Origin of the sequence: Streptomyces nymphaeiformis (genome assembly GCF_014203895.1) — a bacterium.
In the GTDB taxonomy this organism is placed as follows: domain Bacteria; phylum Actinomycetota; class Actinomycetes; order Streptomycetales; family Streptomycetaceae; genus Streptomyces; species Streptomyces nymphaeiformis.
In genome coordinates this window covers 1-56,082 of record NZ_JACHJY010000009.1, presented here as the reverse complement: position 1 = coordinate 56,082, position 56,082 = coordinate 1, and the positions used below count along the sequence as shown (strand labels likewise).

The 56,082-nt window shown below is 73.1% G+C and carries 52 protein-coding genes (1 of these 52 only partly in view); 27 read left to right on the top strand and 25 right to left on the bottom strand.

What is annotated here, in order from left to right; translation table 11 throughout:
- The 3 genes from GGE06_RS28785 to GGE06_RS28780 form a co-directional block, all read right to left on the bottom strand.
- Positions 1-497 carry the 5' end (the start) of a nitrite/sulfite reductase gene (locus GGE06_RS28785; protein WP_184932171.1) on the bottom strand. Its footprint begins 1,201 nt before the window's first position, so the window shows 497 of its 1,698 coding nt (coding positions 1-497); it begins with the start codon at positions 495-497; its stop codon lies beyond the left edge, outside the window.
- A 136-nt stretch (positions 498-633) separates the two neighbouring features.
- Entirely contained in the window at positions 634-717 is an 84-nt protein-coding gene (locus GGE06_RS44120; RefSeq protein WP_351188065.1) for a putative leader peptide, read from the bottom strand.
- Between the two features lie 167 nt (positions 718-884).
- Entirely contained in the window at positions 885-1,454 is a 570-nt protein-coding gene (locus tag GGE06_RS28780; protein WP_116158236.1) for a GNAT family N-acetyltransferase, read from the bottom strand.
- A 207-nt stretch (positions 1,455-1,661) separates the two neighbouring features.
- Here GGE06_RS28780 and GGE06_RS28775 point away from each other — a divergent pair, with 207 nt between their 5' ends.
- Positions 1,662-2,696, top strand: a complete 1,035-nt coding sequence (locus GGE06_RS28775) for a hypothetical protein (RefSeq protein ID WP_184932170.1) — start codon at positions 1,662-1,664, stop codon at positions 2,694-2,696.
- Here the strand turns inward: GGE06_RS28775 and GGE06_RS28770 are convergent.
- Positions 2,693-4,006: a helix-turn-helix domain-containing protein gene (locus GGE06_RS28770; RefSeq protein ID WP_116158234.1), complete on the bottom strand. Its 1,314-nt coding sequence runs from the start codon at positions 4,004-4,006 to the stop codon at positions 2,693-2,695. The two genes, GGE06_RS28775 and GGE06_RS28770, sit on opposite strands and share 4 nt — an antisense overlap.
- A 286-nt stretch (positions 4,007-4,292) precedes the next feature.
- Positions 4,293-5,930, bottom strand: a complete 1,638-nt coding sequence (locus tag GGE06_RS28765) for an acyl-CoA dehydrogenase family protein (protein ID WP_184932169.1) — start codon at positions 5,928-5,930, stop codon at positions 4,293-4,295.
- A gap of 17 nt (positions 5,931-5,947) precedes the next feature.
- Between GGE06_RS28765 and GGE06_RS28760 the strand changes: the two genes are divergently transcribed.
- Both GGE06_RS28760 and GGE06_RS28755 read left to right on the top strand, forming a co-directional pair.
- The gene (locus GGE06_RS28760) at positions 5,948-7,072 is read left to right on the top strand and encodes a YihY/virulence factor BrkB family protein (protein ID WP_116158232.1); all 1,125 of its coding nucleotides are present in this window, start codon (positions 5,948-5,950) and stop codon (positions 7,070-7,072) included.
- A 65-nt stretch (positions 7,073-7,137) separates the two neighbouring features.
- A complete protein-coding gene (locus GGE06_RS28755; protein WP_184932168.1) occupies positions 7,138-7,875 on the top strand; it encodes a helix-turn-helix domain-containing protein in 738 nt (245 codons plus the stop codon).
- On the opposite strand, the gene GGE06_RS28750 is transcribed toward GGE06_RS28755, so the two are convergent.
- Positions 7,809-8,237 (bottom strand): VOC family protein, encoded by a 429-nt coding sequence (locus GGE06_RS28750; RefSeq protein ID WP_184932167.1) that lies wholly within the window; start codon positions 8,235-8,237, stop codon positions 7,809-7,811. The genes GGE06_RS28755 and GGE06_RS28750 overlap by 67 nt on opposite strands.
- 321 nt (positions 8,238-8,558) lie before the next feature.
- Between GGE06_RS28750 and rsgA the strand changes: the two genes are divergently transcribed.
- Both rsgA and GGE06_RS28740 read left to right on the top strand, forming a co-directional pair.
- The gene (rsgA, locus tag GGE06_RS28745; protein ID WP_184932166.1) at positions 8,559-9,671 is read left to right on the top strand and encodes a ribosome small subunit-dependent GTPase A; all 1,113 of its coding nucleotides are present in this window, start codon (positions 8,559-8,561) and stop codon (positions 9,669-9,671) included.
- Between the two features lie 76 nt (positions 9,672-9,747).
- Entirely contained in the window at positions 9,748-11,100 is a 1,353-nt protein-coding gene (locus tag GGE06_RS28740) for a DNA-3-methyladenine glycosylase 2 family protein (RefSeq protein WP_184932165.1), read from the top strand.
- Here the strand turns inward: GGE06_RS28740 and GGE06_RS28735 are convergent.
- From GGE06_RS28735 to GGE06_RS28720, 4 genes are all read right to left on the bottom strand, one after another.
- Complete coding sequence (locus GGE06_RS28735; RefSeq protein ID WP_116158228.1) at positions 11,097-11,477, bottom strand: PPOX class F420-dependent oxidoreductase; 381 nt, start codon at positions 11,475-11,477, stop codon at positions 11,097-11,099. The two genes, GGE06_RS28740 and GGE06_RS28735, sit on opposite strands and share 4 nt — an antisense overlap.
- 52 nt (positions 11,478-11,529) lie before the next feature.
- Positions 11,530-12,012 (bottom strand): DUF456 domain-containing protein, encoded by a 483-nt coding sequence (locus GGE06_RS28730; protein ID WP_116158227.1) that lies wholly within the window; start codon positions 12,010-12,012, stop codon positions 11,530-11,532.
- A gap of 69 nt (positions 12,013-12,081) precedes the next feature.
- Positions 12,082-12,516 (bottom strand): hypothetical protein, encoded by a 435-nt coding sequence (locus tag GGE06_RS28725; RefSeq protein ID WP_184932164.1) that lies wholly within the window; start codon positions 12,514-12,516, stop codon positions 12,082-12,084.
- A gap of 69 nt (positions 12,517-12,585) precedes the next feature.
- Entirely contained in the window at positions 12,586-13,569 is a 984-nt protein-coding gene (locus tag GGE06_RS28720) for a helix-turn-helix transcriptional regulator (RefSeq protein WP_116158225.1), read from the bottom strand.
- Between the two features lie 232 nt (positions 13,570-13,801).
- Here GGE06_RS28720 and GGE06_RS28715 point away from each other — a divergent pair, with 232 nt between their 5' ends.
- Positions 13,802-17,572: a S8 family peptidase gene (locus tag GGE06_RS28715; protein ID WP_184932163.1), complete on the top strand. Its 3,771-nt coding sequence runs from the start codon at positions 13,802-13,804 to the stop codon at positions 17,570-17,572.
- A 158-nt stretch (positions 17,573-17,730) separates the two neighbouring features.
- On the opposite strand, the gene GGE06_RS44115 is transcribed toward GGE06_RS28715, so the two are convergent.
- Positions 17,731-18,201 carry a hypothetical protein gene (locus tag GGE06_RS44115; protein ID WP_376773607.1) on the bottom strand — a complete coding sequence of 157 codons (471 nt, stop codon included), beginning with the start codon at positions 18,199-18,201 and terminating at the stop codon, positions 17,731-17,733.
- On the opposite strand from GGE06_RS44115, the gene GGE06_RS28710 reads away from it, so the two are divergent.
- The 3 genes from GGE06_RS28710 (at position 18,086) to GGE06_RS28700 (ending at position 21,755) form a co-directional block, all read left to right on the top strand.
- Positions 18,086-19,483: a protein phosphatase 2C domain-containing protein gene (locus tag GGE06_RS28710; RefSeq protein ID WP_376773606.1), complete on the top strand. Its 1,398-nt coding sequence runs from the start codon at positions 18,086-18,088 to the stop codon at positions 19,481-19,483. The two genes, GGE06_RS44115 and GGE06_RS28710, sit on opposite strands and share 116 nt — an antisense overlap.
- A 27-nt stretch (positions 19,484-19,510) precedes the next feature.
- Positions 19,511-21,253, top strand: a complete 1,743-nt coding sequence (locus GGE06_RS28705; protein WP_116158222.1) for a pyruvate dehydrogenase — start codon at positions 19,511-19,513, stop codon at positions 21,251-21,253.
- 97 nt (positions 21,254-21,350) lie between these two features.
- Positions 21,351-21,755 (top strand): ATP-binding protein, encoded by a 405-nt coding sequence (locus tag GGE06_RS28700; protein ID WP_116158221.1) that lies wholly within the window; start codon positions 21,351-21,353, stop codon positions 21,753-21,755.
- Positions 21,756-21,791: 36 nt separating this feature from the next.
- Here the strand turns inward: GGE06_RS28700 and GGE06_RS28695 are convergent, their stop codons facing one another.
- Positions 21,792-22,904, bottom strand: a complete 1,113-nt coding sequence (locus GGE06_RS28695; RefSeq protein ID WP_116158220.1) for a DUF2637 domain-containing protein — start codon at positions 22,902-22,904, stop codon at positions 21,792-21,794.
- Positions 22,905-23,117: 213 nt separating this feature from the next.
- Positions 23,118-23,984, bottom strand: a complete 867-nt coding sequence (locus GGE06_RS28690; RefSeq protein ID WP_184932161.1) for a (2Fe-2S)-binding protein — start codon at positions 23,982-23,984, stop codon at positions 23,118-23,120.
- A gap of 193 nt (positions 23,985-24,177) precedes the next feature.
- Here GGE06_RS28690 and GGE06_RS28685 point away from each other — a divergent pair, with 193 nt between their 5' ends.
- Entirely contained in the window at positions 24,178-25,038 is an 861-nt protein-coding gene (locus GGE06_RS28685; protein ID WP_184932160.1) for a GntR family transcriptional regulator, read from the top strand.
- A 111-nt stretch (positions 25,039-25,149) separates the two neighbouring features.
- A complete protein-coding gene (locus tag GGE06_RS28680) occupies positions 25,150-26,802 on the top strand; it encodes a WD40 repeat domain-containing protein (protein ID WP_116158218.1) in 1,653 nt (550 codons plus the stop codon).
- Positions 26,803-26,842: 40 nt separating this feature from the next.
- On the opposite strand, the gene GGE06_RS28675 is transcribed toward GGE06_RS28680, so the two are convergent.
- Positions 26,843-27,646, bottom strand: coding sequence for a hypothetical protein (locus GGE06_RS28675; RefSeq protein WP_116158217.1), 804 nt, complete (start codon positions 27,644-27,646; stop codon positions 26,843-26,845).
- A gap of 324 nt (positions 27,647-27,970) precedes the next feature.
- A complete protein-coding gene (locus GGE06_RS28670; RefSeq protein WP_116158216.1) occupies positions 27,971-29,665 on the bottom strand; it encodes a PucR family transcriptional regulator in 1,695 nt (564 codons plus the stop codon).
- 305 nt (positions 29,666-29,970) lie between these two features.
- Between GGE06_RS28670 and GGE06_RS28665 the strand changes: the two genes are divergently transcribed.
- The 6 genes from GGE06_RS28665 (at position 29,971) to GGE06_RS28640 (ending at position 39,078) form a co-directional block, all read left to right on the top strand.
- Entirely contained in the window at positions 29,971-30,861 is an 891-nt protein-coding gene (locus GGE06_RS28665) for an FAD binding domain-containing protein (protein ID WP_116158215.1), read from the top strand.
- 2 nt (positions 30,862-30,863) lie between these two features.
- Positions 30,864-31,451: a (2Fe-2S)-binding protein gene (locus tag GGE06_RS28660; RefSeq protein ID WP_184932159.1), complete on the top strand. Its 588-nt coding sequence runs from the start codon at positions 30,864-30,866 to the stop codon at positions 31,449-31,451.
- 2 nt (positions 31,452-31,453) lie between these two features.
- Positions 31,454-33,841, top strand: coding sequence for a xanthine dehydrogenase family protein molybdopterin-binding subunit (locus GGE06_RS28655; protein ID WP_116158213.1), 2,388 nt, complete (start codon positions 31,454-31,456; stop codon positions 33,839-33,841).
- Positions 33,842-34,046: 205 nt separating this feature from the next.
- Positions 34,047-35,519 carry an NCS2 family permease gene (locus GGE06_RS28650; protein WP_116158212.1) on the top strand — a complete coding sequence of 491 codons (1,473 nt, stop codon included), beginning with the start codon at positions 34,047-34,049 and terminating at the stop codon, positions 35,517-35,519.
- A 39-nt stretch (positions 35,520-35,558) separates the two neighbouring features.
- Positions 35,559-36,695, top strand: coding sequence for an XdhC family protein (locus GGE06_RS28645; protein ID WP_116158211.1), 1,137 nt, complete (start codon positions 35,559-35,561; stop codon positions 36,693-36,695).
- A gap of 205 nt (positions 36,696-36,900) precedes the next feature.
- Positions 36,901-39,078 (top strand): discoidin domain-containing protein, encoded by a 2,178-nt coding sequence (locus GGE06_RS28640; RefSeq protein WP_184932158.1) that lies wholly within the window; start codon positions 36,901-36,903, stop codon positions 39,076-39,078.
- A 33-nt stretch (positions 39,079-39,111) separates the two neighbouring features.
- On the opposite strand, the gene GGE06_RS28635 is transcribed toward GGE06_RS28640, so the two are convergent.
- Positions 39,112-40,422: an ROK family transcriptional regulator gene (locus GGE06_RS28635; protein ID WP_116158205.1), complete on the bottom strand. Its 1,311-nt coding sequence runs from the start codon at positions 40,420-40,422 to the stop codon at positions 39,112-39,114.
- Positions 40,423-40,623: 201 nt separating this feature from the next.
- Here GGE06_RS28635 and GGE06_RS28630 point away from each other — a divergent pair, with 201 nt between their 5' ends.
- From GGE06_RS28630 to GGE06_RS28615, 4 genes are read left to right on the top strand one after another with little or no spacing between them, the layout of a single operon-like run.
- Positions 40,624-41,940 (top strand): extracellular solute-binding protein, encoded by a 1,317-nt coding sequence (locus GGE06_RS28630; RefSeq protein ID WP_184932157.1) that lies wholly within the window; start codon positions 40,624-40,626, stop codon positions 41,938-41,940.
- A gap of 14 nt (positions 41,941-41,954) precedes the next feature.
- Positions 41,955-42,953, top strand: a complete 999-nt coding sequence (locus tag GGE06_RS28625) for a carbohydrate ABC transporter permease (protein ID WP_184932156.1) — start codon at positions 41,955-41,957, stop codon at positions 42,951-42,953.
- Positions 42,954-42,972: 19 nt separating this feature from the next.
- Positions 42,973-43,812 (top strand): carbohydrate ABC transporter permease, encoded by an 840-nt coding sequence (locus tag GGE06_RS28620; RefSeq protein WP_116165250.1) that lies wholly within the window; start codon positions 42,973-42,975, stop codon positions 43,810-43,812.
- A 26-nt stretch (positions 43,813-43,838) separates the two neighbouring features.
- Positions 43,839-45,200, top strand: a complete 1,362-nt coding sequence (locus GGE06_RS28615) for a GH1 family beta-glucosidase (RefSeq protein WP_116158202.1) — start codon at positions 43,839-43,841, stop codon at positions 45,198-45,200.
- A 130-nt stretch (positions 45,201-45,330) separates the two neighbouring features.
- Here GGE06_RS28615 and GGE06_RS28610 read toward each other — a convergent pair whose 3' ends face one another.
- A complete protein-coding gene (locus GGE06_RS28610) occupies positions 45,331-45,933 on the bottom strand; it encodes a TetR/AcrR family transcriptional regulator (protein WP_116158201.1) in 603 nt (200 codons plus the stop codon).
- A gap of 115 nt (positions 45,934-46,048) precedes the next feature.
- Between GGE06_RS28610 and GGE06_RS28605 the strand changes: the two genes are divergently transcribed.
- Positions 46,049-47,197: an acyl-CoA dehydrogenase family protein gene (locus GGE06_RS28605; RefSeq protein ID WP_116158200.1), complete on the top strand. Its 1,149-nt coding sequence runs from the start codon at positions 46,049-46,051 to the stop codon at positions 47,195-47,197.
- Here the strand turns inward: GGE06_RS28605 and GGE06_RS28600 are convergent.
- The 4 genes from GGE06_RS28600 to cynR form a co-directional block, all read right to left on the bottom strand.
- Positions 47,107-47,514 carry a hypothetical protein gene (locus GGE06_RS28600; protein ID WP_184932155.1) on the bottom strand — a complete coding sequence of 136 codons (408 nt, stop codon included), beginning with the start codon at positions 47,512-47,514 and terminating at the stop codon, positions 47,107-47,109. The two genes, GGE06_RS28605 and GGE06_RS28600, sit on opposite strands and share 91 nt — an antisense overlap.
- 73 nt (positions 47,515-47,587) lie before the next feature.
- Positions 47,588-48,211 (bottom strand): ankyrin repeat domain-containing protein, encoded by a 624-nt coding sequence (locus GGE06_RS28595; RefSeq protein WP_184932154.1) that lies wholly within the window; start codon positions 48,209-48,211, stop codon positions 47,588-47,590.
- A 37-nt stretch (positions 48,212-48,248) separates the two neighbouring features.
- Positions 48,249-48,809: a GlcG/HbpS family heme-binding protein gene (locus GGE06_RS28590; protein WP_184932377.1), complete on the bottom strand. Its 561-nt coding sequence runs from the start codon at positions 48,807-48,809 to the stop codon at positions 48,249-48,251.
- 153 nt (positions 48,810-48,962) lie between these two features.
- On the bottom strand, positions 48,963-49,871 hold the full coding sequence (gene cynR / locus GGE06_RS28585; RefSeq protein WP_184932153.1) for a transcriptional regulator CynR: 909 nt from the start codon (positions 49,869-49,871) through the stop codon (positions 48,963-48,965).
- Between the two features lie 83 nt (positions 49,872-49,954).
- On the opposite strand from cynR, the gene GGE06_RS28580 reads away from it, so the two are divergent.
- Both GGE06_RS28580 and cynS read left to right on the top strand, forming a co-directional pair.
- Positions 49,955-50,563, top strand: coding sequence for a carbonic anhydrase (locus tag GGE06_RS28580; protein ID WP_184932152.1), 609 nt, complete (start codon positions 49,955-49,957; stop codon positions 50,561-50,563).
- 102 nt (positions 50,564-50,665) lie between these two features.
- Entirely contained in the window at positions 50,666-51,136 is a 471-nt protein-coding gene (cynS, locus tag GGE06_RS28575) for a cyanase (RefSeq protein ID WP_184932151.1), read from the top strand.
- A 7-nt stretch (positions 51,137-51,143) separates the two neighbouring features.
- On the opposite strand, the gene GGE06_RS28570 is transcribed toward cynS, so the two are convergent.
- On the bottom strand, positions 51,144-51,761 hold the full coding sequence (locus GGE06_RS28570; RefSeq protein WP_184932150.1) for a TetR/AcrR family transcriptional regulator: 618 nt from the start codon (positions 51,759-51,761) through the stop codon (positions 51,144-51,146).
- Between the two features lie 194 nt (positions 51,762-51,955).
- On the opposite strand from GGE06_RS28570, the gene GGE06_RS28565 reads away from it, so the two are divergent.
- From GGE06_RS28565 to GGE06_RS28555, 3 genes are all read left to right on the top strand, one after another.
- Positions 51,956-52,717: an SDR family NAD(P)-dependent oxidoreductase gene (locus GGE06_RS28565; protein WP_116158193.1), complete on the top strand. Its 762-nt coding sequence runs from the start codon at positions 51,956-51,958 to the stop codon at positions 52,715-52,717.
- A gap of 87 nt (positions 52,718-52,804) precedes the next feature.
- Positions 52,805-53,515: a TetR family transcriptional regulator gene (locus tag GGE06_RS28560; RefSeq protein ID WP_116158192.1), complete on the top strand. Its 711-nt coding sequence runs from the start codon at positions 52,805-52,807 to the stop codon at positions 53,513-53,515.
- A gap of 142 nt (positions 53,516-53,657) precedes the next feature.
- Entirely contained in the window at positions 53,658-54,041 is a 384-nt protein-coding gene (locus GGE06_RS28555; RefSeq protein WP_116158191.1) for a zinc ribbon domain-containing protein, read from the top strand.
- A gap of 141 nt (positions 54,042-54,182) precedes the next feature.
- Here GGE06_RS28555 and GGE06_RS28550 read toward each other — a convergent pair whose 3' ends face one another.
- The 3 genes from GGE06_RS28550 to GGE06_RS28540 all read right to left on the bottom strand — a co-directional run.
- Positions 54,183-55,139 carry an electron transfer flavoprotein subunit alpha/FixB family protein gene (locus tag GGE06_RS28550; RefSeq protein ID WP_116158190.1) on the bottom strand — a complete coding sequence of 319 codons (957 nt, stop codon included), beginning with the start codon at positions 55,137-55,139 and terminating at the stop codon, positions 54,183-54,185.
- A 33-nt stretch (positions 55,140-55,172) separates the two neighbouring features.
- Positions 55,173-55,958, bottom strand: a complete 786-nt coding sequence (locus tag GGE06_RS28545) for an electron transfer flavoprotein subunit beta/FixA family protein (protein WP_116158189.1) — start codon at positions 55,956-55,958, stop codon at positions 55,173-55,175.
- Between the two features lie 28 nt (positions 55,959-55,986).
- A partial coding sequence (locus GGE06_RS28540; RefSeq protein ID WP_157849844.1) for an acyl-CoA dehydrogenase family protein occupies positions 55,987-56,082 on the bottom strand: 96 nt, incomplete at its 5' end.

Sequence of the window (56,082 nt, the reverse complement as noted above, 5' to 3'; positions counted from 1 at the left end):
AGGCCGACCGCCTCCAGGCGGTTCCAGATCTCGGGGACGTCCTCGATGCGGATCCAGTGGTACTGGACGTTCTGGCGGTCCGTGATGTCGGCCGTGCCGCGGGCGAACTCCTCGGAGATCTCGCCGATGACCCGGAGCTGCTCGGTGGTCAGCCGGCCGCCGTCGATGCGGACCCGGAGCATGAAGTACTCGTCGTCCAGCTCCTCCGGCTCCAGCACGCCCGTCTTGGTGCCGTCCAGACCCTGCTTGCGCTGGGTGTAGAGGCCCCACCAGCGCATGCGTCCGCGCAGGTCGTTGGGGTCGATGGAGTCGAAGCCGCGCTTCGAGTAGACCGTCTCAATACGTGTCCGCACATTGAGACCGTCGTCATCCTTCTTGAACTGCTCATTGCCGTTCAGGGGGGTGAAGTGCCCCACCGCCCACTGACCCTCGCCACGGTGGCGCCCGGCCTTGCGGCGGGCGGCGGCGGGAGTGGGGTTTTCCGGGGTGGCGGCCATGGCGTTTTGTCCTTCGGGACTGCGAGAGGGCGGCTCTGACCTGCACACTCGCGCTCAGGTCAGAGGGTGGCGCGTCAGTGCGCAGCAGGGTGGGGCAGAGTCGGGCTATCAGGAGATCGCGGCGGTGCTGGTTCTCTCAGCGCGCCGAACAGATGGCGCTGGACATGCGGCCGAGGTCGACGTGCCGCCGACTCACCAAGGCAATTCCAGTTCCAGACATGACGGAAGCGTGTCACGGGACTTTGGACCCAGTCCAGCATCGTCCACTATGCGGACGTAGTCGTCTCGTACGTCGAGACAGTGTGCTCCAGGTCACGCGAAAGGGGCCCTGTTCAGGGCCCCTTTGGCGATGCGTGTGGATCAGGAGTACGGATCAGGGCGTACGGCTCAGGCGTACGCGCCCGGCCAGGGACCCGGGGTCTCCGACTCCTCGGCCTCCTCCACCTTGGTGTCGAACAGCCGGAAGCCGCGCCGCTCGTAGTTGGCCATGGCGTGCGGCCCGTCGAGCGAGCAGGTGTGCAGCCAGACGCGCTTCGTGGGCTCGCGGTCCGGCCAGCGCTCGGCCAGGTCCCAGGCGCGCGCCGCCCCGTAGGAGAGGAGGTGGCCGCCGATCCGGCGCCCCCGGAAGGCCGGGATCAGGCCGAAGTAGACGATCTCCACCACACCGTCGTCCTGCGGGTCGAGCTCCACGTACCCGGCCGGCGTCCCCTTGTCGTACGCCACCCAGATCTCGGCGCCCGGCTTCTCCACGATCTCCTGCCACTGCTTGTACGTCAGCGACAGCCGGTCGGACCAGCGGATGTCGCCGCCGACCGCCGTGTAGAGGAAGCGGCTGAACTCCGCCGAGGGCACCTCGGCGCGCCGGATCACCACGTCGTCGCCCTCCGGCGGGGCGGCGGGCCGGAGGTCGGACGGCGAGGTCTGTTCGAGGGACCAGGTGGTGAGAGTGATGCTCATGGGCTCATCGCATCATGCGGAGCGCCGGATTCCCACCCTGTTCGGTGCGGGCGGACAAGACGTCCGGCATACGGACACCCCTGGACGCCGTGCGTTCCCCGGCCGCGCATGACCTCCGAGGTAATCGACCGCCGCGTCCCACCCCCGGCAGGGTGATCACACCGGGACGGCAACGGCCTCCCGGCGATCGGGCGAGAGGGCACGAACATGGGCAAGGGCCGGCGTGGTCTGGTGGGCATCGCGATGGCGACCGCGGTCGTGGCGGCGACGGTGACCGTGACGACGGCGCAGGCGCAGCCGCGCGGGGTCACGGACGCCGTCCGGAGCGACTGCCCGACGGTGCGGGCGAAGGTCGACCGACTGGAGGGACGGATCACCCCCAACGCCTGCGCGTTCATGCAGCGGCAGATCACCTTCGGGGAGCTCCCGACCGGGACGCCGCCCGCGTACGGCGACCTCGGTCACCCCCGGGTCCGGGCCTACCTCGACATCTTCGACCCGGAGGCCACCCTCTGGGAGGCCGGCGGCGAGCCGCAGCGCGGGCGCACCGCGATCGGCACCTCCATCACCGGCTCCCTCGCCCTCGCGCCGAGCCTCGCCTACCGGGGCACGGACGTCGTCGCCGACGGAAGCACCGTGATGTTCGGGCAGTGGAACGAGGTCACCCTCAAGGGCCGCACCATCGCCTATCCGCAGATCGCGCGGAACGTCCTCGGCGACGAGGGCCGCACCCTCCAGGCCCGCCGCTACTACGACCGGGCCGTTCTCTTCCAGGACACCCTGCCCGGGGACGCCCCCGCCCCCCTCTTCGCGGGCATCGCCGACAGCGGCGAGCCCGGCGCCGGAACCCCCGGGGTCCTCGGCGGCGAGGAGGTCCCGGACCGCCTCGCCGCCTGGAACGCGGAGGACGTCGACGCCCTGCTCGCCCGCACCGCCGGAGCGCGCCTCTCCGGCCCGGGGCTCGACACCCCGCTCACCACCGAGGCCGGCAAGCGGGCCTGTCTGGAGCGGCTCTTCGCCACCGCCGACCTCCACCTCAAGGCCGGCCAGGTCGCCGAGGGCACGACCACGACCTACGTCGAGTGGTACGGCACCGCCTCCGGTGACATGGGCACCGGCATCCCCTTCGGGATCGTCGAGCGCTTCGGCCCGGCGGGGGAGTGGGAGCTGTACTTCGACACGCTCCCGCTCGTCGCCGACGCCGACACGATCCGCACCCTCTTCCGGAAGCTCGCCTCCTAGGGCGTCCGAACGGTCCCGGCGGTGCGGCCGGCCCGGACGGCGGGGGCGGTGGAGTGCGGCAGGAGGTCCGCGGGGCGCTCCGGGCGCAGGACCTCCACCGCGACCTCCTCCCGGAAGCGGTACGGACGGTGCGCCAGGACCCCCGCCAGGTTCCGCCGCACCCGGGACATCTCCGCCCGCACGGTCACCGTCCTCGTACGGTCGCCGAAGACGTCGTCCGCGAGCTCCGCCGCCGTCCGGCCGTCGCGGTGCAGCGCCAGTACATAGAGGAGCTCGGCGTGCCGGGGGCTGAGCTCCTGCTGCCAGCTGCCCGCCGCCCCGGACACGGCGACCGTCCAGCGGCGCGGCCGGCTCAGGTCCAGGACCACCCGGCTCGCCGCCGCCTCGGAGCCCGGCTCCTCGGGCCGGGACTCCTCCTCCACGCGCAGCAGCCAGCCGCCCGGCAGCGGCTCCACCGCGCACACCCCGAGCGAGGGCAGCCAGACCCGGCCGACCCGGAACGACTTCGGCAGCGGGATCCGGTCCACCGGCGCGAGCCCGGTCACCGCCGCCGTCCAGCCGTGGTCGTCCACCGCGACGGCCCGGCCGCCCACCCGGCACAGGATCGGCGCCGCCACCGCCCGCAGCCGCTCGATCGACCGGCGGTGCCGCTCCCGCATCTCGGCCTCGGCGAGCTGCGCGACCGAACCGACCAGGGCCAGCATCGCCGGATGGAAGCTGGACGCGGGACCGGACACGTCCAGGATCCCGAGCAGCCGCTGGTCGCGCGGATCGTGCACGGGTGCCGCGGCGCAGGTCCAGTTGTGCAGCGTGTGCACATAGTGCTCGGCGGAGTGCACCTGCACCGCACGGCCCAGGGCGAGGGCCGTGCCCACCGCGTTCGTCCCGGTGGCGTGCTCGCTCCAGGCCGCGCCCTCCTCCAGACAGATGCCGTTCGCCTGCCGCAGGACGGCGAGGTTCCCCTGGCGCCACAGCACCCGGCCGTGCTCGTCGGTGACCACCATGATCTGCAGGGAGGCGTCGGCGATGCCGGCGATGCCGCCGCTCAGCGTCTGCATCACCTCGGAGAGGAGCGTGGTCCTGCGCCGCTCCTCCAGCTCGTCCCGCTGGAGCAGCACGGTGCTGGTGCTCTGGTCGGGGTCGAGGCCGAGCCGGGCCATCCGCTGCCAGGACGCGTCGATCACCGGGCGGGGCGCGATCGGGGGCGTGCGGCCCGCGAGGGTCTCCTCGCGCACCCGGTGCAGCAGCCGGCTGGCCTGGGCGGCGTCCATGGCGGCGAGCCGCTTCATGTCGAGCTGCGTGTTCTTCATCGGTCTCTCCCAGCCACCCGGGTGCTGTATCGGTTCTGCACGGGGCAGATGTCCGGAGTGTCGGTGCCCATCGTGCCGTCCGGGACCGCCGGGCGAGGCCCGGTTCGGGTAATCCTGCAACCCTTTGCAACTCTGGCGAACGACCGGCCTCCTGCGTGAGGGTGGTGCGAGCGGCGGGTGGTGCCGTGTCGGCGCAGCACCACCCCCGCTTTTCCGCGCGTACCGACCTGACCGACACCCCGTCAGGTCCACCCCTGGTACGCGCGGCACACTCCCGTACGACCCCTCACACCTCGGCGCGCGCCCGCTCCACCACCGCCCGCAGGTCCAGCGTGTGCGGGAGCGTCCCGAACGCCGCGCCGCCGTCCCCGCCGAGCCGCGCCGCGCAGAACGCGTCCGCCACCTCCGGCGGAGCCCACCGCACGAGCAGCGCCCCCTGGAGCACGAGCGCGAGCCGTTCCGTGAGCCGCCGGGCCCGCGCCTCGATCCCCTCCAGGTCCGCCAGTTCGACGAGCAGCCCCCGGATCGCCCGGTCGAGCCGGTGGTCGGCGCCCCGCGCGGCCCCCACCTCCCGCAGCAGCGCGTCCAGGGCGGCGGGCTCGGTCCGCAGCGCCCGCACCACGTCGAGCGCCTGCACGTTCCCCGAGCCCTCCCAGAGGGAGTTGAGCGGCGACTCCCGCAGCAGCCGGGGCATCCCCGACTCCTCCACGTACCCGTTGCCGCCGAGGCATTCGAGGGCCTCCGCGACGAGGGGCGTGCACCGCTTGGTCACCCAGTACTTGGCCGCGGGAACCGCAATGCGCAGCAACGCCAGCTCCTCCGGGGTTCCGGCGTCGTAGGCCGCCGCGAGACGCATGCCGAGGACCGTCGCCGCCTCGGACTCGATGGCGAGGTCGGCGAGTACGTTCCGCATCAGCGGCTTGTCGACGAGCAGCCCGCCGAAGGCCGAGCGGTACGAGGCGTGGTGCACGGCCTGCGCCACCGCCTGCCGCATCAGCGCCGCCGAGCCGAGGACGCAGTCGAGCCGGGTCGCCGCGACCATGCCCATGATCGTCCGGATCCCGCGCCCCTCCTCGCCGACCCGGTGCGCCCAGGTCGTCCCGTCGAACTCCACCTCGGCGGAGGCGTTCGACCGGTTGCCCAGCTTGTCCTTGAGGCGCTGGAGGGCGAACGCGTTGCGCGAGCCGTCCGCGAGCACCCGGGGCACCAGGAAGCAGGTCAGCCCCGCCGGGGCCTGCGCGAGCACCAGGAACGCGTCCGACATCGGCGCCGAACAGAACCACTTGTGCCCCGTCAGGACGTACTCGCCGTCGGCCGCGAGCGGCCGGGCCTCCGTCATGTTCGCCCGGACGTCGCTGCCGCCCTGCTTCTCCGTCATCGCCATCCCGAGCAGCACGCCCGGCTTCTCCGCGACCGGACGCAGCTCCCGCTCGTACACGTGCGAGAGCGCCGCCGGCTCCCAGACCGCCGCGAGCTCCGGCTCGGCGCGCAGCGCGGGCACCGCGGCGTGCGTCATCGACACCGGGCAGCCGTGCCCGGCCTCCGCCTGCGACGCCACCAGGAACCCGGCGGCCCGCCGCACATGACCACCCGGACGGCCCCACGCGTCCGTGAGCCCGGCCGACACCGACCGCCCCAGGAGCCGGTGCCAGGCCGGATGGAACTCCACCTCGTCGATCCGCCGCCCGTACCGGTCATGGGTCCGCAGCCGCGGCGGATCGTCGTTCGCCTGCTCCCCCCACTCCCGCACCTGCGTCGAACCGGTCGCCCGGCCGAGCAGGCCCAGCTCCTCGCGGACCTCCGCGAGGAGCTCCGGCGCGAGGTGCCTCTCGACCGCCTCCGCCAGTGCCAGGTCGCTCGTGAAGACGTCGTATCCCGCCAGGGGCGGAGCCTGGTTGGTCACGGTGTGGGTGCTCGCTGCCATGCCGATACGGTAAGCAGGTGCAGGCAGCAAGAGAAACACCCGAACGGCCCGAGCGGCGGCCCTGGAGCAGGCTCCACCGCGCGCGCGTCCTCTACCGCAACGTCTCGAAGCGGAAGATGGCCTGGCTGCTCCTCAAGGACACCGTCAACTCGTGCATCGAGTACCGGATCCTCGGCCTCGCCGCCGAGGCCGCGTTCTTCACCCTGCTGTCCCTGCCACCGCTCCTCCTCGGCCTGATCGCCGTCCTCGGCTACGCCGACGACTGGACCAACACCGACACCGTCGCCAGCATCCGGGAGAACATCCTCCACGCGGCCGGCACGGTCCTCTCCGACCGGGGCGTCCACCAGATCGCCGAACCCCTCCTCGACGACATCACCCAGGGCAAACGGCCCGAGCTGATCTCCCTCGGCTTCGCCATCGCCCTCTGGTCCGGCTCGCGCGCGGTGAACGTCTTCATCGACACCATCACGGTCATGTACGGACTCGACGGGCGCCGCGGCATCGTCAAGACCCGGCTCCTCGCCCTGCTCCTCTACATCGTGGCGCTGCTCATCGGAGCCGTCGTCCTGCCCCTGGCCGTCGTCGGACCCGACCGGGTCGTCGAACTCGTCCCCTGGGGCACCGAGGTCGTCTCCGTCCTCTACTGGCCGGCCGTCATCCTGCTCTCCATCGCCTTCCTCACCACGCTGTACCACGTCTCCGTGCCCGTCAGATCGCCCTGGATCGAGGACATCCCCGGCGCCCTCGTCGCGCTCGGCATGTGGGTCCTCGGCAGCTTCCTGCTGCGCCTCTACCTGACCAGCCAGGTCGAGGGCCCGACGATCTACGGCTCGCTCGCCGCGCCCATCGCCGTCCTCCTCTGGATCGGCGTCTCGGCCTTCGCGGTCCTCGTCGGCGCCGCCGTGAACGCGGCCATCGACCGCGTCTGGCCCTCCGTCGCCACCGCCGCCGCCCGCGAGGCCAACGAACGGGCCCGCGCCGTCCAGGCCGCCGAACTCGTCGCCCGGGTGCGGGCCGAGGCGGAGGACGTCGACGAGGACGACCCGGACATGCCGTCCGAGTTCCCCGAGCGCTGGTCCAAGTTCCTCCCCCCGGACGACGTGAAGTCCCGCCTCCACTCGGGCTGGGAGAAGGACTGACCCGCCTTCCCGGCCCCAGGGCGCCGTCCGCCCCCGATCCGCCGGACAGGCCCTAGGCTCGAAGGATGTACGAGGAGCGCCCCGCCCTGCTCGACGGGGCCGTGCTGTGGACCCGGACCGCCACCGGGCCCACGGCGGAGCGGCCCGTCCTGCCCGACGGCTGCATGGACCTGATCTGGGCCGACGGCAGCCTCCTCGTCGCCGGACCCGACACGCGCGCGTACGTTCCGGGAGAGTTCGCCGCGCGGTACGCGGGCATCCGCTTCGCCCCCGGCGACGCCCCCGGTCTCCTCGGCGTCCCCGCCCATGAACTCCGCGACCGGCGGGTCGCCCTCGGCGCGCTGTGGGGCGAGGCGGCCGCACGCCGGCTCGGCGAGCGGATCACCCAGGCCCCCGACCCGGCCGCGGCCCTGGAGGAGCTCGTCCTGCGCCGGGCCGCCGAGACCCCGGGACCCGACCCGCTGCTCCGTGCCGTCGCGGCGCGCCTCGCGGCGGGCCGGCCGGTCGCCGAGACGGCCGAGGCGGTCGGGCTCGGCGCCCGGCAGCTGCACCGGCGCTCCCTGGACGCCTTCGGCTACGGCCCGAAGACCCTCGCCCGCGTCCTGCGCCTCCAGCGGGCGCTCGCCCTGGTGCGGGCCGGGGTGCCGTACGCCGAGGCCGCGCTGCGCGCCGGCTGCGCCGACCAGGCCCACCTGGCCCGGGAGACCCGGGCGCTCGCGGGGACGACCCTGAGCGCCTACACGGCCTCGGTGTCGGCGAAGAGCGAGACCCCGCTGCCGTCCGGGTCGAGGACCACGGCGTAGCGCTGCCCCCACACGGCGTCCCAGGGCTTCAGGTGCCCCCGGTACCCGGCGGCGACCAGCTCCTCGTACACCGCGTCCACGTCCGCGGACTCGGCGCACCGGAAGGCGAGCTCGACCCGGTTGCCACCCGCCGGGCGGGTCCAGCCGGGATCGAAGGAACGGACGACGTCCTCCGTGTCCCAGGCGATCCGCAGCCCGCCGGGCAGCGCCGCCTCCACGTGCGGGGCGGACTCGGCCCCGGCCGGGATGTCCAGGCCGAGGCGCCGGTAGAAGGCGAGCGAGGCGGCCATGTCCGAGACGACGAGGCCGACGAGGTCGAAGCGAGGGGTGATGCGAGGAGTGATTCCGGGTGCTGTGTCCATGGCGGCACCGTAGGCACGGCGCCCGCGGCCGGTCTTGTACGAATCGGACGCGCACCTGACTCGACCCGACCTGGCCCGACCCGACCCGCCCGACCCGGCCCGTCGTGGCCGGAAAAAACCCGTGGCGCCCGCCGGACCGCTCCGGCTACGGTGGATCCCGTACAAGATCGCGAAAGACACAGGAGGTGTGACCGATGGCTGTCGTCGTCACGAAGGGCTTCGCCCACACGCGGATGTTCATCCACACCACCTCCGCGGCCACCGGCTGACCTCACTTCTTCCGTCGTTCCGTGCCGGGGCCGCCCCTGTGAAGGGTCCCCCTTGTCTTTCCCGCTTTCCTCCCCGTCCTCTTCCTCCTCGCTGCTCGACGCCCACGGCTGGGACTCCGGCTGGGCCGCCGACTTCGCGCCCCACGCCGCCCAGGGACTGATCCCGGGGCGCGTCGTCCGCGTCGACCGCGGTCAGTGCGACGTCGCCACCGCCGAGGGGGTCATCCGCGCCGACACGGCGTTCGTGACCCCGCACGACCCGCTGCGGGTCGTCTGCACCGGCGACTGGGCCGCCGTCGACCCCGAGGGCGCCGACCCGCGCTACGTGCGCGCGTGCCTGCCACGCCGTACGGCCTTCGCGCGCTCCACCTCCTCCAAGCGGTCCGAGGGGCAGATCCTCGCCGCCAACGTCGACCACGCCGTCATCACGGTCTCGCTCGCCGTCGAGCTCGACCTCGGCCGGATCGAACGCTTCCTCGCCCTGGCCTGGGAGTCCGGCGCCCAGCCGACCGTCGTCCTCAGCAAGGCCGACCTCGTGCCCGACCCGGTCGGGCTCTCGTACCTCGTCGAGGACGTGGAGACGGTCGCACCCGGCGTGCAGGTGCTGCCCGTCAGCTCCGCCACCGGAGAGGGCGTCGACGTGCTCGCCGCCACGATCGCGGGCGGCACGACCGTGCTGCTCGGCGTCTCCGGCGCCGGCAAGTCGACCCTCGCCAACACGCTCGTCGGCGAGGACGTGATGGACGTCCGGGCCGCCCGCGACGTCGACGGCAAGGGCCGCCACACGACGACCACCCGCAACCTCTTCGTCCTGCCCGGCGGGGGAGTCCTCATCGACACCCCCGGACTGCGCGGCGTCGGACTCTGGGACGCCGAGACGGGCGTCGGCCAGGTCTTCTCGGAGATCGAGGAGCTGGCCGGGGACTGCCGCTTCCACGACTGCGCCCACGAGTCCGAGCCCGGCTGCGCGGTGACGGCGGCGATCGAGGACGGCTCGCTGCCCGTGCGCCGCCTGGAGAGCTACCGCAAGCTCATCCGCGAGAACCGGCGGATCGTGGCCAAGACCGACGCCCGGGTGCGCTCCGAGATGCTCAAGGAGTGGAAGCGCATGGGCGCGGGCGGCAAGGCCCAGATGGAGTTCAAGCGCCAGGGCCGGCTCGGCTAGGGCCGGTCCGCCCGCCCCGACCGCGGTGTCCGAAAACCGCGAGCCGGGGCGGGGCGCCTCCCGCACACTGGGAGCCATGAGGGACGACGACACCCGCTACGAGGCGGTCAGCAGCAGGGACGCGCGGTTCGACGGAGAGTTCTTCTTCGCCGTCCGGACCACCGGGATCTACTGCCGCCCCAGCTGCCCCGCCGTCACCCCCAAGCGGCAGAACGTCTCCTTCTACCCGACGGCCGCCGCCGCCCAGGGCCACGGCTTCCGCGCCTGCCGCCGCTGCCGGCCCGACGCCGTGCCCGGCTCCGCCGAGTGGAACGTCCGGGCCGACGTCGTCGGACGCGCCATGCGCATGATCGGCGACGGCGTCGTCGACCGCGAGGGCGTGCCCGGCCTCGCCGGGCGGCTCGGCTACAGCACCCGGCAGGTCCAGCGCCAGCTCACCGCCGAGCTGGGCGCCGGGCCCGTCGCGCTCGCCCGCGCCCAGCGGGCGCACACCGCACGCCTGCTGCTCCAGACCACGGGTCTGCCCGTCACCGAGATCGCCTTCGCGGCCGGATTCGCCAGCGTCCGCCAGTTCAACGAGACCATCCGTGCCGTGTACGCGCGCACCCCCACGGCCCTGCGCGCCGAGGCGGGCAGCGGGGCGGGGGCCCGAACCGCGCTCGCCGCCGGAGTGCCGCTGCGGCTCGCCCACCGGGGACCGTACGCGGCCGGCGAGGTCTTCGACCTGCTCGCCGCCGAGGCCGTGCCCCGGATCGAGGAGGTCGTCGGCGCCCCCGGCGCCCGCACCTACCGGCGCACGCTCCGCCTCCCGTACGGCACCGGCGTCGTCTCCGTCGACGAGCGCTCCGGCGGCCGCTGGCTCGAGGCCCGGATCCACCTCACCGAGCTGCGCGACCTGACCACCGCCGTGCACCGGCTGCGCCGGCTCTTCGACCTCGACGCCGATCCGTACGCGGTCGCCGAGCGGCTCGGGGCGGCCCCCGGGCTCGCCGCCGAGGTGGCCGCGAGGCCGGGCGTGCGCTCCCCGGGCACGGCCGAGCCCGAGGAGTTCGCGCTGCGGACGGTCCTCGGCGCCGAGGAGTCGGCGCGGATCGTCGAGCTCAGCGGCACCCCGCTGGACACCGCCTGCGGAAGCCTCACCCACGTCTTCCCCGAACCCGCCACCCTGACGGACCACCCCGTCGCCGGGCCGCTGGCCCGCGCCCTCGCCGACGGAGCCGTACGCCTCGACCCCGGGGCCGACCGCGACGAGGCCGAGCGCGCCCTGCTCGCCGTCCCCGGCGTGACCCCCGAGGCCGCGGCGCTCATCCGGATGCGGGCCCTCGGCGACCCCGACGTGGCCCCGGAGGGCGCCCCGGAGGCGGAGGTGTGGCGGCCCTGGGGCTCCTACGCGGCGCGCTACCTGGGTTCGGCTCCTCGGACGGGCTAGGCCTCCAGGCCCCAGCTGTGGATCCGCCGCGGATGGATCCGGATGACCTCCTCGCTGAAATGCGGGCCCAGGCCGTGCGGGCCCACGAGGAGTTCCGCCTCGCCGCGGATCTCGACGCCCCGCACCCGCCAGGGGCGGACGCTCGCGAGGTCGTCGACGACCAGCGCCACCTTCGGGTTCTGCTGCAGGTTGCGCCACTTCTTCGTCGCGCCCATGCGGAGCCCGCCCACCAGGACGGTGCCGTCCTCCTGCGGGAAGAAGCCCACCGGATTGGCCTGCGGCTGCCCGGACGGGTCCACGGTCGCCATCCGGGCGAGCTTCCGGCCCTCCGTGAGGTAGGCGCGCTCGGCCTCGCTGAAGCCTTCGAAATCCCTCATGAGTCCAGGATCGCGCGGCCCGGCCCCCGGCGGACCGGCCCCGGACCCGGGCTCAGCCCCAGAGCACCGCCCCCGCCCAGGCGCCCACGATCAGCAGGCAGGCGAAGAGCTCGACGAGCACGCTCGTGCCCGCCGCCCGCATCACCGTGCGGGTCGCCGCCCTGGCCTGGCCGTGGCCGCCGAGGCGGAGTCGCTCCGAGAGGTAGATCCCCCCGACGAAGCCGGGGATCGCGCCGACCACCGGGATCAGGACGAAGCCCAGGACGGCGCCCACCCCCGCGTACGCCACCATGCGCCGGGTGATGCCGACGCCCCGGAAGCGGCGCGGCGGCAGCTGCCAGACGATCACCTGGGTGAGGAGCAGCAGCCCGGTCGAGGCGGCGAGCAGGATCCAGGCCAGGTCCGTGCGCTCGTGCAGCGACCACCAGAGCATCGCGGCCCACACCAGCCACGTCCCCGGCACGCCGGGCGTCAGCACCCCGAACAGGCCGAGCAGCATCACCGTCGCGATCATCAGGAGCTGCCACACACCCACGCTGCCCAGGGTGCAGTACGGCGCGGGTTCTCGCAGGTCGCGGCGGGCGGACGGGGTACGGGGCGGGGGTCAGTCCGCCAGGGGCAGGGCGGCGACCACGAGGTTCCGTTCCTTGCGGCTGATCAGCGGGAAGACGAGCTTCAGGGCGAACTCGGTCTTCGGCGAGGAGAGGACGATCGAGGAGTTCAGGATCCGCTCCCTGATCGCCGAGCGGAACAGGCCGGCGCGCGGGATCGTCATGGTGTGCGCGACCGGCTTCGCGAACACCGGATCCGCCCGGAAGACGAAGAGCCGGCGGTCGGTCATCGCCAGGTACATCGGGACCGGCGTCGGTATCGCGGTCATCGAGCCACCGCTGAGGACGGCCGACGCCACGCCGAAGGCCGCGGTCCGGCCGACGGAGACCGTGCTCAGGCCGACGACGCACGTCACCTCCATCCGCTCCCCGGGCTCCAGCATCGGGGTCACGGTGGCCAGCAGGGCGCGACGGCGTCGTCCGTTCATGGGGGCTGAGCTCCAGAGGATCAAGGGTGCAAGCGGAACAGGCCGCTCACCTTCCCATACGCCCCGGAGTCAGCCGCGGGCCACCCACCCCTTCTCGTACGCGTGCCAGCCCAGCTGCAGACGGGTCGTCACCCCGGTCAGCTCCATCAGCCCCTTCACCCGCCGCTGCACCGTCCGCAGCCCCAGGTCCAGCTGCTTGGCCACGCTCGCGTCCGTCATCCCGGCGAGCAGCAGCGACAGGATCTCCAGGTCCATCACGTCCGGGCCCGGCGCCTCGTCCTCGGTGATCTGCGCGCCCGCCCCGAGCCGCAGCGGCAGCGCCTCCCGCCACACCGACTCGAAGAGGCCCATCAGGGACTCCAGGAGCCCGCTCGCGTGCACGACGAGCGCCGCGGGCTCGGCGCCGCGGCCGGTCAGCGGGACCATGGCCAGGGACCGGTCGGCGACGACCAGCTTCGTGGGGACCCGGTCGGCGATCCGGATCTTCTCCTCGCGGCTGAGCGCCGCGGACAGTTCGAGCAGTCCCGTCGGGAGGCTGAGCACCTCGCGCTCGATCACCACCCGGTAGCGGACCCCGCGCCCGGCCGCCTGCTCCTCGGCGTCGTTCTCCAGTCCGGAGACCGCGATCGGCTTGCCCGTCACCAGGGCGCAGACCTCCTCCTGCGCGCCCAGCTGGAGCTGGAGGAAGCGGTGGGTCACCGCGCTCGCGCCGGTCACCACCTCCACCAGGTCGTGCACGGCGGCCTCCGCCGCCTCCGCCCGGTACTCCTCGGCGAGCAGCTTGGCCGCCAGCTCGGCCTGCTCCAGCTCGTGCCGCTGCTGGGTGAGGAGCGCGCCGAGCGCGACCCCGGGCGGCGCCGCGACCCAGCGGCCGGTGCGGGCCGAGGACTGGGCGGCGAGCCCCTGCGACTCCAGGCGGCGCAGCGCCCGCTCGGTGTCCTGCTCGGGCAGGGCGAGCCGGTGCGCGAGATCGGTGACCTCGGCCGCGCCCAGCGCGACCAGGGCGCGGTACGCGGACTCCTGGCGTTCGTCGAGTCCTATCGCTCCCAGCATGACTGCCCCACCCCTCGCCGTACCTCCGGCGGGCGCCCCGGATCTTCCGGGGACGTTCGCCGGAGGCTTTCGTTCCGTTGGTGACCTGGCGGGAAACGGCCACGGCGTATTCCCGCCTCTCCCATCATCCCTGTACCGCCCTCACCTCTGCCAATGTGGCGCCACCGCAGCACCAACAGCCTCCGGCGAGGGGTGACTTATGCCCTTTTTCCGGATTCAGATGGGGAGAGCGATGCGTCCGTTTTCGCGTACGGCCCTGGGAGCGGCGACCGCCGTCGTCCTGGCTGTCACCGCGGTCGCGCCGTCCATGGCCGAAGAGCCGCAGGACGACACGACCGCCGAGCGACCGCTGGTCGGCAGCGAGGCCTCGGCCCGCGCCGGCCACGGCACGAAGAGCGCCACGGTGACCCTGGTCACCGGCGACCGCGTCCTGGTCACCCGGGACGCCGAGGGGAACCCGGCGGCCACGGCCCTGCCCGGCGAGGACGGGACCGTCCCGCTGGTCCAGACCCGCCGCTCCGGCCAGGACCTCTACGTCTACCCCGAGGGCGCCACCGCCGCGCTCGCCGCCGGACGCGTCGACGAGGAACTCTTCAACGTCACCGGCCTGATCCGCCAGGGCTACGACGACTCCGCCACCACCACGCTGCCCCTCATCGCCGTCTACGGCTCCGACGTCGCCCGCTCCGTCCCCGCCGCCCCGCGCGGCGCGAAGCGCGGGCAGGTCCTCAAGGCCGTCGACGGCGTCGCCCTCAAGGCGGAGAAGAAGCAGGCCGCCACCTTCTGGTCGGAGGTCAGCGCCCCGGCCGCCCGCTCCGCCTCCTCCGGCCTGAAGAAGCTCTGGCTCGACCGCAAGGTCTCGGCCACCCTGGAGCGGTCGACGAAGCAGATCCACGCCCCCGAGGCCTGGGCCGCCGGCTACGACGGCAAGGGCACCAAGGTCGCCGTCCTCGACACCGGCGCCGACGCCGAGCACCCCGACCTCAAGGGCCGCATCGTCGCCTCGGAGAACTTCACCGACTCCGACACCACCGGCGACCACCAGGGCCACGGCACCCACACCATCTCCACCGTCGGCGGCTCCGGCGCCGCGAGCGACGGGAAGAAGAAGGGTGTCGCTCCCGGCGCGGACCTCCTCAACGGCAAGGTCCTCAACGACTCCGGCTCCGGCGCCGCCTCCTGGATCATCGCCGGCATGGAGTGGGCCGTCGCGCAGGGCGCCGACGTCGTCTCCATGAGCCTCGGCAGCTCCGTCCCCACCGACTGCACCGACCCGATGAGCGCCGCGGCCGAGGAACTCGCCCGGAACAAGGGCACGTTGTTCGTCATCGCCGCCGGAAACTCGGGCCCGTCGCACAACACGGTCTCCTCGCCCGGCTGCGCGCCCAGCGTGCTCACCGTCGGCGCCACCGACCGCGACGACTCCACCGCCTGGTTCTCCAGCCGCGGCCCGACGATCGTGAACCACACCCTCAAGCCCGAGATAGCCGCGCCCGGCGTCGGCATCTCCGCCGCCGCGGCCGGCGGCCGGGGCGTGTACGCCTACCAGTCCATGTCCGGTACGTCGATGGCCACCCCGCACGTCGCGGGCGCCGCCGCCATCGTCAAGCAGCGCCACCCCGACTGGACCGCCCAGCAGATCAAGTCCGCGCTCGTCGCCTCCGCCGACAGCTCCGTCCCCGGCGACGTCCGCGAGGTCGGCGGCGGCCGCCTCGACGTCAAGGCCGCCATCGACCAGACGGTCCTGAGCACCCCCGCCGTCCAGGGCGGCACCTTCAGCTGGCCGCAGGACAAGACCGACCGCACCACGGTCTCCGTGCCGTACACCAACACCTCCGACGCGCCCGTCACCCTCGACCTCGCCGTCGAGAAGGTCACCGGCAACGACGGCTCCGCCGTCAAGTCCCCGGTCGCCCGCCTCGGCGAGCGCACCGTCACCGTCCCCGCAGGCGCCACCGTCCGGGTCCCGCTCGCCCTCGACCCCGACGCCCGCCTGGAGCGCGCCCAGTACGGCGACGTCACCGGCCGCGTCGTCGCCACCGGCCAGGGCGGCATCCACGTCTCCACCCCGTTCTCGCTGTACGTGGAGCCCGAGACCGTCACCCTGCGCGTCAAGCTGATCGACCGTCAGGGCAAGCCCGCCTCCGGCGCCTCCTCCCTCGACGTCATCGGCACCGACACCGCCGGCGGCGAGCGCCGCTTCAACGAAGGGGCCGCCGACCAGGTCTACCGCCTGCGCCCCGGCAGCTACTTCCTCTCCTCCTTCGTCACCACGCCCGACGCGGGCGAGGGCGCCACGCTGAACGACTCGCTCAGCTACCTCGGCCGCCCGCAGGTCGAACTGAAGAAGGACACCACGGTCGTCCTCGACGCCCGCAAGGCCCACCGGCTGTCCGTGAAGGCCGACCAGACCACCGAACTCCGCGGCGCCACCCTCGCGTTCGCCCGCTCCTGGGACGACTTCTGGCTGCACGCCGGAACCGCCTCCGGCCCGCGCACCATCCGCGGCTACTACGCCTCGGTCGAAGACACCGCCGACGAGGGCGACTTCGAGTTCGGCAGCTACTGGCGCGCCGCCGCCCCGCAGATCACCTCGCTGCGCACCGGCGACGGCCTGACCCTCCACCCCCTCACCGGCTCCCTCGGCTCCGACAACCTCGACGGCACCGGCTCCGCCGGCCTCGTCGACGCCGGTACGGGCACGCCCGCCGAGCTCAAGGCCGCCGGGGCCCAGGGCCGCATCGCCCTCGTCCGCCTCCCGGACGACTCCACCGCCGTGAGCACCCTCGCCCGGAACGCCAAGACCGCCGGCGCCGTCGCCGTCGTCACGTACCGCTCGGCCCCCGGCCGCTGGTACCCGGCGGGCGGCTTCTCCGGCAACGGTCTGCCCGTCCTCTCGGTCCCGTCCACGGAGGCGACCGCGCTCCTCGGCAAGCTGGCGGCCGGCGAGGTCACCCTCGCCTGGAACGCCACCGCGAAGAGCCCGTACCTCTACAACCTCGCCTTCCCCGAGACGGGCGCCATCCGCGACGACCGGGCCTACCGGGTCCACGACGCCCAGCTCGGCCGGACGGACTCCACCTACGGCTCGGCCGGCATCGCCACCGACTTCGTCGACTTCCCGGCCGCCCGCCGCCCCGACGGCGTCCGCGTCGGCTTCGGCTCCCTGGAGGCGGTCCCCGCGCCCGGCACCCGCACCGAGTACTACTCGGCCGGGGAGACGGTGTGGGAGCCGATGACCGGGAGCAGCTTCCCCTTCGGCGAGATCATGGTCGGCACCCCGCACGCGTTCACGCCCGGCGAGCGGCGCACCGAGAACTGGTACGACGGCGTCCTCGCCCCCACCGCCCCGCGTGACGACGCAGGGAAGCCGGTCCTCGTCGCCGAGCGGCAAGGCAACCTGATCGGCTTCGCCAACGCCATGTGGGGCGACAGGAGCCACTACGCCGTGGCTGGTTCCTTCGGCGACATCGGCAACATCAGCCTCAGCCGTGACGGTGAGGTCCTCGGCAGCAGCGGCTGGCCGTTCGGCGTCTTCGAGGTACCGGCCGAAGCCGGGACGTACACGCTCGAACAGAACACCATGAAGATCGGCAGCCGGGTCTGGGCGCGCTCCACCTCCGTCAACTCGGTGTGGAAATTCACCTCCAAGCCCGATGAGAGCGTCTATTCTCAGGGCATCCCGATTCTCTTCCCCCGGTACGACCTTCCGGAGGACGGACTCAAGACCCTCGCCGCGACCGACGGCCAGCACATCGGCCTCACCGCGACGGGTCACGCGGGCTACACCCCCGCGGCGCTCACCTCGGCGAAGCTCTCGTACTCCTACGACGGGGGTACGACCTGGACCGAAGCGCGGGTCTCCCAGCAGGGCGACGGCTGGACCGCGACCGTGAACCACGCGGGCGCGACCGGCAAGCAGGTCACCCTGAAGACCGAACTGACGGACGCCAACGGCAACTCCGTCACCCAGACCGTGGTCCGCGCTTACGACGTGCGCTGATCACGCCGGTCCGCCGGGCGTCCTTCCCGTGGGGGGTGGGGTCGCCCGGCGGACCACCCATTTGCAGCAACGGTTTTCCTGGTGTCCCGTTTTCACAGGCCGTGAGCGGTGGACAATAAGGGCATGACTCAGCAGGGGGACAACTGGTGGGACAAGCTCTACGACGAGTCGGCGCCGGACACGGCCCCGACGGTCTCGGGTGACACGCTCGACGACCACTTCGCCACGACACCACGCGCACCGCGCCAGGGCGATCCGCCGCCCCCGCCCCCGGACCTGCCGTCCGCACCACCGCCCCCGTCGACGGTACCGCCACCCCAGAGCCCGCCTCCGGCGCCGCGACCGACACCGCCCGAGCCCCCGGCGCCGCCGCAGGCTGCCACGCCGCCTGCCGCCGCGCCGAGCGCGCCACCGGTGGCCTCGGCGCCGCCCGTGCCGCCTGCGGCCTCGGCGCCGCCCGTGCCGCCTGCGGCCTCGGCGCCGCCCGTGCCGCCTGCGGCCTCGGCGCTGCCCGTGCCGCCTGCGGCCCCCACGCCTCCGGCAGCCCCGGCGCCACCCGTGGCCCCCGTGCCGCCTGTCGCTTCCGCGCCGAGCGCGCCGTCCGCGCCGCCCGTGGTCCCTGCGGCCACCACGCGGCCTGAGCCACCGGCGCCCCCTACGCCGCCCGCAGCCTCCGCGCCGCCCGCGCCGTCCGTAGTGCCCGCGCCGCCCGCGTCTCCGGCTCCCGCGCCCCCGACGCCGCCCGCGCCCCCCGCCGCCCGGTCGGCGCCGGCCGGGGCCGCGCCCTGGGAGGCGCCTGTGGGGGCCGGGCCGCGGACCTTTGCGGCCCCGCCCCCGGCGGCTCCGCCGGCCCCCGTCGAGACGCCCACCGTTCACGTGCCCTCGCCCGAGGAGCCGGCTCCCGACCCCGACCTCACCGTCCAGGTACCCGTGCCCGTGCCACGGCCTCGGACCGGGTTCGTCGGGAGTCGGCCGCCCACCTACGAGGCCGAGCCCACCGCGTTGCCCGTCGCGCGGCCCGGGGAGCTCGGGGAGCTCGTCGCCGACACCGTGCTCGACGGGGCCCGGTACGGGACCTGCACGCTGCGGGCCGCCTCCGTACGGGGTGACTCCGCCCGCTACCGGGGCGAGCCCCGCCGCGACGCCCTGCTCACCGCCCGGTTCGGGCACGACGACACCGCGCTCGTCCTCGTCGCCGTCGCCGCCGGTTCCCGCGCCGCCGAGGACGCCCATCTCGCCGCCGCCGACGCCTGCCACTGGATCGCCGAGGCCGTCGGCCGCAGCCACGCCCGGCTCTCCGAGGACATCAGGTCCGGCCGCCGCGGCGACCTCAAGTCCGGACTGCACCGGCTCACCGACCGGACGTACGGCAAGCTGCGGGCCCGCGCCGCCGAGCGCGGCGTCGCACCCGACGAGTACAGCGCGACCCTCCGCTGCCTCCTGGTCCCCGCCGACCCCGAGTGCCGCACCCGGGTCTTCTTCGGCATCGGCGGCGGAGGACTCTTCCGGCTCCGCGACGGCTCCTGGCAGGACCTCGAACCGCTCCTGCCCGAACCGGCCGCCGTCACCGGCGCCCCCGTCGTCGGCTTCGGTTCACCACCCGCCGAGGAGGACCGGCTCACCATGGACCTCGGCATCACCACCGCGCCACCGCTCGTCGAGGACCCCGTGCCGCCGCCCGCCGAGCCGTTCCGGTTCCGCGCCTCCGTGGCCCGCGCCGGCGACACCCTGCTCCTCGCCTCGCCCGGCCTCGCCGACCCGATGCGCGGCGAACCGGCCCTCGCCCACGAGCTCGCCGCCCGCTGGGCCGACGCCGAGCCGCCCGGCCTCGCCGCCTTCCTCGCCGACACCCAGCTGAGGGTGACAGGTTACGCCGACGACCGTACGGGGGTGGCCGTCTGGGAGGCGTAACCCTCCGGGCCGTGTGTTGATGGAGCCATGGCCAAACAGAACGTTGCGGAGCAGTTCGTCGACATCCTCGTCCGCGCGGGCGTCCGGCGCCTGTACGGAGTGGTCGGCGACAGCCTGAACCCGGTGGTCGACGCGATCCGCCGTACCCCGGCGATCGACTGGATCCAGGTGCGGCACGAGGAGACCGCCGCGTTCGCCGCGGGCGCCGAGGCCCAGGTCACCGGCGCCCTCGCCGCCTGCGCCGGCTCCTGCGGGCCCGGCAACCTCCACCTCATCAACGGCCTGTACGACGCCCACCGTTCCATGGCCCCGGTCCTCGCGCTCGCCTCGCACATCCCGTCCAGCGAGATCGGGCTCTCCTACTTCCAGGAGACCCACCCCGACCAGCTGTTCCGCGAGTGCAGCCACTACAGCGAGCTCATCTCCAACCCGAAGCAGATGCCCCGGCTGCTGAACACGGCGATCCAGCACGCCGTCGGCCGCGGCGGCGTCAGCGTCGTCTCGCTGCCCGGCGACATCGCCTCCCAGCCCGCCCCGGAGAAGACCGCGGAGACCGCGCTCGTCACCACCCGGCCCACCGTCCGCCCGGGGGACGCCGAGATCGACGCCCTCGTGCGGATGATCGACGCCGCCGACCGGGTGACGCTCTTCTGCGGCAGCGGCACGGCGGGGGCGCACGCCGAGGTGATGCAGTTCGCCGAGCGGATCAAGTCGCCGGTCGGCCACGCCCTGCGCGGCAAGGAATGGATCCAGTACGACAATCCGTACGACGTCGGGATGAGCGGTCTGCTCGGATACGGCGCCGCCTACGAGGCCACCCACGAGTGCGACCTGCTGATCCTGCTCGGCACCGACTTCCCGTACAACGCCTTCCTGCCCGACGACGTCACGATCGTGCAGGTGGACGTCCGGCCCGAGCACCTCGGCCGCCGCTCCCGGCTCGACCTGGCCGTCTGGGGGGACGTCCGCGAGACCCTGCGCTGTGTGATCCCCCGGGTCCGCGCCAAGACCGACCGCCGCTTCCTCGACAAGATGCTGAAGAAGCACGCCGACGCGCTGGAGGGCGTCGTCAAGGCCTACACCCGCAAGGTCGAGAAGCACGTCCCGATCCACCCCGAGTACGTCGCCGCCGTCATCGACGACCTCGCCGACGACGATGCGGTCTTCACGGTCGACACCGGTATGTGCAACGTCTGGGCGGCCCGCTACCTCTCGCCCAACGGGCGGCGGCGGATCATCGGCTCGTTCAGCCACGGCTCCATGGCCAACGCCCTGCCGCAGGCGATCGGCGCCCAGTTCACGGACCGGAACCGCCAGGTCGTCTCGCTCTCCGGCGACGGCGGCTTCTCGATGCTGATGGGCGACTTCCTGACCCTCGTCCAGTACGACCTGCCGGTGAAGGTCGTCCTCTTCGACAACTCCTCCCTCGGCATGGTCGAGCTGGAGATGCTGGTCGCCGGGCTCCCCTCGTACGGCACGACGAACAAGAACCCGGACTTCGCCGCCATCGCCCGCGCCGCCGGGGCCTACGGCGTCCGCGTCGAGAAGCCCAGACAGCTCGCCGGCGCGCTCAAGGACGCCTTCAAGCACAAGGGCCCGGCCCTGGTCGACGTCGTCACCGATCCGAACGCGCTCTCCATCCCGCCGAAGATCAGCGCCGAGATGGTGACGGGGTTCGCGCTCTCCGCCAGCAAGATCGTCCTGGACGGCGGAGTCGGTCGCATGCTCCAGATGGCCCGCTCCAACCTCCGCAACGTGCCGAGGCCCTGACGGGGGAGTGTCCGGAAAGTCCCGCCTCATGAATGCGGACGGTGATGCGGGGCATGCATCCCCGTGAGCCTGTTCGACGCGACCGTGGGTGGGGGATATGGCCGGGGAGGCACGACAGCCGACTCAACTGCTCAGAAAGGTGGGATGCGCCGATCTCACCGCGGTGCCGGAGGTGCGACATGCCCTGCGTGAACTGCTGCGGAAGTGGGGCGGACCGGGCGCCTCCGACGTGGCCGAGCTGCTCACCAGCGAACTGGTGACCAATGCCCTGGTCCACACCGAGCACGGGGCCGTCGTGACCGCCACGGTCGTCCCCGAGCAGTTGAGGGTCGAGGTCCGCGACTTCGTTCCGGGGCTGAAGCAGCCGGACGTACCGCCCGCCGACGACGGTACGCACGGCCGGGGACTCGTCCTCGTCCAGGCACTCGCCGACTCCTGGGGGGTCGAGGACCACGCACTGGGCAAGGTGGTGTGGTTCGAACTGAACGGCGGGGCCGCCTGAGAGGCGGCCCCGCCGGTTTCCGTCCTTTTCCCGTGCTCAGCCGAACTGCTGCTCCAGATCCTTGAGCTTGCGCTCCAGGGAGTCGAGGCGGGGCAGCGCCTGGGTGTCGTCCTCGGCGGTGAGGTCCACCGTCCGGGACTCGCCGGGGCGGGGCTCATCGCCCCTGACGGCTTGCAGGGAGGGCCGGGGTCGAAGCGGCAGCTGTCCGGGGTCCGCTATGGCGGGCTCCGCGACGGCGGCCTGCACGGCACCCGACGCGGAGCCCGAACCGCCGCCCGCACCCGAGCCGGCACCCGCGCCGGCCGAGGTGCCGAGCGCCGCCATCTCGACCTGGCGTCCGCCGCCGCGGCCGAGCCCGAAGGCGCGGTGCTGGCGGTTGATCGCCTTGAGTCTCGCCCGGTCCAGCTTGACCTGGTCGCGCCGCCGGAGCCGGTTCTCCTCCTTCTCCCGCCGGTCCTCGCGCACCTCGTCGACCGCCTCGTCCAGGGTGCGTACGCCCTCCAGGAGCATCAGCGACCAGGCCGCGAAGGTCTCCCGGGGCGCCCTCAGCCACCGCACGATGCGGATCTGCGGCAGCGGACGGGGCACCAGGCCCTGCTCGCGCAGCGCCGCCCGGCGGGTCTGCTTCAGCGCCCGGTCGAAGAGGACCGCCGCCGAGAGGGACATGCCGGCGAAGAAGTGCGGAGCGCCGTCGTGGCCCATGCCGCGCGGTGCGTGCACCCAGTTGAACCAGGCCGCCGCGCCCGCGAACAGCCAGACCAGCAGGCGCGAGCCGAGGGCCGCGTCGCCGTGGCTGGCCTCGCGGACCGCGAGCACCGAGCAGAACATGGCGGCGCCGTCGAGGCCGAAGGGGACGAGGTACTCCCAGCCCCCGGCGAGGTTGAGGTTCTGCCGGCCGAAGCCCACCAGGCCGTGGAAGGAGAGCGCCGCCGCGACGGCCGCGCAGAGGAACAGCAGCCCGTACGAGGCGAATCCGTAGACCGCCTCCTTGCGTCTGCGGCGCTCCTCGCTCCGTTCCCAGGAGTCGTCGGCCGCGGCCTGGTCACCGGCGCGCTTCCCGCGCGCGAGCACCGCCACCGCCGTCAGGACCCCGGCCACCATCACGCCGCCCGGAAGCAGCCAGTCCAGCGATATGTCGGTCAGTCTCATGCGGTGTCCCTTGCATCGCAGTAGGGCGTTTGGCGGCCCATACTGGCCGACCCCGTGGGGTGCTCAAGGCGTTTCGGGGCAAGAGCACGCCATCGGGGTCGCAAGGCATGCGAATAGGTGCGATCTGGCCGAACATCCGTGCAGGGAAAGGGAATTGAGTTCGATTGGCATCACTCGAAAGGGTGGCGTAAGTGCGGTCGCGGCCCGGGGGTCTCAGACGGTCGCGGTCAGCCGGCGGATGCGCTCGGCGTCGCAGGTGCGCGGGCAGGTGAGGCAGGTGTCCTCGGGACGCAGCGTGTAGAAGAAGCAGCAGCTGGCCCGGTCGCGGGTGGCGGCCGGGGCGCCGTCCGCCCCCTCGGTGCCGGCGAGCTCGCGGAAGCCCGCGCCGCCGGTGTACGGCTTGTAGGCCTTGGGGGTGCCCGGCAGGAGGAGTTCGAGCTCGGTCATCGCCCGCCGCTCCTCGCCGAGCAGGGTCGCGACGTACCAGAGGCCCTCGACGATCTCGTCCGTGGCCATCCCCCACAGGGCGCGGCGGCCGCGCCGCATCCGGGGGCCGAAGCCGTCGAGGACGGCCTCGAAGTGCTCGGCGAGCGAGGCGCGGACCTCGGCCCGCAGTGCCTCCTCGCCGTCGACGACCCGGGCGCCGGGCAGGGCGGCGGCGGGGTCGCCCGGCAGGCAGGCGAACTCCTCGACCCGGACCGCCATGCGGCCCCGCACCCGCTGGAAGGCCACGTTCCGGACGGGCAGCCGGGGCACCCGGCGGTCCAGGAACCAGGGGACGGTGACGAGGAGGCACGCGGGCCAGGCGTACCGGTGCAGCCCGAAGCTCGCGACGACGTCGGGGCGGGCCCGGGTGCCGTGGTCCCGCAGCACCTGTGCGTCGTCCCAGGCGAGGAAGGCGTCGAGGGCGGGGCCGCCGGCCGCGAGCTCGTCCGCGCCGACCCAGCCCGCGCCGCGCGGCATCCGCTCGCCCCGGGCGGGCTCCTCCGTCCGCAGGCCGGGGAAGGCCTCGGCGAGCCGGGCGTAGGAAGCCGCGACGGGGGAGGCCAGGGGCGTGGGCAACAGGGCGGGGACGGTCATGCACACCACCGAATCGCGAGCACTGGAAGGTTAGCCTTACCTTACCCGATTCGAGTGGGCTCTCACTTCCGGGGAGCCCCTCCCACCTGCGGAGGCGGCCCGTATGCCCCGGATGTCGGTCCGTTCGCCTATGGTGCACAGAGGACCCGGGCGACGCGAGCCGGGCCCGGCACGAGGCCGCAGGAGGACCCGGGTGGAGCAGGGCGCAGCGCGCGAGCGGGCGACGGAGAGGCCGTCGCCCCCCTTCGGCGACGCCGCACGCGCGGAGACCGTACTCGCGGACGCCGCACGCGCGGAGACCGTACGGGCCCCGTCCATACGTCCGGAGCCGCCGCACCCCGAATCCCTGCGGGTCCCCGAGCAGGCGCGCGGTGCCGAGTACGTCCGGGGCGAGCACACCCACGGCGAACCGGCGCCCCTCGGCCCCCGCACCGTGCGCCGGCACTCCGTCCGCGGCCAGATCCTCGAAGCGCTCCGCACCGCCCTCGTCGGCGGCGAACTCCGGCCCGGCGAGGTGTACTCCGCGCCCGCGCTCGCCGAGCGCTTCGGCGTCTCCGCCACCCCCGTCCGCGAGGCCATGCAGCGCCTCGCCGTCGAGGGGGCCGTCGAGGTCGTGCCGAACCGCGGCTTCCGCGTCACCGAGCGCACCCCCCGCGAGCTCGCCGAGCTCGCCGAGGTCCGCGCGCTCATCGAGGTCCCCGTCATGCTGCGGCTCGCCCGCACGGTCCCGGCCGCCCGCTGGGCCGAGCTCCGGCCGCTCGCCGAGGCCACCGCCACGGCCGCCGCCCGGGGCGACCGCGCGCACTACGCCGAGACCGACCGGGCCTTCCACCGGGCCGTCCTCTCCCTCGCCGGGAACGAGCAGCTGCTCGCCGTCGCCGACGACCTCCACCGCCGCTCCCAGTGGCCCCTGATCAGCGCCCCCGTCCTCCGCCACGGCGTCCTCGTCGCCGACGCCGCCGAGCACACCGCCCTGCTCGACGCCCTGATCGCCCAGGACCTGCCCGTGGTCCAGACCCTGGTGCAGGAGCACTTCATGGGATCGGACTGCTGAGCACCCGGCACCGGGCGCGAGAACACTTCACCGGAACGGAGTCTTGATCGCCCCGGACGACTAAGGTCGAAGACGTCAGCCGTCCGTAGTGCGTCACCCGTGAGGTGTCCGATGCCGACCGTGAGTCCGTCCCCGGCATGGGACGGTACGCAAGCCGAGGCCGCCGCGCTGCTCGGCTGGCTCACCGATCCCGAGGCGCCCCGGATGTGCCTCGTCACCGGCGCCCCCGGCAGCGGGAAGACGGCGCTGCTCGGCTGGCTCGCCGCGTACGGACCCCGGTCCGGCCGCTCCCGCCGCCGCACCGCCCGGGTGCTCGTCCCGCTCGCCGGACAGAGCGCGCTCGGCGCCGCCTGGACCATCGCCGACCGCCTCGGCGTCGTGGCCCGGACGCCCGACGACCTCGTCCACGCCCTCGCCACGAGCGAGTCGCGGCCCGCCGGCCGGGCCGTCCTCCTCCTCACCGACCTCCACGCCGCCGCCGAGCCCGCCGCGCTGACCCGGCTCGTCGCCGAGCTCGCCGGAGTCGGCCGGATCCGGCTCGTCGTCGAGGCCCGGAGCGGCACCCCGGCCCCCGCCGCCCTGCGCGCCGAGCGCCGGGTCACCGTCCTCGACCTCGACGGCGCACCCGACACCGCCGACGGTGCCCGGCCGGAGCCGGCCCCGCCGCTGCCGGACCTCTCCGACCCGGCGGCCGTCTGCGCGGCCGACCCGCTGCTCGTCACCACGGCGTACGTCACCGGCGCGGCCCTCGCCGGGGTGCCGGGCACCCTCGACGGCCCCGAACCGTCCGCCCGGCCCGGCGGGGGCGGCGTCGACGAGCACGGCGGACTCCGCACCGCCTGGATGCGCGCCGGACAGTCGCTCTGCCGCGAACAGGCCCCGGAAGAAAGGTCGTTGGTGCTCCTGGCCGCGCTCGGCGACGGCGCCGACCCCCGGCTCCGCCCCGCGCTCGCCACGCTCGCGGAGGGCGCGCCCTGGCGGGTCCGGTGGGCCCGCCACCGCGGCGACCTGAACCCGCCCTGGCCCGGCCCGGTCACCGTGCTCGGCGCGGCGGGCGGCCCGCTGGAGGGCACCCTCCTCGTCGGCGACCCCACCGGCACCGTGCGGCTGCTCCACGAGGCCGACGCGAGCCCCGCCGGCCGCCTCGCGCACACCGTCCCGGGCCGGATCACCGCGCTCGCGCCCGCGCCGGACGGCACGGTGCTGCTCCTGGACGACCGGGGCCGGCTGCACGCCGTACGGGGAACGGCGCCCCGGCCCCCGTACCTGGAGCGGCTCACCGAGGCGGTCTCGGCGACCCTGGCCCGCCACCCGGGCACGGCGCTCGCGGCGATCGCCGGTTCGGTGGTGGTGGGGGACCGGCTGGGCTCCGTCCACGCCTTCGGCCTGACGGGTCTTCACCAGTCCGCCTCGCACAGCGGCCGGGTCACGGCCGTGGCCGCGGTCGAGTCCGAGACCCCCTTCGTCTGCTCGGGCGGCGCGGACGGGAGCGTCCGGCTCTGGACCCCCGGCCGCGACGCGCGCCCCGAGCCCCTCGCCGAACGCCCCTCGCCGGTCGTCTCCCTGCACGCGACCGAGACCCCGTACGGGCCGCTGGTCGCCGCGGCCTGGGCCGACGGCCTGGTCGAGCTCCACCGCCCGGAGGGCGGACCGACGCTCTCCTTCCGACCGGGCCCCCCGGTCCGCGCGGTCGCGGTCACCGCCGCCGGCTCGCTCCTCGTGGGCACCGACGACAGCCTGGTGTGCCTGGTGCCCCGGCAGTGAACGGGTACGGGACGTCAGAAGCCGCCCCGCACCCGCCACTTCAGGTGGCCGCCCGGGGTGTCAGCTGGGCCGACAGCCAGGTCGGCACGCCGCCGAGCAACTGGAAGAGACGTCGTGCCTCGGCGCGCAGACGCCCCGCCTCCGGCTCGGTCTCCGTGTTCGCCAGGGCCGTGAGCGCCGGGGCCGTGCCGACCAGATAGCCCAGCTCCTCGCGGATCCGCAGCGACTCCGCGAAACCGTGCCGCGCCTCCGCCAACTCCCCCTCGCGCAGCGCGAGTCCGGCGAGGTGCCGCCAGGTGAAGGAGAGCAGGAGCGAGTCGCCCTGGGCGGTCGCCCCCGCGTGCGCCCTGCGGTACGCGGCGCGGGCCGCCTGCGGGGAGTCGCCGAGGTTCTGGGCGATGAGCCCGCGCCGGAAGTCCAGGAGGGGACGGCCGCCGGCGGAGGGGCCGATCAGCGCCGCCGCCCGGCCGAGCGCCATCCGTGCCTCGTCGGCCCGGTCGCGCACCCCCAACAGGGTGGAGGCGTAGGCGAGATAGCCGCGTTCGCAGGCCGCGGCCCCGCGTTCCTCGTCGGTGCCGGCCACCGCCTCGGCCGCCCGCAGCGCCTCCTCGGCATCGGCCCAGCCCTTCTCGGTGTAGAGGCAGCGCTCGATGAGCAGCGCGGCCCGTTCGAGTGCGGCCGCCGGTTCGGTCGCGTGCGGCGCGAGCAGCGCGGCCGCGTCCGTCCAGCAACCTCGGGAGCGGAGCCGCCATATGGCGGTCTCCACGGGTGTCTCCTTGCCGTAGGCGAGGGACGGATCTTCGCCACCCCTTGATTCGGAACCAGACATGGCGGTATCCGCCACATTGCCCTCCCCGAGCGCGCCATCGAGCTGTTGAGTAGGACGGCATCTCAGCACGGAAGGGAGTACCCGGCCAAGGGGTCGGGTGAAAAATTTCACAAGACTCCGAAGGGGGTGCGGACCCCCGCCGCGGCCCGTTCCCGTCGGGCGCCGGAGGGCCTGTCGGCCAGTGATCACGCCGGTGATCAGGCGCGGGCCGGGTCCGCGGGACCCTGCGCCGAGGGCCCGCCGCGGCCCCGTTCCCCACTCCTTCGGACTCGCCCGAAGGAGTGAAACACCGGGACCCCGACGGGCCCTCGCGCATCCGCTCGGGTTCCCCCGAACGGGTCAGCTCATCCGCAGCGCCAGGAAGAAGTCGAGCTTGTCCTCCAGGCGGGAGAGGTCGCGGCCGGTGAGCTGCTCGATCCGGCCCACCCGGTAGCGCAGCGTGTTCACGTGCAGGTGGAGACGGGTCGCACAGCGGGTCCAGGAGCCGTCGCAGTCCAGGAAGGCCTCCAGGGTCGGGATGAGCTCCGCCCGGTGGCGTCGGTCGTAGTCCCGCAGCGGGTCGAGCAGCCGGGCCGTGAAGGCGCGCCGCACGTCGTCCGGGACGAACGGCAGCAGCAGCACGTGCGAGGCCAGCTCGTGGTGCCCGGCGGCGCAGACCCGGCCCGGACGGGCGGCGGCCACCCGGCGGGCGTGCCGGGCCTCCTCCAGGGCCCCGCGCAGGCCCTCCGCCGAGTGCACGGCCGCGCTGACGCCCAGCGTGAGGCGCCCGTCGCCGTCGAGACCCGCGGACAGCGGAGCCCGTACGGAGGCGAGCAGCGCGTCCGCGTGGAGGCCGAGGGCGGGGGCCGGGCCCTCGTCCTCGCTCTCCGGCAGCGGGCCCGCGGCCAGCGGGACCAGGGCGATCGCCTCGTCGCCGCTGTGCGCGACCGCGATCCGGTCAGCCGACTCGGCGCCGACGGTCGCCGGGTCGACGAGGATCTCCTCCAGGAGCGCCTGCGCGACCGGACCCGTCTCTACGGGGGCCTGGCCCGCCTCCTGGTCCCACTCCACGCGGGCGACGACGACCTGCCAGTGCGGGGCCGTGCCGAGCCCGGGCAGCAGCACCGGGGCGGCGACCCGCAGCCGGGCCGCGATCTCGGCGGGCGCGGCGCCCGTCTGCACCAGCTCCAGGACCTCCTGGGCGAGCCTGCGCCGTACCGTACGGGCCGCGTCACGCCGGTCCCGCTCGACGGCGATCAGCTGGGTGACGCCCTGGAGCAGGTCGAGCCGGGCGGCGGGCCAGTCCCCGGCGTCCGCCTCGACGGCGAGCAGCCAGTCCGACAGGACCGTCTCGCGCACGTCACGGGAGGCCGGTGCGGCGCCCCGGCCGGTGTTGCGGATCGGGAAGAGCGAGTACGTGGTTCCGGCGACGCCCAGCCGGTGCGGGCCGCGCCGGCCGGTCCGGGTGGCGGCCAGGTGCTCACCGGCCAGGGTGGCGGCGAGCGCGGCCTCCAGGGGCTCGCCGGCGCCCGCGATCTGGCGGCCGGTGGGGGAGAGGACCCAGGCCCGCAGGTCCAGGTCGGAGCCGAGGAGGTCGAGGACGACCTCGGGGCCGCCGCCGGCCGGACCGGAGGTCATCAGGCGCCTGTGGCGATCGACGACGGCCGCCAGGTCGCCGGCCCGCTCGCCGGAGACCTGTCGAACAACGTGTTCGGTGATCGTCGCGAACGCAACGGATTCGTTCACTGCGAAGAGCGGCAGCCGATGGCGCAAACACGCCTCTACGAGATCGTCGGGGATGTCGCCGAGCTCGGCCTCACCCGCGGCGAGGGCCGCCACCCCGGCCGAGGCGAGGATCCGGACGAAGGGCTCGGCGTCGGCCGGCTCCGTCCGCCAGGCCAGGCCGGTCAGCACCAGCTCGCCGCCGGACAGGTAGCGGCTGGGGTCCTTGAGGTCCGTCGTCATCACGCCTCGGACGGTCCGGTCCAGCTCGTCCTCGCCGCCGAGCAGGCGCAGCCCGAGCGCGTCGTTCTCCAGCAGTGCGCGCAGCCGCATCGTGTCGCCGCCGTTCCTTCGTTCGGTGATGGTGGGTGTCGCGTTGTCGACGGTGGGGTGGTGCCACCGTTTCCAGGGGAAAACAGCGAGGTTTCTGTTCCCCGCCGTTCGTTCGAATCTACAAGACGACGACGGGCACCAGCCAACTCCTTCATGTTTTCGGTGACTGCACCTGGGCGATCGTGGCTTGTGTACTAGGCCACACACCGCGTGAACAGCACATGAACACGATGTCGAGGGCCGGCCGTCCCCCCGGACCCACTAGCTCGACCCCCGATCACCAGAATCACTAGAAGAGAGCCACCATGGACTTCCTTCGCCCCGCCAGCTGGGAGGAGGCGCTCGCCGCCAAGGCCGAGCACCCCACGGCCGTGCCCATCGCCGGTGGTACCGACGTCATGGTCGAGATCAACTTCGACCACCGGCGCCCCGAGTACCTCCTGGACCTGAACCGCATCGAGCTGCTGCGCGAGTGGGAGGTCGGCGAGGCGAACGTACGCCTCGGCGCCTCCGTCCCGTACACGCAGATCATGGAGAACCTGCGCACGGAGCTCCCGGGTCTGGCCCTGGCCTCGCACACGGTCGCCTCCCCGCAGATCCGCAACCGCGGCGGCGTCGGCGGCAACCTCGGCACCGCGTCGCCCGCCGGTGACGCCCACCCGGCCCTGCTCGCCGCGGGCGCCGAGGTCGAGGTCGAGTCGGTGCGCGGCAACCGCTTCATCCCGATCGACGAGTTCTACACGGGCGTGAAGCGCAACGCGCTCCAGCCCGACGAGCTCATCAAGACCGTCCACATCAAGAAGGCGGACGGCCCCCAGCAGTACTCCAAGGTCGGCACCCGCAACGCGATGGTCATCGCCGTGTGCGCCTTCGGCCTGGCCCTGCACCCGGAGACCCGGACCGTGCGCACCGGCATCGGCTCCGCCGCGCCGACCCCGATCCGCGCCAAGGAGGCCGAGGCCTTCCTGAACGCGGCTCTCGAGGAGGGCGGCTTCTGGGACAACGGCAAGATCATCACCCCGTCGATCGCGAAGCAGTTCGCCGACCTCTGCTCGGCCGCCGCCAACCCGATCGACGACGTCCGAGGCACCGCCAAGTACCGGCGCCACGCCGTCGGCATCATGGCTCGCCGCCAGCTCGGCTGGACGTGGGAGCAGTACCGCGGCGCGGGCCGCACGCTTGAGGGAGCTGCATAACCATGCGCGTCAATTTCACGGTCAACGGTCGTCCGCAGGAAGCCGACGACGTCTGGGAGGGCGAGTCCCTCCTCTACGTTCTGCGTGAGCGCCTGGGTCTGCCCGGCTCCAAGAACGCGTGCGAGCAGGGCGAGTGCGGTTCCTGCACCGTCCGTCTCGACGGCGTGCCGGTCTGTTCGTGCCTGGTCGCCGCCGGTCAGGTCGAGGGCCGCGAGGTCGTCACCGTCGAGGGCCTGGCGGAGTTCGCCAAGGAGCGCGAGGCGCACAGCGGTTGCGCCTCCGGCGCCTGCGGCACCTCGATCGACGAGGCCAAGCGGTGGGAGGCGAAGCCGGCTCAGGACTCGCAGACCGGCGAGGGTGTCGAACTCTCCCCGATCCAGCAGGCGTTCATCGACGCCGGCGCCGTCCAGTGCGGCTTCTGCACCCCCGGTCTGCTCGTCGCGGCCGACGAGATGCTGGAGCGCAACCCGTCCCCGACGGACGCGGACATCCGCGAGGCGCTCTCCGGCAACCTCTGCCGCTGCACCGGTTACGAGAAGATCCTCGACGCGGTCCGCCTCGCGGCCGCCCGTCAGGGAGAGGCGGTCTGACCATGGCTGGCACCACCACCGGCATCCCCCGGGACGTCACCCAGAACCACACCAAGGGCGGCGTCGGCGAGTCCACGCTCCGCCCCGACGGCACCCTCAAGGTCACCGGAGAGTTCGCCTACTCCTCGGACATGTGGCACGAGGAGATGCTCTGGGGCCAGGTCCTGCGCTCCACCGTCGCGCACGCCGAGATCGTGTCGATCGACACCTCCGAGGCCCTCAAGGTGTCGGGCGTCTACGCCGTCCTGACCCACGAGGACCTGCCGGCCGCGAAGAACTACGGCATGGAGTTCCAGGACACCCCGGTCCTCGCCTACGGCAAGGTCCGTCACCACGGTGAGCCGGTCGCCCTCGTGGCCGCCGACCACCCGGAGACCGCCCGCCGCGCCGCCGCGAAGATCAAGGTCGAGTACCGGGAGCTCCCGGTCATCACCGACGAGGCGTCGGCCACGGCCCCGGACGCGATCCTCGTCCACGAGAACCGCACCGACCACGCCTTCGCCCACGTCACGCACCCGAACATCGTGCACCGCCAGCCGATCATCCGGGGCAACGCGGCCGAGGCCGCCAAGCGCGCCGACGTCATCGTCAAGGGCGAGTACACCTTCGGCATGCAGGACCAGGCCTTCCTCGGCCCCGAGTCCGGCCTCGCCGTACCGGCCGAGGACGGCGGCGTCGACCTGTACGTCGCCACCCAGTGGCTGCACTCGGACCTCAAGCAGATCGCCCCCTGCCTCGGCCTGCCCGAGGAGAAGGTCCGCATGACCATGGCGGGCATCGGCGGCGCGTTCGGCGGCCGCGAGGACATCTCGATGCAGATCCTCGCCTCCGTGCTCGCCCTGCGCACCAACAAGCCGGTCAAGATGGTCTACAACCGGTACGAGTCCTTCTTCGGGCACGTCCACCGGCACCCGGCGAAGCTCTACTACGAGCACGGCGCCACCCAGGACGGCAAGCTCACGCACGTGAAGTGCAAGATCGTGCTCGACGGCGGCGCGTACGCCTCCTCCACGGTCTCGGTCGTCGGCAACGCCTCCTCCCTCTCGATCGGCCCCTACGTCGTCGACGACGTGGAGATCGAGGCGATCGGCCTCTACACCAACAACCCGCCCTGCGGCGCCATGCGCGGCTTCGGCGCGGTCCAGGCCTGCTTCGCCTACGAGGCGCAGATGGACAAGCTCGCGGCCGAGCTGGGCATGGACCCGGTCGAGCTGCGCCAGCTCAACGCCATGGAGCAGGGCACGATCATGCCGACCGGCCAGGTCGTGGACTCGCCGGCCCCGGTCGCCGAGCTCCTCCGCCGGGTCAAGGCCCGCCCGCTGCCGCCGGAGCGCCAGTGGGAGACCGCCGGCGAGAGCGCGGACGTCCGCGCGCTGCCGGGCGGCCTGTCCAACACCTCGCACGGCGAGGGCGTCGTACGGGGCGTCGGCTACGCGGTCGGCATCAAGAACGTCGGCTTCTCCGAGGGCTTCGACGACTACTCGACCGCCAAGATCCGCATCGAGGTCATCAACGGCGAGGCCGTCGCCACGGTCCACACCGCCGCGGCGGAGGTCGGCCAGGGCGGCGTCACCATCCACGCGCAGATCGCCCGCACCGAGCTCGGCGTCCAGCAGGTCACGATCCACCCCGCCGACACCCAGGTGGGCTCGGCCGGTTCGACCTCCGCGGGCCGCCAGACGTACATGACCGGCGGCGCCATCAAGAACTCCTGCGAGATCGTCCGCGAGAAGGTCCTGGAGATCGGCCGGCGCAAGTTCGGCTCGTACCACCCGGCCTGGGCCAACGCCGAACTCCTCCTGGAGGGCGGCAAGGTCGTCACCGACGGCGGCGAGGCCCTCGCGACCATCGCGGACGTCCTGGAGGACCAGGTCGTGGAGGTCGAGGAGGAGTTCCGGCACCGTCCGACCCAGGCCTTCGACATCGTCACCGGCCAGGGCAACGGCCACGTCCAGTACGCCTTCGCCGCGCACCGCGCGGTGGTGGAGGTGGACACCGAGCTCGGCCTCGTGAAGGTGATCGAGCTGGCCTGCGCCCAGGACGTCGGCAAGGCGGTCAACCCGCTCTCCGTGATCGGCCAGATCCAGGGTGGCACCACCCAGGGCCTGGGCGTCGCGGTGATGGAGGAGATCATCGTCGACCCGAAGACCGCGAAGGTGCGCAACCCCTCCTTCACGGACTACCTGATCCCGACGATCCTCGACACGCCGACCATCCCGGTCGACTACCTCGAACTGGCCGACCCCAACGCGCCGTACGGCGTCCGGGGCATCGGCGAGGCCCCGACCCTGTCGTCCACCCCGGCCGTCCTCGCGGCGATCCGGGCGGCGACGGGCCTGGAGCTCAACAAGACGCCGGTCCGCCCCGAGGCGCTCACCGGCACCCTGTAGGACTCTCCGGGCGGTGTGTGCCTCCCAGGAACGTCACACTTCCCCGCCCGCACCGCCCGGAGCAGCAGTACCCCCGCAGTGCCCCCGCAGTGCCCCGTTCGTCTCGGGCCGTCCCCCGGGTCGTGCAGCCAACAGCAGTTCCCAAATCCCGCTGATACGAGCCTCCCTCGTGCGGGTGCCCCTTTGAACCTTGGGAGTAGGCCCCATGACCCAGTCGTCTGTGGAGCCCAAGACCGCCTCTGAGGACGCGGGCTCCGGCTCCAACGTCCCCGCCGGCCGTTCTTGGCTCGACCGGTACTTTCACATCTCGGAGAGAGGATCCACCGTCGCGACGGAGATCCGCGGCGGCGTCACCACCTTCATGGCGATGGCGTACATTCTCCTGCTCAACCCGATCCTCCTCGGAGGCCCGGACGTCGACAAGCACGTCCTGGCCACCTCCGCCGTCATCACGGCGACCGCCTTCGCGGCGGCGGTGACCACCCTGCTGATGGGCTTCGTCGGCAAGGTCCCGCTCGTCCTCGCGGCCGGTCTCAGCGTCTCCGGTGTGCTCGCGACCCAGGTCGTGCCCCAGATGACGTGGCCGCAGGCCATGGGCATGTGCGTCGTCTACGGTCTGGTGATCTGCCTCCTGGTGGTCACCGGTCTCCGCGAGATGATCATGAACGCGATCCCGCTGCCGCTCAAGCACGGCATCACCATCGGCATCGGCCTCTTCATCGCGCTGATCGGCTTCAACAAGGCCGGCTTCGTGGGCGCCGGCCCGCAGTTCGGCCCGCCCATCACCCTCGGCGCCGGCGGCGAACTCGTCGGCTGGCCGGTCCTGATCTTCGCGGTCACCCTGCTCGCGATCTTCGCCCTCCAGGCCCGCAAGGTTCCGGGCGCGATCCTCATCGGCATCGTCGCCGGCACCATCGTCTCCCTGATCGTCAACGCGGTCGCGGACATCCCGGCCAAGGGTCCGGGCTCCTGGGCCAACGGCGCTCCGGAGCTCAAGGGCAGCGCGGTCTCCAGCCCGGACTTCTCGCTCTTCGGCGACGTCTCCTTCGGCGGCTGGGGCGACGTCGGCTTCATCACCGTCGGCGTCATCGTCTTCACCCTGGTCCTCGCCGGCTTCTTCGACGCCATGGCCACCATCATCGGCGTCGGCACCGAGGCCAACCTCGCCGACGACAAGGGCCGGATGCCCGGCCTCTCCAAGGCGCTGTTCATCGACGGCGCGGGCGGCGCGATCGGCGGCGTCTCCGGCGCCTCCGGCCAGACCGTGTTCGTGGAGTCCGCCACCGGCGTCGGCGAAGGAGCCCGCACCGGCTTCTCCTCGGTGATCACCGGCCTGTTCTTCGCGGCCGCCATCTTCTTCACCCCGATCACCCAGATCGTGCCCCGCGAGGTCGGTTCCGCCGCCCTGGTCGTCATCGGGGCGATGATGATGATGAACGCGAAGCACGTGAACTGGGGCGACAGCTCCGTCGCGATCCCGGTCTTCCTGACCGTCGTCCTGATGCCGTTCACCTACAGCATCACCCCGGGCGTCGCGGCCGGCGTCATCGCCTACACCGTCATCAAGGTGGCGCAGGGCAAGGCGCGCGAGGTCGGTGCGTTCATGTGGGCCCTGACCGCGATCTTCATCGTGTTCTTCGCCCTCCACCCGATCGAGGGGTGGCTGGGCGTCAGCTGACGCCCGACCCGCCCTCCGTACACACCCAAGGAGACCGACATGCTGGACATCGCCGAAGAGCTGCACCGGTGGGTCGAGCAGGGACGCACCTTCGCCGTCGCCACCGTGGTCGCGGTCGGCGGCAGCGCGCCCCGGCAGCCGGGAGCCGCCCTCGCCGTCGACAGCGACGGCACGGCGATCGGATCGGTCTCCGGCGGGTGTGTGGAGGGCGCGGTCTACGACCTGTGCGTCCAGGCCCTCGAGGACGGGAAGACCGTCGTCGAGCGCTTCGGCTACAGCGACGAGGACGCCTTCGCGGTCGGTCTGACCTGCGGCGGCATCATCGACATCCTCGTCACCCCGGTCCGCGGCGGGGTCTTCCCCGCCGCGCTGGCCGCCGCCGTCTCGGGGGAGGCGGCGGCCCTGGCCCGCATCGTGGACGGACCGGAGGACCTGTTGGGGCAGGCCCTCCTCGTCCGTCCCGACGGCTCGTACGAGGGGAAGCTCGGCGGCCACCCCGAGCTGGACCGCACCGCGGCCGCCGAGGCCCGGGCCATGCTCGACGCGGGCCGCACCGGCACCGTGGAGATCGGCGAGGACGGCAGCCGCTGCGGACAGCCGCTGACCCTCATCGTCGAGTCCTCCGTCCCCGCCCCCCGCATGATCGTCTTCGGCGCCATCGACTTCGCCGCCGCCCTCGTCCGGGTCGGCAAGTTCCTCGGCTACCACGTCACCGTCTGCGACGCGCGGCCCGTCTTCGCGACGCCGGCCCGCTTCCCCGAGGCCGACGAGATCGTCGTCGACTGGCCCCACCGCTACCTGGAGTCGACCGAGGTCGACGGCCGGACCGTCCTCTGCGTCCTCACGCACGACGCCAAGTTCGACGTGCCCCTCCTCCAGGCAGCCCTGAAGCTTCCCGTCGCCTACATCGGCGCGATGGGCTCCCGCCGCACCCACGAGGACCGCAACGAGCGGCTCCGCGGCGTCGGCGTCACCGAACTCGAACTCGCCCGCCTGCGCTCCCCGATAGGCCTCGACCTCGGCGCGCGCACGCCCGAGGAGACCGCCCTGTCGATCGGCGCCGAGATCGTCGCCAACCGCCGCGGCGGCAGCGGCGTCTCCCTCACGGGCGCCCACACCCCGATCCACCACGAAGGACCCCGCGAGCCGGACGGACGCATAGGGTCCGTCGCGTAGTCGCAGCACCCTCGCGCGCCCCGGAGCAGGACGAACCTGCCCCGGGGCGCGTTTCGTTGCACCCCGCTCCTCTCTCGACACTTAATGCAAGCCAAAAGAAAAGTGGGTCCCATGACTTGACCCGGATCCGGGCAGCCGTGAGCATCTGTTGCGGAGTGCGCGCTCCCCATCCCCAAACCCCCCTCGTACATGAGGAGTTCGAGCCATGTCCGCACCCGGCACCCGTCTCGCGCCACCCCCACGCCCGGGCCCCCGCGCCACCGCCGCCGCCCTCGTCACCGTGCTCCTTGCCGGTCTGCTCGCGCTCGTCGCCGCGCCCCCCGCCGCGGCCGCCCCCGTCCTGCTCTCGCAGGGCAGGCCCGCCACCGCCTCCAGTCAGGAGAACGGCGGCACCCCCGCGAGCGCCGCCGTCGACGGCGACCCGGGGACCCGCTGGTCGAGCGCCTTCGCCGATCCGCAGTGGATCCAGGTCGACCTGGGCGCCCCGGCCGCGCTCAGCAGGGTCGACCTGCGCTGGGAGACCGCCTACGGCAAGGCGTACCGCATCGAGCTCTCCGGCAACGGCACCGATTGGACGACCGCCTACAGCACCGCGAACGGCCCCGGCGGCAACGAGTCGCTGCCCGTCACCGGCACCGCCCGCTACGTCCGCGTGTACGGCACCACCCGGGCCACCGGCTGGGGCTACTCCCTCTGGGAGTTCCAGGTGTACGGCACCGCCGACGGCGGCCCGGCCCTGCCCGGAGGCGGCGACCTCGGGCCGAACGTGCACGTCTTCGACCCGTCCACGCCCGGCATCCAGGCCAAGCTCGACGAGGTCTTCGCCCAGCAGGAGTCGGCCCAGTTCGGCAGCGGCCGCCACGCCTTCCTCTTCAAGCCCGGCACCTACAACGGCCTCAACGCCCAGATCGGCTTCTACACCCAGATCGCCGGCCTCGGACTGCGCCCCGACGACACCACGATCAACGGCGACGTCACCGTCGACGCGGGCTGGTTCAACGGCAACGCCACCCAGAACTTCTGGCGCGGCGCCGAGGGGCTCGCCCTCAACCCCGTGAACGGCACCGACCGCTGGGCCGTCGCCCAGGCCTCCTCCTTCCGCCGCATGCACGTCAAGGGCGGGCTCAACCTCGCCCCCAACGGCTACGGCTGGGCCAGCGGCGGCTACATCGCCGACTCGAAGATCGACGGCCAGATCGGCAACTACTCGCAGCAGCAGTGGTACACCCGTGACAGCACGATCGGCGGCTGGTCCAACTCCGTCTGGAACCAGGTCTTCTCCGGCACCGAGGGCGCACCCGCGCAGGCCTTCCCCGAGCCGAAGTACACCACCCTCGACACCACCCCGATCTCCCGCGAGAAGCCGTACCTGATCTGGGAGGACAACCAGTACAAGGTCTTCGCCCCGGCCAAGCGGACCGACGCCCGCGGCACCACCTGGGCGAACGGCACCCCGCAGGGCGAGAGGATCCCGCTCGGCCGGTTCTACGTCGTCAGGCCGGGCACCACCGCCGCCACCATCAACCAGGCGCTCGACCAGGGCCTGCACCTGCTGTTCACGCCCGGCGTCTACCACGTCGACCGGACGATCACCGTGAACCGCGCGGGCACGATCGTCCTCGGCCTCGGCCTGGCCACGATCGTCCCGGACAACGGTGTCACCGCGATGCGCGTCGCCGACGTCGACGGCGTCCGCCTCGCCGGCTTCCTCGTCGACGCCGGAACCGTCAACTCGCCCACCCTCCTCGAGGTCGGGCCGCAGAACGCCTCCGCCGACCACTCCGCCGACCCCACCACCGTCCAGGACGTGTACTTCCGCGTCGGCGGCGCGGGCGCCGGAAAGGCGACCACCGCCATGGTGGTCAACAGCGACGACACGATCGTCGACCACACCTGGGTCTGGCGCGCCGACCACGGGGAGGGAGTCGGCTGGGAGACCAACCGCGCCGACTACGGCGTCCGCGTGTACGGCGACGACGTCCTCGCCACCGGACTCTTCGTCGAGCACTTCAACAAGTACGACGTCGAGTGGTTCGGCGAGCGCGGCCGCACGATCTTCTTCCAGAACGAGAAGGCGTACGACGCCCCGAACCAGGCCGCCGTCCAGGACGGCCCCTACAAGGGCTACGCCGCCTACCGCGTCGACGACTCCGTGAGCACCCACGAGGGTTGGGGGCTCGGCAGCTACTGCTACTACAACGTGGACCCGACGATCCGTCAGGACCACGGTTTCCGGGCCCCGGTGAAGCCCGGCGTCAGGTTCCACGACCTGCTCGTGGTCTCGCTCGGCGGCAAGGGCCAGTACGAGCACGTGATCAACGGCATCGGCGCCCCGACCTCGGGCACCGACACCGTGCCGTCCACGGTGGTCTCGTACCCCTGATCCCCGCGGGGCGGGGCGGAGGGCGGCGCGCGCTCAGTGCGCCGCCCTCTCCCGTACGGTCGACGCCCACGCCGGCTGCTCCTCGGCCGGCTCCGCCTCGGCCCGCCGGCCGCCCCGGGCGAAGAAGTCCGCGAGCGGCAGGATCGCCGCGCCGACCGTCACCGCGTCCGGGCCCAGGGTCCCCATGGCGATGCCGACCCGTGCCGCCGGGTACGTCAGGGCGTACTCGGCGGCGTACCCCTTCACCGTCTCCAGGAACCGGGCGCCGAGCTGGAGGCCCGCCCAGCCGCCGACGAGGATGCGCTCGGGCTGGAAGAGGTTGATCAGGTCGCCGAAGCCGGCGCCCAGGTACTCGGCGGTCTCCTCCAGGACCGCGACCGCCGTCGCGTCGGGCTCCGTGTCCGCGTCGGCCGGGTAGGCGGCCGCCAGCATCGAGGTGAGGGCCGTCTCCTCGTCCGCGCCCGCCGGGGGCCGCCCGCCCGCCTCGCGCCAGCGTTCGAGCAGGGCCTCGGCGCCCGCGTACGCCTCCAGGCAGCCCCGGGCGCCGCAGCGGCAGCGGCGCCCCCGGACCCGTACCGTCAGATGACCCCATTCGAGCGCCCGGCCGGGCCCCATCGGGTCGGTGACCACGCAGGCGCCGACGCCCGAGCCGAAGAGGACGACCACGGCGCTGCGCGCGCCCCGGCCGGCGCCGAACCACATCTCGGCCTGGCCGAGGGTCTTGGCGCCGTTGTCGATCCAGTACGGCACCGAGGCCGGCAGGTCCACGCTCTCGCGGAGCAGCCGCTCCAGCGGGACCGCGTCCCAGCCGATGGTCTGGCCGTGCACGACCGCGCCCTCCTCGGCCGTACGGGCGACGATGCCGGGGACGCCGACGCCGACGCCGAGCAGTCGCTCGGCGGGGACGCCCGCGGTCCTGAGCACCTCCGCGATGCCCGCCCGCACGTGCTCGACGACGACCCCGACCTCGTACCGCTCATGGGGGTTCGGCCGGTCGACCGCCAAGGGGCGCTCGGTGCGGGCGAGTTCGGTGAGGGTGAGGTCGAAGAGCTCGATCCGGACGCGGGTCTCGCCGACGTCCACGCCGATCATGCAGCCGCTGCCGGGCGTGATCCGCAGCAGCGTACGGGGGCGACCGCCGGCCGAGTCGACGCTGCCCGCCTCCTCCACGAGGCCCTCCGCCACGAGCTCCGCGACCACGTTGCTGACGGAGCCGGAGCTCAGTCCGGTGGCGGGGCCGAGGGAGAAGCGGCTCATGGGTCCGTCGAAGTACAGGCGCTGGAGGACGGCGGTGCGGTTCTCGCGTCGCAGGTCACGCACGGTGCGGCCGTTCCGCATGGTCACTTGGGCCCCCAGGTGAAGTAGTCGTGACCGCAAGATACCGCTGCCGGGACCCTTGACGCGACCTTCTCTTGAGGTTTAACTCACGTCCTGAAATAAGCCGGGGAGGGGCCGTCCGAGCCTTCACCTCCTGAACGCGGGACGCACCCACGGACCCCGCCCTCCCCAGCTCCCCGTCACTCCCCGAAAGGGCCATGAGGAGCCATGCGCACAATCAGAGCCGCGGCCGCCAGTGCCGTCACCCTCTCCCTCGTCCTCACCGCCGCAGCCTGCGGAGGCGGCTCCTCGGCCGACGGCTCCGGCTCCGGCGGCGGCAAGACCCTCACCTACTGGGCCTCCAACCAGGGCGCGAGCCTGGAGGTCGACAAGAAGGTCCTCCAGCCCGAACTCGACCGGTTCGAGAAGGAGACCGGCATCAAGGTCAAGCTGGAGGTCATCCCCTGGTCCGACCTGCTCAACCGGATCCTCACCGCCGCCACCTCCGGCCAGGGCCCCGACGTCCTCAACATCGGCAACACCTGGAGCGCCTCCCTGCAGTCCACCGGCGCCCTGCTGCCCTGGGACGCCAAGAACTTCGAGGCCATCGGCGGCAAGGACCGCTTCGTCGACTCCGCGCTCGGCTCCACCGGCGCCACCGGCCAGGACCCGGCCGCCGTCCCGCTCTACTCCATGGCCTACGCGCTCTACTACAACAAGAAGATGTTCAAGGACGCCGGCATAGCCAAGCCGCCGGCCACCTGGGACGAGCTGATCGCCGACGGCAAGAAGCTCAGCAAGGACGGCAGGTCCGCCATCGGCGTCGAGGGCGGCAGCCTCGCCAACAACATCCACCAGGTCTTCGTCATGGGCAAGCAGCACGGCGCCGACTTCTTCACCCCCGACGGCAAGGCCGACTTCACCTCCGACGGCGCCGTCGCCGCCGTCAAGCAGTACGTCGACCTCATGGCCGCCCACAAGATCGTCGCCCCCGGCAACGCCGAGTACGCCCAGAACCAGTCCCTCGCCGACTTCGCCAAGGACCGCACCGCCATGGTCCTCTGGCAGACCCCCGGCACCACCTTCCAGGCCCAGGGCATGAACCCCGACGCCTGGGGCGTCGCCCCCGCGCCCGTCCCCTCCGGCGCCCCCGGACAGGGCAGGCAGATCAACTCCATGGTCGCCGGCATCAACCTCGCCGTCTTCAAGAACACCGGGAACAAGGACGGCGCCCTCAAGTTCGTGAAGTTCATGACCGGCGACCAGGAGCAGAAGACGCTCAACAGCGCCTACGGCTCCATCCCCCCGGTCAAGGCCGCCCAGCAGGACCCCGCCTTCGACACCCCCACCGTCACGGTCCTCAAGCAGACCCTCGCCACCAGCGCCGCCGCCCTGCCGCAGGTCCCCGAGGAGTCCCAGTTCGAGACCGTCGTCGGCACCGCCGTCAAGGAGCTCTTCGCCGACGCCGCCGCCGGACGCCCCGTCACCACCGAGTCCGTACGGGCCAAGCTCGACAAGGCCCAGCAGCAGATGCCCAAGAAGTGAGCCCGGACGCCACCATGACCACCACCGCCATCGAGAAGCCCCACGGGCGGACCGGGCAGCGGCACACCCCCGGGGCGGCCCCGCGCAGGCGCCGCCCCGGGCGGCTCCGGGCCCGCGGACTGCCCTATCTGCTGCTCCTCCCGGCCCTCCTCCTCGAACTCCTCGTGCACCTCCTGCCGATGCTCATCGGCATCGTCATGAGCTTCAAGGAGCTCACCCAGTTCTTCATCCGCGACTGGACGGCCGCCCCCTGGACCGGACTCGGCAACTACGCCGTCTCGGTCGACTTCGACGCCCCCGTCGGCGAGGCGCTCCTGAAGTCGTTCCTCACGACCTGCCTCTTCACCGTCTGCTCCGTCGGCCTGTGCTGGCTCCTCGGCGCCTCGGCCGCCGTCTTCATGCAGGAGACCTTCCGAGGCCGCGGCTTCCTGCGCGCGCTCTTCCTCGTCCCGTACGCCCTGCCGGTCTACGCGGCCGTCATCACCTGGGCGTTCATGTTCCAGCGGGACAACGGCCTGGTGAACCACGTCCTCCACGACCAGCTCGGCATCGGCGACAGCCCCGCCTTCTGGCTCATCGGCGACAACGCCTTCGTCACCCTGCTCGTCGTCTCCGTCTGGAAGGGCTGGCCCTTCGCCTTCCTCGTCCTGATGGCCGGACTCCAGAACGTCCCGAGGGAGATCTACGAGGCCGCCGCCCTCGACGGCGCCGGCATGTGGAAGCAGATCCGCCACATCACCCTGCCGTCCCTGCAGCCCGTCAACCAGGTCCTCGTGCTCATGCTGTTCCTGTGGACGTTCAACGACTTCAACACCCCCTTCGTGCTCTTCGGCAAGGCCGCCCCCGAGGCCGCCGACCTGATCTCCCTGCACATCTACCAGTCCTCGTTCCAGACCTGGAACTTCGGCACGGGCTCGGCGATGTCGGTGCTGCTCCTGCTGTTCCTGCTCGTCGTCACGGGCGCCTACCTGCTGCTCACGACCCGGGGAAGGAGGACCGGCGATGCCTCGTGACCACCGGCCCCGCTCGCCCATGGCCGCCCCCCGCTCCTTCCTCTGGAGCCGCCGGATCTTCCTCACCCTCCTCACCGGCTTCGTCCTGCTGCCGGTGTACGTGATGGTCTCCAGCTCCCTCAAACCCCTCGCGGACGTCTCGGGGAAGTTCCAGTGGATCCCCTCCGGGCTCACCCTCCGCCCGTACGTGGACATCTGGCGGACCGTCCCGCTCGCCGACTACTTCGTGAACTCCCTGGTCGTCGCGGGCACGGCCACCGCCTGCTCCCTCGTCGTCGCGGTCTTCGCCGCCTACGCCGTCAGCCGCCACGCCTTCCGCGGCAAGCGCGTCTTCACCGTGACGGTGCTCTCCACCCAGATGTTCCCCGGCATCCTCTTCCTGCTGCCGCTCTTCCTCCTGTACGTCAACATCGGCAACGCCACCGGCATCGCGCTCTTCGGCTCGCGCGGGGGTCTGATCCTCACCTATCTGACCTTCTCGCTGCCGTTCTCCATCTGGATGCTCATCGGCTACTTCGACGCCGTCCCCCGCGACCTCGACGAGGCCGCCGAGGTCGACGGCTGCGGCCCGCTCGGCGCCCTCTTCCGGGTCGTCGTCCCCGCCGCGATCCCCGGCATCGTCGCCGTCGGCGTCTACGCCTTCATGACCGCCTGGGGCGAGGTCCTCTTCGCCTCCGTCATGACCACCGACACCACCCGCACCCTCGCCGTCGGCCTCCAGGGCTACGCCACCCAGAACGACGTCTACTGGAACCAGGTGATGGCCGCCTCCCTCGTGGTGAGCGTCCCCGTCGTCGCCGGGTTCCTGCTCCTCCAGCGCTACCTCGTCACCGGCCTCACCGCGGGCGCGGTCAAGTGACGACCCCCCGGCCCGAAAGGACTTCCGTGTCTGCACCGCTCGACCTCGCCGCCTTCCCCCCGTCCTTCGCCTGGGGCACCGCCACCTCCGCGTACCAGATCGAGGGCGCCGTCGCCGAGGACGGCCGCGCCCCCTCCATCTGGGACACCTTCTCCCGCGTCCCCGGCGCGATCGACAACGGCGACCACGGCGACACCGCCTGCGACCACTACCACCGCTGGCCCGAGGACATCGCCCTCATGAAGGGTCTCGGCACCGACGCGTACCGGCTCTCCGTCGCCTGGCCCCGCGTCGTCCCCGGCGGCGACGGGCCCGTCAACAAGGCCGGGCTGGACTTCTACGACCGGCTCGTCGACGGCCTCCTCGACGCCGGGATCACCCCCTCCGTCACCCTCTACCACTGGGACCTGCCGCAGGCCCTCCAGGACCGGGGCGGCTGGACCGTCCGCGACACCGCCGAACACCTCTCCGCGTACGCCGGCGTCGTCGCCGAGCGCCTCGGCGACCGCGTCACCCAGTGGGCCACCCTCAACGAACCCCTCTGCTCCGCCTGGATCGGCCACCTGGAGGGCCGGATGGCGCCGGGCCTCACCGACCTCACGGCCGCCGTCCGCGCCTCGTACCACCTGCTCCTCGGCCACGGCCTCGCCACCGCCGCCGTCCGCGCCGCCGTACCCGGCGCCCAGGTCGGCCTCGTCACCAACCACTCCACCGTCGCCCCCGCGAGCAGCCGCCCCGAGGACGTCGCGGCCGCCGCCCGCATGGACGGCCACACCAACCGCTGGTGGCTCGACCCGGTCCACGGCCGCGGCTTCCCCGCCGACATGCGCGAGCTGTACGGCGTCGAACTCCCGGAACTTCCCGGGGACCTGGAGCTGATCGCGGCCCCGCTCGACTGGCACGGCCTCAACTACTACTTCCCCGTCACCGTCGCCGACGACCCGGCCGGCCCCGTCCCGTACGCCCGCGAAGTCCGCCTCCCCGACGTGCCCCGCACCGGCATGGACTGGCAGATCGACGCGGGCGGCCTGGAGGCCTTCCTGCTGCGGCTCACCGAGGACTACGGCGTGCGCAGGCTGTACGTCACCGAGAACGGCTCGGCCTTCCCCGACACCGCGGGACCCGGCGGCGAGGTCCACGACCCCGAGCGCACCCGCTACCTGGAGGAGCACCTCGCCGCCTGCGCCCGCGCCCTGCGCAAGGGCGCCCCGCTCGCGGGGTACTACGCCTGGTCCCTGCTCGACAACTTCGAGTGGGCCTACGGCTACGACAAGCGCTTCGGGCTCGTCCACGTCGACTACGCGACCCAGCGCCGCACCGTGAAGACGAGCGGCCGGCGGTACGCGGAGCTGGTCGCCGCCCACCGCGCGCTGCACACCGCCCGGTAGCGCCCGGAGGCGGGCGCGGGGGACCGGTCCGCGCGTCCGGTCTCCCGGCCGTCCCCGCCCGCCCCGGCAGCCCACGCCCGGCCCCGTCCCTCCAGGGACGGCGCCGGGCGTGTGTGGTGTGCGGGGTCTCTCAGGCCTTCCGCAGGCCGCTGAGCAGCAGCTCCGCCAGCTGTTCGTACGCCTCGGCGTCGGCGAGACCCGTCGCCGCGGCCACCTGGCGCCGCTGGATGCGGACCATCACCGAGGAGATGACGTCGGCCGCGAAGGTCACGTGCACCTCGCGGAACACGCCCGCCCGCACGCCCTCCTCGATGAGCTGCTGGACCCGGCCCGCCGCCGCCCGCGTGTTCCGCTCGTACACCTCGGCCGCCGGCTCGAAGGCCGCCACGTCGTCGAAGAACGCCGGCGAGACGGGCGCCAGCTCCGCCGACACCGCCCGCAGATAGGCCGCGAGCCGCTCGGCGGGGTCCGACGCCGCCGCGAGGACCGCCTCGACCCGGGCCGTGGCCCGCCGGAAGAAGTGCACGACCGCCGCCCGGACCAGCTGCTCCTTGCTGCCGGCCAGGCCGTACAGGGTCCGCTTCGAGCAGCGCAGCCGCGCGGCGAGGTCGTCGAGCGTCAGCCGGGCGAAGCCCTCCCCGACGAGGAGGGCGACGAGCTCCTCGAACAGGGCGGAGCGGCGCGCCGCTCCGCGGCCCGTCAGCTTGGGGGCGTCGGCGGAGGTCTCGATCACCCCGCCAGTATTCCAGGCCGACGTTCCGGGGGGTTACGGCGGCACCCTTCTGCGCTACTCTCAGCGGTACTGCAGTACCTTTCCCAGTACCACTTTGCGCGCCGCTGGAGTCGCCATGGATGTCGACCGCCTGCTTCCCACCCCCGAGGCAGCGGACCTCATCGCCCTCACCCGGGAGATCGCCGACAAGGAGCTCTCTCCTCGGGTGGACGAGCACGAGGCCGCCGAGACCTATCCCGAAGGGCTCTTCGCCACCCTCGGCGAGGCCGGGCTCCTCGGCCTCCCGTACCCGGAGGAGTTCGGCGGTGGAGGCCAGCCCTACGAGGTGTACCTCCAGGTCCTGGAGGAGCTCGCCGCGCGCTGGGCCGCCGTCGCCGTCGCCACCAGCGTCCACACGCTCGCCAGCCACCCCCTCCACACCTTCGGCACCGCCGAGCAGAAGGAGCGCTGGCTGCCCGCGATCCTCGAGGGCCGGACCATCGGCGGCTACAGCCTCTCCGAGCCGCAGGCCGGCTCCGACGCCGCCGCCCTCACCTGCAAGGCCGAGCGCCAGGACGACGGCAGCGGGTACCGGATCACCGGCACCAAGGCCTGGATCACCCACGGCGGCAAGGCCGACTTCTACGCCCTCTTCGCCCGCACCGCCCCCGGCGGCCACGGCATCTCCTGCTTCCTCGCCCCCGGCGCCACCGAGGGCCTGAGCTTCGGCGTCCCCGAGCGCAAGATGGGCCTCCAGGCGGTCCCGACGACCGCCGCGTACTGGGACGGCGCCCTCATAGAGGAGGACCGCCGCATCGGCGACGAGGGCCAGGGCCTCCAGATCGCCTTCAGCGCCCTCGACAGCGGGCGCCTCGGCATCGCCGCCTGCGCCACCGGGCTCGCCCAGGCCGCGCTCGACGCCGCCGTGGCGTACGCCAACGAGCGCACCACCTTCGGCCGCCGGATCATCGACCACCAGGGCCTCGGCTTCCTCCTCGCTGACATGGCCGCCGCGGTCGACGCGGCCCGCGCCACCTACCTGGACGCGGCCCGCCGCCGCGACCTCGGCCGGCCCTTCAGCCGCCAGGCCAGCGCGGCGAAGCTCATCGCCACGGACACGGCCATGAAGGTCACGACGGACGCCGTCCAGGTCTTCGGCGGCTACGGCTACACCCGCGACTTCCCGGTCGAGCGCTACATGCGCGAGGCGAAGATCATGCAGATCTTCGAGGGGACGAACCAGATCCAGCGGCTGGTCATCAGCCGGGGGCTCGCCCGCGCGTAGCGGCTGCCGCCGCGAGGACGGCGGTCGCCGTCAGGGCGGCCTGGAGCGACCAGGCCGCCGGCGGACCGGCGGCCGCGGCGCCGAGCGCGAAGCCGGTGATCTTGAGGCTGGCGCCGGTTCAGGGCGAGGGCGGGCGCCGCGGCCCGGACCGGCGCCCCGACCCGTACGAGCGCGTCGGGGGAGAGGGCGAGCGGGAACCGCGCGAGCAGGGCGTTCGCCACGAAGGCGGAGACCGCCGCGCAGGAGAGCAGCACCGCCCCGCGCCCGGCCCCGCCGAACACCCGCTCGCCGAGGAGCGGGACGCAGGCGGTCAGCATGCCCTGGGCGACACAGGAGACGACCGGGGCCCGGGTGGCCCGGGCAAGCCTCCGAGCCCGCCGGGAGCGGCAGTCAGGCGGCTCCGTGGAGGGCCCTGGGTGAGCCCGCCTGCCGGAGGAGCGCGGCGATCTCCGTCAGGCCGTGGCGTTCGGCGTGGTGGAGGGCCGTGCGGCCGTACGGGTCGGGGAGTCCGGGGTCGGCGCCCGCAGCGAGGAGCAGGGCCACGACCTTCCGGTGCGCGGCGCCGCCGTCGCCGAGGATCACGGCCTCCAGGAGTGCGGTCCAGCCGAGCCGGTTGACGTGGTCGACGTCGATCGCGGTCTCGTCGAGCACGGCCCGGACGTAGGGCACGTGGCCGCGTTCCGCGGCGGGGATGAGTGCGGTGCCGCCGTACCGGTCGGTCAGCCTCAGGTCGGGGCCCGCCGGGAGCAGGGCCCGCATCATGGCGACGCTGCCGGTGACGCCGGTGACCAGCCACGGGCTGTCGGACCGGTCGTCCTGGGCGTTCGGGTCGGCGCCCGCGGCGAGCAACGCCCGCGCGGCGGGGACGTGGTCGCGCAGCGCGGCCCGCAGCAGCGGGGTGCGGCGGTGCCGGTCCCGGACGTCGACGCGGGCGCCCGCGTCGAGGGCCGCGCGGACGGCGACGGCGTCACCGTGCGCGGCGGCCGCCAGAAGGGTGTGATCGAGCGCGTTCATGGCGGGTTTCCTCGTACGCGGGCGCCTGCCCTGGGGCCTACTTGCCGAGCGTGGCGACGCCGGCCTGCGCGAACTTCTCGTCCAGGTCGCCGGAGGGGGCGCCGGCGACGCCGATGCCCGCGATCGGGGCGCCCTTGGCGGTGACGGGGGCGCCACCGGCGAGGAAGAGGGTGCCGGGGATGTCCTTCAGGGTCGGCGCGTTCGTCAGGCGCTTGGCCAGCTCGGAGGTCGGGGCGTTCCAGGAGACGGCGGTGTACGCCTTCTTCACGGCCGACTCGTAGGACTGCGGGCCGGCGCCGTCGCCGCGCAGGGTGACGACGGTGTCGCCGTTGCGGTCCACGACCGCGACGGACACGCGCTGGTTCTCCTTCTCCGCGGCGTCGAGGGTCGCCTGCGCCGCCTTCGTCGCGGCCTCGATCGTCAGGTGGGTGGAGCGCGTCGTGTTCTTGTTCTTGGCGTCGACCTTGGCGGCGGCCGGCGCGGCCGCCGTCTCCTCGCCGGTGGCGCTCGCGGAGTAGGCCCCGAAGCCGCCGAGGGCGAGGGCGGCGACGATCGCGCCACCGGTCACGACACGGGTGCGCGAGCCGGCCTTCTTCACGTGCTTCATGGGATCTGCTCCAAGTGGACTCGGGGAACCGCGGGGGCCGTCGGGAAGCCGCGGCCCGCTCTGCTCCTCATCCTGGTGCCGTACCCTGCCGCCGGCCGTCGGCGTCCCGGCTGCACCCGGCGCCCGCATCGGTGGACCCCGGGGTCATCCGATCGGTTGACCCGGGACTTCCTCTCCCCACCGCGCGGCCAGCTCGGCGAAGGCCCCGGCCGCCGCACTGCGGTAGCCGGCCGCACGCCGCAGGAGGGCGACGGAGCGGGACGGCAGCGCGGGGGAGAGCGGCACCGGGCTCAGCCAGGGGTGGTCCAGGGTGACGGCTTCGGGCAGGACGGTCGCAAGCGCGGTGCGCCGGACGATCTCGGTGAGCGCGGTCATCGAGTTGGCCTCCACCGCGATCGCCGGCCGGACGCGGTGCTCGGAGACGTACGTGTCGATGTGCAGCCTGGTGGCGAAGTCCCGGCTCAGCAAGGCGAGCTGATGGTCGTTCAGCTCTCCGGCCCGCACCGGTTCCGTCCGGCCCGCGAAGGGGTGGTCGGGGCCCACGACGAGGCCGAGGGCCTCGGTGAACAGCTCCGTGGCCTCGACGCCCGGGAGGTGCTCGCCGTGGAAGGCGATGCCGAGGTCGAGCCGGTCGGCGAGGAGGTCGGCCTCGATGCGCTCCTGGGGCAGCTCCCGCACGTCCACGGTGATCCCCGGATGCCGGGTGTGGAAGCCGGCGACCAGGGGGCCGGTGAGGTACGTGGTGAAGGTGGGGGTGACCGCGAGCCGGAGGTGGCCCCGGGACAGGTCGTGCACGTCGAGCACCGCCCGCTCGCCCGCCGCCAGGTCCCGCAGCGCGCGCCGGGCGTAGCGCGCGTAGGCCTCCCCGGCGTCCGTGAGGCGCACGGTGCGGCCGGTGCGGTCCAGGAGCTGCGCCCCGAGCGCCTTCTCCAGCTGCTTGATCTGCTGGGACAGCGTCGGCTGGGAGATGTGGAGCTCCTCGGCGGCGCGGGTGAAGTTCGCGTGCTCGGCGACGGCGAGCAGATAGCGGAGATGGCGGAGTTCCGGCTGCATGCGGTCGACTATAGATCGCATCTATGGCAGACATCGATGGCAGGTCTTGGACACTATGACCGCCGGTCGTGCACGGTGAGGACATGCCTCACTTCGCCGAGGGAATCGCCCGCTTCCAGCGGGAGGTCTTCCCTGCCAAGGCCGGCCTCTTCGCCCGCCTGGCCTCAGACCACCGGCCCGGCACGCTGTTCATCGGCTGCTCGGACGCCCGGGTCGTACCGGAACTGATCACCCAGACGGATCCGGGCGAGCTCTTCGTGATCCGCACCGCCGGCAACCTCGTCCCCGCCCACACCCCGGGCGGCGACGGAGTCACCGCCGCCGTGGAGTACGCCGTCACCGTCCTCGGCGTGCGGGACGTCGTCGTCTGCGGGCACTCCGCCTGCGGCGCGATGACCGCGCTCGCCGAGGGCCACGACCTGAGCGCCGCGCCCGCCGTCGCCGCCTGGCTGCGGCACGCCGACGCCTCCCTCGCCCGCGCCGCCGCCGGCGGCACGGGCGCCGGGACCGTCGACGTGGCCGCCCTGGTCCGCGAGAACGTCGCCGCGCAGCTGGCGAACCTGGCCACCCACCCCTCGGTGGCCCGCGCCCTGGCGGCGGGCGAGGTACGGCTGCACGGCTGGGTCTTCGACATCGCCGACGGCACCGTCGAGGAACTCCCCGCCGCCGCGAGCCCCGCGCTCGCCGCCTGACCCCGTCAATCCCTCAAGCAAGCCCCTCAAACAAGTCCCTCAAGCAAGTCCCTCAAGCAAGCCGCTCAAGCAAGCCCCTCCAGAAAGAAGGACGTACCCCTCATGGTGCACTCCCAGTTCGACCCCACCGCCCGCCGCGCCCTCGCGATCGCCGCCGTCGACGCCAAGACCCGCAAGGACCTGAGCTGGCAGCAGATCGCGGACGCCTCCGGCCTCTCCGTGGCCTTCACCACCGCCGCCGTCCTCGGCCAGCACGCCCTGCCGGCGGACTCCGCCCGGGCCGTCGCCGAGCTCCTCGGCCTCGACGAGGACGCGGTCCGTCTGCTCCGGACGATCCCCACCCGCGGTTCCCTCGACGGCGCCGCCCCCACCGACCCGACCATCTACCGTTTCTACGAGATGCTCCAGGTCTACGGCACCACGCTCAAGGAGCTCGTGCACGAGCAGTTCGGCGACGGCATCATCTCCGCGATCAACTTCAAGCTGGACGTGAAGAAGGTCGCCGACCCCGAGGGCGGCGAGCGCGCCGTCATCACCCTGGACGGCAAGTACCTGCCGACCAAGCCGTTCTGACGGAAGGTCAGACCTCCTCTGCGGCCCGGCCCTCCTCGGCGCCGAGGAGGGCCAGGGAATCGGCCCACAGGGCGTCCAGGCGGCCCGGGTCGTCGTACAGCTTGGCGAAGAGGACCCGGCCCTCCAGCTGGGCGACCAGCGCCCGCGCCGCCGCACCCGTGTCGGCGACCGTCACCTCACCGCGCGCGCGGGCCTCGGCGACGGTCCGCGCCACCAGCTCGACCTGCTCGTCGAAGATCTCCCGAAGCCGCTCGCGGACGCTCTCCGTCGTGGTGCTCAGCTCCAGGGCCAGGTTCCCGAGGAGGCAGCCCGTGACGGCGCCGCAGTCCTCCCGCCCGGCCCGCAACCCGGCCTCCGTGACCTCGTACAGGCGCCGCAGCCGCCGGAGCGGCGGCACGTCCTCGCCGAGCGCGCGCGTCCACTCGGCGCGCTGTCCGGCCCAGTGCTCCTCGACGACGGCGACGGCGAGCTCCTCCTTCGACGCGAAGAAGTAGTAGAAGCTGCCCTTCGGCACCCCCGCCGCCGCGCAGATCCCGGCCACGCCCAGGGCGGAGTAGCCGCGCGACAGCATCAGCGTCCTCGCGGCGGTCAGGATGCGCTCCCGCGCGTCACTCGTTCGCCCCATGGCGAGAGTGTACGACCGGTCGACTACTTCCTCCCCGGCCCTCGCTCGGCCTCCCCTTCCAGGGGTGCGGCCTGCGGTTCTATGGTGGGCGGCGCAGATCGCGCGGACCGCGCGGTCCTGACGCGGGCACGCGCCCGATCCGGCGGCCAACCCGGCGGCAGGGTCGCACCCGCACGACACGAACGAGGAGTTCCATGGACATCGCCGGCTCCGCCGCTCTCGTCACCGGCGCCGCTTCCGGCCTCGGCGCCGCCACCGCCGCCGCGCTCGCCGCCCGTGGCGCCACCGTCTACGGCCTGGACCTGGACAAGGCCGTGGCCGCCGCAGGGCCGCTGCCCGAGGGCGTCCGGCTGCTCGCCGCGGACGTCACCGACGAGGACCAGGTCCGCGAGGCGCTCGCCGCGATCGACGCCGACGGTGCCGAGCTGCGGCTCGCGGTCAACTGCGCGGGCATCGCCCCCTCCGCCCGCATCCTGGGCCGCAAGGGGCCGCACGACCTCGACCTGTTCCGTGCGGTGCTCAACGTCAACCTGCTCGGCACCTTCAACGTGATGCGGCTCGCCGCCGAGGCCATCGCCCGCCACGACGCCGACGAGCACGGGCAGCGGGGCCTCGTCGTCAACACCGCCTCCATCGCCGCCTTCGAGGGCCAGGTCGGGCAGATCGCGTACGCCGCCTCCAAGGCGGGCGTCGCCGGCATGACCGTCACCGCCGCGCGCGACCTCGCGCAGTTCGGCATCCGGGTCGTCACCATCGCCCCCGGCATCGTCGACACCCCGATGATGGCCGGCTTCGGCGAGGACGTCCGGGCCGGTCTCGCCGCCAGCGTCACCTTCCCGCAGCGCCTCGCGCGCCCGGAGGAGTACGCCCGGCTCGTGACGATGATCGCCGAGCACGACTACCTCAACGGCGAGACGATCCGCATGGACGGCGCCCTCCGGATGAGCGCCCGCTGAGCCTCCGTACCCCCACTACAGCACTCGGTGCCGGATTCTTCCGGCACCGAGTGCTCTAAGGGCCCGTCCGGGTGTTAGGTTCGGGCCATGGGAACAGCGTCGTCGAACACCACGAAGCCCGCGATGCGGGACTCCCTCATCGCCGCGGCCTTCCAGCTCTTCCTGGAGCGGGGCTACGAGCAGACCACCGTCGACGACATCGTCACCCTCGCGGGCGTCGGCCGGCGGTCCTTCTTCCGGTACTTCCCGTCGAAGGAGGACGTGGTCTTCCCCGACCACGAGCAGTGCCTCGCCGACATGACCCGCTTCCTCGCCGCGAGCGCCGACTCCGACGACCCGGTCGTCCGCGTCTGCGACGCCGCCCGGCTCGTCATGCGGATGTACGCCGAGAACCCCACCTTCTCCGTGCAGCGCTACCGGCTCACCCGCGAGGTGGCCGGTCTCCGCACGTACGAGCTCTCGGTGGTCTGGCGGTACGAGAAGACCCTCGGCGACTACCTGCGCACCCGCTGGGCCGACCGCAGGGACGGCACCCTGCGTGCCAACGTCGTCGCGGCGGCCGTGGTCGCCGCCCACAACCACGCCCTGCGGCACTGGCTGCGCTCGGGCGGCGAGGGCGACGCGCTGGCGGAGGTCGACGGGGCCCTGGAGTTCGTGCGGTCCACCTGGACCGCCGGCGGCCAGGCGACGGAGGCCCCGGCCGAGGAGACCGAGGACGTGGTCGTCGTGATCACCAAGCGGTCCACCCCCATGTGGCGCGTGGTGCGCGAGGTGGAGTCGAGCCTCGGTGAGGGCTGAGAGGACCGCTCCGGACATCTCCATGGACCTTAGGGATCTCAGTATCTCTAATTGAGGGAACTCAGGTCTTTATTTGATGGCACTCAGTGCCATATCTTGTCTCCATGCACGGTCGAGCCGCCGAGTGCAAGGAGAAGGCATCGTGTTCCACACGGGTATGAGGAGCGGGACCGCCGTCCAGGCCGACGAGTCGGCCCCCGATTCCGAGCTGTACTTCCAGCGCTGCCGCTGGTGCCACACCACCACCTTCCAGCGCCTGCTCTGTCCGACCTGCGGGTCGACCGAACTCGCGCCCGAACTCAGCGGCGGCGAGGGCGTGATATCCGTACGGCGCGGGGTCGCCGCGGCCGACGCCGACCTCTGGCCGGTCCACATGGCGGAGGGCTTCGTCGTCCGCTGCCGGGTCGACGGACCGCTGCACGCGGTGCGTCCCGGGGTCCGGGTGAAGCTCTCCGGCAACGGGTCCTCCGGGCGCAGGCCGGTCGTCCGGCTCTGCGAGGAGGTCCCGTTCGACGGCTGGTACTGAACGGGCACGACGAGAAGGGGCGGGTGGCACAGAGTGCCACCCGCCCCTTCTCGTCGTGCCGCGTTCTCGCCGTTCCACGGGATCAGCGGGCGGGGCGGGTGGCGCTGTCCGCCACCCGCCCCTTCCTGCTCCGTCCGAGGATCAGCGCGCGCCGATCTCGTCCGTCAGCTGCGGCAGCACCTCGAAGAGGTCGCCGACCACGCCGTAGTCGACCAGGTCGAAGATCGGGGCCTCGGGGTCCTTGTTGACCGCGACGATCGTCTTCGAGGTCTGCATGCCGGCCCGGTGCTGGATGGCGCCGGAGATGCCCGCAGCCACGTACAGCTGCGGCGAGACCTGCTTGCCGGTCTGGCCGACCTGGTTGGAGTGCGGGTACCAGCCGGCGTCCACGGCGGCGCGGGAGGCGCCGACGGCCGCGCCGAGCGAGTCGGCCAGCTTCTCGACGACCGCGAAGCCCTCGGCCGCACCGACGCCGCGGCCGCCGGAGACCACGATCGCGGACTCGGTCAGCTCGGGGCGGCCGGTGGAGACGCGCGGGGTGCGCGAGACGACCTTGGCGGCGTTGCCGGTGAAGGCGACGGTGACGTTCTCGACGGCGCCGGCGGCCGGAGCGGCCTCCGGGGCGGCGGAGTTCGGCTTGACGGTGATGACCGGGACGCCGTGCGAGACCGTGGACTTCACCTGGTACGAGGCGGCGAAGACGGACTGCGTGGCGACGGGGCCCTCGTCACCGGCCTCCAGCTCCACGGCGTCGGTGATCAGACCGGAGCCGAGCCGGAGCGCGACGCGGGCCGCGATCTCCTTGCCCTCGCCGGAGGAGGTGACCAGGACGGCGGCCGCCCCCTTCTCCTGGGCGAGCTGGGTGAGCGCGTCGACCTTCGGGACGACGAGCTGCTCGGTGAACTCGGCGCCGTCCGCGACGTACACGGTGGCGGCGCCGTACTCGCCGGCCGTGGCGGCGATCGAGGCCGCGGCCTCTCCGGCGCCGAGGACGACCGCCGAGGGCTCGCCGATGCGGCGGGCCAGGGTCAGCAGTTCGAGGGCCGGCTTGCGGACCGCACCGTCGGCGTGGTCCACGAGAACCAGGATCTCAGCCATGATTCCTTGCTCCTGAGGTGGGGTGACGGTGGATCAGATGAACTTCTGGGAGGCGAGGAAGGCGGCGAGCTGCTTGCCGCCGTCGCCCTCGTCCGTGACGATCGTGCCCTGCGTACGGGCCGGGCGGGCGGCCACGGCGTCGACCAGGGTCCAGGAACCGGCGAGGCCGACCTCGTCGGCGTCGATCCCCAGGTCGTCCAGGTCCAGCTCCTCGACCGGCTTCTTCTTGGCGGCCATGATCCCCTTGAAGGAGGGGTAACGGGCCTCGCCGGACTGGTCGGTGACCGAGACGACGGCCGGCAGCGGGGCCTCCAGGAGCTCGGTCGCGGCGTCGCCGTCGCGGCGGCCCTTCACGAGACCGTCCTCGACGGAGAGCTCCGAGAGCAGGGTGACCTGCGGGAGGCTCAGGCGCTCGGCGAGCAGCGCGGGCAGGACGCCCATCGTGCCGTCGGTCGAGGCCATGCCGCAGACGACCAGGTCGAAGCCGGTCTTCTCCAGGGCCTTGGCGAGGATCGCGGAGGTGGCGATCACGTCGGAGCCGTGGATGTCGTCGTCGTTGACGTGGACGGCCTTGTCGGCGCCCATCGACAGTGCCTTGCGCAGCGCGTCCTTGGCGTCGTCCGGGCCGACCGTCACGACGGTCACCTCGGCGTCGTCGGACTCCTCGGAGATGCGCAGGGCCTGCTCGACCGCGTACTCGTCGAGCTCCGAGAGCAGCCCGTCGACGGCCTCGCGGTCGGTCGTCAGGTCGTCGGCGAAACCGCGGTCGCCGGTCGCGTCGGGGACGTACTTCACACAGACAGCGATCTTCAGGGTCACGGCCTGTCTCCTTTCGAGAGGCTGGTGGTTACGGGAGGTTGCGGGCCATGACGATGCGCTGGACCTGGTTGGTGCCCTCGTAGATCTGGGTGATCTTGGCGTCGCGCATCATGCGCTCGACCGG

Coding starts and splice junctions, on each gene's coding strand:
- GGE06_RS28700 (WP_116158221.1), top strand. CDS start 21,351: ATGGCCGGGGAGGCACGACAGCCGACTCAACTGCTCAGAAAGGTGGGA.
- GGE06_RS28570 (WP_184932150.1), bottom strand. CDS start 51,761: ATGGGGCGAACGAGTGACGCGCGGGAGCGCATCCTGACCGCCGCGAGG.
- GGE06_RS28620 (WP_116165250.1), top strand. CDS start 42,973: ATGGCCGCCCCCCGCTCCTTCCTCTGGAGCCGCCGGATCTTCCTCACC.
- GGE06_RS28550 (WP_116158190.1), bottom strand. CDS start 55,139: ATGGCTGAGATCCTGGTTCTCGTGGACCACGCCGACGGTGCGGTCCGC.
- GGE06_RS28650 (WP_116158212.1), top strand. CDS start 34,047: ATGACCCAGTCGTCTGTGGAGCCCAAGACCGCCTCTGAGGACGCGGGC.
- GGE06_RS28625 (WP_184932156.1), top strand. CDS start 41,955: ATGACCACCACCGCCATCGAGAAGCCCCACGGGCGGACCGGGCAGCGG.
- GGE06_RS28715 (WP_184932163.1), top strand. CDS start 13,802: ATGCGTCCGTTTTCGCGTACGGCCCTGGGAGCGGCGACCGCCGTCGTC.
- GGE06_RS28780 (WP_116158236.1), bottom strand. CDS start 1,454: ATGAGCATCACTCTCACCACCTGGTCCCTCGAACAGACCTCGCCGTCC.
- cynS (WP_184932151.1), top strand. CDS start 50,666: ATGGTGCACTCCCAGTTCGACCCCACCGCCCGCCGCGCCCTCGCGATC.
- GGE06_RS28755 (WP_184932168.1), top strand. CDS start 7,138: ATGTACGAGGAGCGCCCCGCCCTGCTCGACGGGGCCGTGCTGTGGACC.
- GGE06_RS28595 (WP_184932154.1), bottom strand. CDS start 48,211: ATGAACGCGCTCGATCACACCCTTCTGGCGGCCGCCGCGCACGGTGAC.
- GGE06_RS28720 (WP_116158225.1), bottom strand. CDS start 13,569: ATGCTGGGAGCGATAGGACTCGACGAACGCCAGGAGTCCGCGTACCGC.
- GGE06_RS28605 (WP_116158200.1), top strand. CDS start 46,049: ATGGATGTCGACCGCCTGCTTCCCACCCCCGAGGCAGCGGACCTCATC.
- GGE06_RS28725 (WP_184932164.1), bottom strand. CDS start 12,516: ATGAACGGACGACGCCGTCGCGCCCTGCTGGCCACCGTGACCCCGATG.
- GGE06_RS28580 (WP_184932152.1), top strand. CDS start 49,955: ATGCCTCACTTCGCCGAGGGAATCGCCCGCTTCCAGCGGGAGGTCTTC.
- GGE06_RS28765 (WP_184932169.1), bottom strand. CDS start 5,930: ATGGCAGCGAGCACCCACACCGTGACCAACCAGGCTCCGCCCCTGGCG.
- GGE06_RS28630 (WP_184932157.1), top strand. CDS start 40,624: ATGCGCACAATCAGAGCCGCGGCCGCCAGTGCCGTCACCCTCTCCCTC.
- GGE06_RS28705 (WP_116158222.1), top strand. CDS start 19,511: ATGGCCAAACAGAACGTTGCGGAGCAGTTCGTCGACATCCTCGTCCGC.
- GGE06_RS28680 (WP_116158218.1), top strand. CDS start 25,150: ATGCCGACCGTGAGTCCGTCCCCGGCATGGGACGGTACGCAAGCCGAG.
- GGE06_RS28660 (WP_184932159.1), top strand. CDS start 30,864: ATGCGCGTCAATTTCACGGTCAACGGTCGTCCGCAGGAAGCCGACGAC.
- GGE06_RS28750 (WP_184932167.1), bottom strand. CDS start 8,237: ATGGACACAGCACCCGGAATCACTCCTCGCATCACCCCTCGCTTCGAC.
- GGE06_RS28775 (WP_184932170.1), top strand. CDS start 1,662: ATGGGCAAGGGCCGGCGTGGTCTGGTGGGCATCGCGATGGCGACCGCG.
- cynR (WP_184932153.1), bottom strand. CDS start 49,871: ATGCAGCCGGAACTCCGCCATCTCCGCTATCTGCTCGCCGTCGCCGAG.
- GGE06_RS28665 (WP_116158215.1), top strand. CDS start 29,971: ATGGACTTCCTTCGCCCCGCCAGCTGGGAGGAGGCGCTCGCCGCCAAG.
- GGE06_RS28770 (WP_116158234.1), bottom strand. CDS start 4,006: ATGAAGAACACGCAGCTCGACATGAAGCGGCTCGCCGCCATGGACGCC.
- GGE06_RS28640 (WP_184932158.1), top strand. CDS start 36,901: ATGTCCGCACCCGGCACCCGTCTCGCGCCACCCCCACGCCCGGGCCCC.
- GGE06_RS28695 (WP_116158220.1), bottom strand. CDS start 22,904: ATGAGACTGACCGACATATCGCTGGACTGGCTGCTTCCGGGCGGCGTG.
- GGE06_RS28600 (WP_184932155.1), bottom strand. CDS start 47,514: ATGCTGACCGCCTGCGTCCCGCTCCTCGGCGAGCGGGTGTTCGGCGGG.
- GGE06_RS44120 (WP_351188065.1), bottom strand. CDS start 717: ATGTCTGGAACTGGAATTGCCTTGGTGAGTCGGCGGCACGTCGACCTC.
- GGE06_RS28645 (WP_116158211.1), top strand. CDS start 35,559: ATGCTGGACATCGCCGAAGAGCTGCACCGGTGGGTCGAGCAGGGACGC.
- GGE06_RS28560 (WP_116158192.1), top strand. CDS start 52,805: ATGGGAACAGCGTCGTCGAACACCACGAAGCCCGCGATGCGGGACTCC.
- GGE06_RS28735 (WP_116158228.1), bottom strand. CDS start 11,477: ATGAGGGATTTCGAAGGCTTCAGCGAGGCCGAGCGCGCCTACCTCACG.
- GGE06_RS28670 (WP_116158216.1), bottom strand. CDS start 29,665: ATGCGGCTGCGCGCACTGCTGGAGAACGACGCGCTCGGGCTGCGCCTG.
- GGE06_RS28655 (WP_116158213.1), top strand. CDS start 31,454: ATGGCTGGCACCACCACCGGCATCCCCCGGGACGTCACCCAGAACCAC.
- GGE06_RS28740 (WP_184932165.1), top strand. CDS start 9,748: ATGAGGGACGACGACACCCGCTACGAGGCGGTCAGCAGCAGGGACGCG.
- GGE06_RS28565 (WP_116158193.1), top strand. CDS start 51,956: ATGGACATCGCCGGCTCCGCCGCTCTCGTCACCGGCGCCGCTTCCGGC.
- GGE06_RS28690 (WP_184932161.1), bottom strand. CDS start 23,984: ATGACCGTCCCCGCCCTGTTGCCCACGCCCCTGGCCTCCCCCGTCGCG.